The 57,671-nt window shown below is 71.0% G+C and carries 42 protein-coding genes and 3 pseudogenes (1 of these 45 running past the window's edge); 21 read left to right on the top strand and 24 right to left on the bottom strand.

Features of this window, described 5'->3' with window-relative positions; translation table 11 throughout:
* A pseudogene (locus tag Ahu01nite_RS51075) lies at positions 1-16,802 on the bottom strand (SDR family NAD(P)-dependent oxidoreductase) (its annotated part extends 10,477 nt beyond the left edge of the window); the annotation flags it as partial.
* Positions 16,803-16,878: 76 nt separating this feature from the next.
* Entirely contained in the window at positions 16,879-17,886 is a 1,008-nt protein-coding gene (locus tag Ahu01nite_RS45085) for a methyltransferase (protein ID WP_239159655.1), read from the bottom strand.
* 332 nt (positions 17,887-18,218) lie between these two features.
* On the opposite strand from Ahu01nite_RS45085, the gene Ahu01nite_RS45080 reads away from it, so the two are divergent.
* Positions 18,219-19,076: an LLM class F420-dependent oxidoreductase gene (locus Ahu01nite_RS45080; protein ID WP_203842929.1), complete on the top strand. Its 858-nt coding sequence runs from the start codon at positions 18,219-18,221 to the stop codon at positions 19,074-19,076.
* A 47-nt stretch (positions 19,077-19,123) separates the two neighbouring features.
* Positions 19,124-19,996, top strand: coding sequence for an SAM-dependent methyltransferase (locus Ahu01nite_RS45075; RefSeq protein ID WP_203842928.1), 873 nt, complete (start codon positions 19,124-19,126; stop codon positions 19,994-19,996).
* Here the strand turns inward: Ahu01nite_RS45075 and Ahu01nite_RS45070 are convergent.
* Positions 19,940-21,007 carry an aldo/keto reductase gene (locus tag Ahu01nite_RS45070; RefSeq protein ID WP_203842927.1) on the bottom strand — a complete coding sequence of 356 codons (1,068 nt, stop codon included), beginning with the start codon at positions 21,005-21,007 and terminating at the stop codon, positions 19,940-19,942. The two genes, Ahu01nite_RS45075 and Ahu01nite_RS45070, sit on opposite strands and share 57 nt — an antisense overlap.
* Positions 21,008-21,117: 110 nt before the next feature.
* Between Ahu01nite_RS45070 and Ahu01nite_RS45065 the strand changes: the two genes are divergently transcribed.
* The 3 genes from Ahu01nite_RS45065 to Ahu01nite_RS45055 are packed head-to-tail and all read left to right on the top strand — an operon-like array spanning position 21,118 to position 24,553.
* On the top strand, positions 21,118-22,803 hold the full coding sequence (locus Ahu01nite_RS45065) for a hypothetical protein (RefSeq protein WP_203842926.1): 1,686 nt from the start codon (positions 21,118-21,120) through the stop codon (positions 22,801-22,803).
* Between the two features lie 41 nt (positions 22,804-22,844).
* On the top strand, positions 22,845-23,507 hold the full coding sequence (locus tag Ahu01nite_RS45060) for a response regulator transcription factor (RefSeq protein WP_203842925.1): 663 nt from the start codon (positions 22,845-22,847) through the stop codon (positions 23,505-23,507).
* Entirely contained in the window at positions 23,507-24,553 is a 1,047-nt protein-coding gene (locus Ahu01nite_RS45055; protein WP_203842924.1) for a HAMP domain-containing sensor histidine kinase, read from the top strand. Before Ahu01nite_RS45060 ends, Ahu01nite_RS45055 begins: the two co-directional genes overlap by 1 nt.
* Positions 24,554-24,575: 22 nt before the next feature.
* Here Ahu01nite_RS45055 and Ahu01nite_RS45050 read toward each other — a convergent pair whose 3' ends face one another.
* Genes Ahu01nite_RS45050 through Ahu01nite_RS45040 form a run of 3 tightly spaced genes read right to left on the bottom strand, consistent with a single transcriptional unit; the run spans position 24,576 to position 26,260 of the window.
* Complete coding sequence (locus Ahu01nite_RS45050; RefSeq protein WP_203842923.1) at positions 24,576-24,734, bottom strand: DUF3253 domain-containing protein; 159 nt, start codon at positions 24,732-24,734, stop codon at positions 24,576-24,578.
* A 39-nt stretch (positions 24,735-24,773) separates the two neighbouring features.
* Positions 24,774-25,439 carry a class F sortase gene (locus tag Ahu01nite_RS45045; RefSeq protein ID WP_203842922.1) on the bottom strand — a complete coding sequence of 222 codons (666 nt, stop codon included), beginning with the start codon at positions 25,437-25,439 and terminating at the stop codon, positions 24,774-24,776.
* The gene (locus Ahu01nite_RS45040) at positions 25,436-26,260 is read right to left on the bottom strand and encodes a DUF4397 domain-containing protein (protein ID WP_203842921.1); all 825 of its coding nucleotides are present in this window, start codon (positions 26,258-26,260) and stop codon (positions 25,436-25,438) included. The genes Ahu01nite_RS45045 and Ahu01nite_RS45040 overlap by 4 nt, the downstream gene beginning before the upstream one ends.
* Positions 26,261-26,412: 152 nt before the next feature.
* Here Ahu01nite_RS45040 and Ahu01nite_RS45035 point away from each other — a divergent pair, with 152 nt between their 5' ends.
* From Ahu01nite_RS45035 to Ahu01nite_RS45020, 4 genes are read left to right on the top strand one after another with little or no spacing between them, the layout of a single operon-like run.
* Positions 26,413-26,991: an RNA polymerase sigma factor gene (locus Ahu01nite_RS45035; RefSeq protein WP_203842920.1), complete on the top strand. Its 579-nt coding sequence runs from the start codon at positions 26,413-26,415 to the stop codon at positions 26,989-26,991.
* Complete coding sequence (locus Ahu01nite_RS45030; RefSeq protein ID WP_203842919.1) at positions 26,945-27,631, top strand: anti-sigma factor; 687 nt, start codon at positions 26,945-26,947, stop codon at positions 27,629-27,631. Before Ahu01nite_RS45035 ends, Ahu01nite_RS45030 begins: the two co-directional genes overlap by 47 nt.
* Positions 27,632-27,636: 5 nt before the next feature.
* Positions 27,637-29,154 (top strand): serine/threonine-protein kinase, encoded by a 1,518-nt coding sequence (locus Ahu01nite_RS45025; protein WP_203842918.1) that lies wholly within the window; start codon positions 27,637-27,639, stop codon positions 29,152-29,154.
* 49 nt (positions 29,155-29,203) lie between these two features.
* Positions 29,204-31,324, top strand: coding sequence for an NB-ARC domain-containing protein (locus Ahu01nite_RS45020; RefSeq protein ID WP_203842917.1), 2,121 nt, complete (start codon positions 29,204-29,206; stop codon positions 31,322-31,324).
* Here the strand turns inward: Ahu01nite_RS45020 and Ahu01nite_RS45015 are convergent.
* Positions 31,296-32,921 carry a CDP-glycerol glycerophosphotransferase family protein gene (locus tag Ahu01nite_RS45015; protein WP_203842916.1) on the bottom strand — a complete coding sequence of 542 codons (1,626 nt, stop codon included), beginning with the start codon at positions 32,919-32,921 and terminating at the stop codon, positions 31,296-31,298. The genes Ahu01nite_RS45020 and Ahu01nite_RS45015 overlap by 29 nt on opposite strands.
* Before the next feature lie 187 nt (positions 32,922-33,108).
* Between Ahu01nite_RS45015 and Ahu01nite_RS45010 the strand changes: the two genes are divergently transcribed.
* On the top strand, positions 33,109-33,945 hold the full coding sequence (locus Ahu01nite_RS45010) for a hypothetical protein (protein WP_203842915.1): 837 nt from the start codon (positions 33,109-33,111) through the stop codon (positions 33,943-33,945).
* On the opposite strand, the gene Ahu01nite_RS45005 is transcribed toward Ahu01nite_RS45010, so the two are convergent.
* Entirely contained in the window at positions 33,946-34,782 is an 837-nt protein-coding gene (locus Ahu01nite_RS45005; protein WP_203842914.1) for a YwqG family protein, read from the bottom strand. It abuts the gene before it with no gap.
* A gap of 148 nt (positions 34,783-34,930) precedes the next feature.
* On the opposite strand from Ahu01nite_RS45005, the gene Ahu01nite_RS45000 reads away from it, so the two are divergent.
* Together Ahu01nite_RS45000 and Ahu01nite_RS44995 are read left to right on the top strand one after the other, a co-directional pair.
* Positions 34,931-35,743, top strand: a complete 813-nt coding sequence (locus tag Ahu01nite_RS45000) for a cellulase family glycosylhydrolase (protein ID WP_307794758.1) — start codon at positions 34,931-34,933, stop codon at positions 35,741-35,743.
* On the top strand, positions 35,740-35,988 hold the full coding sequence (locus tag Ahu01nite_RS44995; RefSeq protein WP_203842913.1) for a diguanylate cyclase domain-containing protein: 249 nt from the start codon (positions 35,740-35,742) through the stop codon (positions 35,986-35,988). Before Ahu01nite_RS45000 ends, Ahu01nite_RS44995 begins: the two co-directional genes overlap by 4 nt.
* Positions 35,989-35,995: 7 nt before the next feature.
* Here the strand turns inward: Ahu01nite_RS44995 and Ahu01nite_RS44990 are convergent, their stop codons facing one another.
* Both Ahu01nite_RS44990 and Ahu01nite_RS44985 read right to left on the bottom strand, forming a co-directional pair.
* Positions 35,996-37,693 (bottom strand): MDR family MFS transporter, encoded by a 1,698-nt coding sequence (locus tag Ahu01nite_RS44990; protein WP_203842912.1) that lies wholly within the window; start codon positions 37,691-37,693, stop codon positions 35,996-35,998.
* The gene (locus Ahu01nite_RS44985) at positions 37,690-38,154 is read right to left on the bottom strand and encodes a MarR family winged helix-turn-helix transcriptional regulator (protein ID WP_239159652.1); all 465 of its coding nucleotides are present in this window, start codon (positions 38,152-38,154) and stop codon (positions 37,690-37,692) included. Before Ahu01nite_RS44985 ends, Ahu01nite_RS44990 begins: the two co-directional genes overlap by 4 nt.
* Positions 38,155-38,320: 166 nt before the next feature.
* Between Ahu01nite_RS44985 and Ahu01nite_RS44980 the strand changes: the two genes are divergently transcribed.
* Positions 38,321-40,456 (top strand): sensor histidine kinase, encoded by a 2,136-nt coding sequence (locus Ahu01nite_RS44980; RefSeq protein WP_203842911.1) that lies wholly within the window; start codon positions 38,321-38,323, stop codon positions 40,454-40,456.
* Here the strand turns inward: Ahu01nite_RS44980 and Ahu01nite_RS44975 are convergent.
* The 3 genes and pseudogenes from Ahu01nite_RS44975 to Ahu01nite_RS51945 form a co-directional block, all read right to left on the bottom strand.
* On the bottom strand, positions 40,447-41,901 hold the full coding sequence (locus tag Ahu01nite_RS44975; RefSeq protein ID WP_203842910.1) for a GGDEF domain-containing protein: 1,455 nt from the start codon (positions 41,899-41,901) through the stop codon (positions 40,447-40,449). The genes Ahu01nite_RS44980 and Ahu01nite_RS44975 overlap by 10 nt on opposite strands.
* A gap of 72 nt (positions 41,902-41,973) precedes the next feature.
* Positions 41,974-42,735, bottom strand: a complete 762-nt coding sequence (locus tag Ahu01nite_RS44970) for an SDR family NAD(P)-dependent oxidoreductase (RefSeq protein ID WP_203842909.1) — start codon at positions 42,733-42,735, stop codon at positions 41,974-41,976.
* A gap of 10 nt (positions 42,736-42,745) precedes the next feature.
* Positions 42,746-43,397 (bottom strand): annotated as a pseudogene (locus Ahu01nite_RS51945) (zinc-binding dehydrogenase).
* Positions 43,398-43,456: 59 nt separating this feature from the next.
* Here Ahu01nite_RS51945 and Ahu01nite_RS44960 point away from each other — a divergent pair.
* Positions 43,457-44,116, top strand: coding sequence for a TetR/AcrR family transcriptional regulator (locus Ahu01nite_RS44960; RefSeq protein WP_203842908.1), 660 nt, complete (start codon positions 43,457-43,459; stop codon positions 44,114-44,116).
* 32 nt (positions 44,117-44,148) lie between these two features.
* On the opposite strand, the gene Ahu01nite_RS44955 is transcribed toward Ahu01nite_RS44960, so the two are convergent.
* Positions 44,149-44,784: a TetR/AcrR family transcriptional regulator gene (locus Ahu01nite_RS44955; protein ID WP_203842907.1), complete on the bottom strand. Its 636-nt coding sequence runs from the start codon at positions 44,782-44,784 to the stop codon at positions 44,149-44,151.
* 97 nt (positions 44,785-44,881) lie between these two features.
* Here Ahu01nite_RS44955 and Ahu01nite_RS44950 point away from each other — a divergent pair, with 97 nt between their 5' ends.
* Complete coding sequence (locus Ahu01nite_RS44950) at positions 44,882-45,787, top strand: NADP-dependent oxidoreductase (RefSeq protein WP_203842906.1); 906 nt, start codon at positions 44,882-44,884, stop codon at positions 45,785-45,787.
* Positions 45,788-45,791: 4 nt separating this feature from the next.
* Positions 45,792-46,802, top strand: coding sequence for an LLM class flavin-dependent oxidoreductase (locus tag Ahu01nite_RS44945; protein ID WP_203842905.1), 1,011 nt, complete (start codon positions 45,792-45,794; stop codon positions 46,800-46,802).
* A gap of 6 nt (positions 46,803-46,808) precedes the next feature.
* Here Ahu01nite_RS44945 and Ahu01nite_RS44940 read toward each other — a convergent pair whose 3' ends face one another.
* Both Ahu01nite_RS44940 and Ahu01nite_RS51585 read right to left on the bottom strand, forming a co-directional pair.
* Positions 46,809-47,144, bottom strand: coding sequence for a nuclear transport factor 2 family protein (locus tag Ahu01nite_RS44940; RefSeq protein WP_203842904.1), 336 nt, complete (start codon positions 47,142-47,144; stop codon positions 46,809-46,811).
* Positions 47,145-47,475: 331 nt separating this feature from the next.
* On the bottom strand, positions 47,476-48,099 hold the full coding sequence (locus tag Ahu01nite_RS51585) for a TetR/AcrR family transcriptional regulator (RefSeq protein WP_203842903.1): 624 nt from the start codon (positions 48,097-48,099) through the stop codon (positions 47,476-47,478).
* Positions 48,100-48,150: 51 nt separating this feature from the next.
* Between Ahu01nite_RS51585 and Ahu01nite_RS44930 the strand changes: the two genes are divergently transcribed.
* Positions 48,151-48,822 carry a hemerythrin domain-containing protein gene (locus tag Ahu01nite_RS44930; protein ID WP_203842902.1) on the top strand — a complete coding sequence of 224 codons (672 nt, stop codon included), beginning with the start codon at positions 48,151-48,153 and terminating at the stop codon, positions 48,820-48,822.
* On the opposite strand, the gene Ahu01nite_RS44925 is transcribed toward Ahu01nite_RS44930, so the two are convergent.
* From Ahu01nite_RS44925 to Ahu01nite_RS44905, 5 genes are all read right to left on the bottom strand, one after another.
* Positions 48,823-50,028: a cytochrome P450 gene (locus tag Ahu01nite_RS44925; protein ID WP_203842901.1), complete on the bottom strand. Its 1,206-nt coding sequence runs from the start codon at positions 50,026-50,028 to the stop codon at positions 48,823-48,825.
* A complete protein-coding gene (locus tag Ahu01nite_RS44920; protein ID WP_203842900.1) occupies positions 50,025-51,230 on the bottom strand; it encodes an NAD(P)-binding domain-containing protein in 1,206 nt (401 codons plus the stop codon). Before Ahu01nite_RS44920 ends, Ahu01nite_RS44925 begins: the two co-directional genes overlap by 4 nt.
* Positions 51,227-52,414 (bottom strand): NAD(P)/FAD-dependent oxidoreductase, encoded by a 1,188-nt coding sequence (locus tag Ahu01nite_RS44915; protein WP_203842899.1) that lies wholly within the window; start codon positions 52,412-52,414, stop codon positions 51,227-51,229. The genes Ahu01nite_RS44920 and Ahu01nite_RS44915 overlap by 4 nt, the downstream gene beginning before the upstream one ends.
* Entirely contained in the window at positions 52,411-52,605 is a 195-nt protein-coding gene (locus Ahu01nite_RS44910) for a ferredoxin (protein ID WP_203842898.1), read from the bottom strand. The genes Ahu01nite_RS44915 and Ahu01nite_RS44910 overlap by 4 nt, the downstream gene beginning before the upstream one ends.
* A gap of 144 nt (positions 52,606-52,749) precedes the next feature.
* Positions 52,750-53,457, bottom strand: a complete 708-nt coding sequence (locus tag Ahu01nite_RS44905) for a TetR/AcrR family transcriptional regulator (protein ID WP_203842897.1) — start codon at positions 53,455-53,457, stop codon at positions 52,750-52,752.
* Between the two features lie 58 nt (positions 53,458-53,515).
* Here Ahu01nite_RS44905 and Ahu01nite_RS44900 point away from each other — a divergent pair, with 58 nt between their 5' ends.
* Complete coding sequence (locus tag Ahu01nite_RS44900; protein WP_203842896.1) at positions 53,516-54,304, top strand: maleylpyruvate isomerase family mycothiol-dependent enzyme; 789 nt, start codon at positions 53,516-53,518, stop codon at positions 54,302-54,304.
* A gap of 36 nt (positions 54,305-54,340) precedes the next feature.
* Here Ahu01nite_RS44900 and Ahu01nite_RS44895 read toward each other — a convergent pair whose 3' ends face one another.
* The gene (locus Ahu01nite_RS44895; protein ID WP_203842895.1) at positions 54,341-54,820 is read right to left on the bottom strand and encodes a universal stress protein; all 480 of its coding nucleotides are present in this window, start codon (positions 54,818-54,820) and stop codon (positions 54,341-54,343) included.
* Between the two features lie 189 nt (positions 54,821-55,009).
* On the opposite strand from Ahu01nite_RS44895, the gene Ahu01nite_RS44890 reads away from it, so the two are divergent.
* A complete protein-coding gene (locus Ahu01nite_RS44890; protein ID WP_203842894.1) occupies positions 55,010-55,609 on the top strand; it encodes a TetR/AcrR family transcriptional regulator in 600 nt (199 codons plus the stop codon).
* Between the two features lie 334 nt (positions 55,610-55,943).
* On the opposite strand, the gene Ahu01nite_RS44885 is transcribed toward Ahu01nite_RS44890, so the two are convergent.
* Positions 55,944-56,090, bottom strand: coding sequence for a hypothetical protein (locus Ahu01nite_RS44885; RefSeq protein WP_203842893.1), 147 nt, complete (start codon positions 56,088-56,090; stop codon positions 55,944-55,946).
* A gap of 399 nt (positions 56,091-56,489) precedes the next feature.
* Positions 56,490-57,032 carry a hypothetical protein gene (locus Ahu01nite_RS44880; protein ID WP_203842892.1) on the bottom strand — a complete coding sequence of 181 codons (543 nt, stop codon included), beginning with the start codon at positions 57,030-57,032 and terminating at the stop codon, positions 56,490-56,492.
* A gap of 256 nt (positions 57,033-57,288) precedes the next feature.
* Between Ahu01nite_RS44880 and Ahu01nite_RS44875 the strand changes: the two are divergent.
* Both Ahu01nite_RS44875 and Ahu01nite_RS44870 read left to right on the top strand, forming a co-directional pair.
* Positions 57,289-57,462 (top strand): annotated as a pseudogene (locus tag Ahu01nite_RS44875) (IS701 family transposase); the annotation flags it as partial.
* Between the two features lie 23 nt (positions 57,463-57,485).
* Entirely contained in the window at positions 57,486-57,653 is a 168-nt protein-coding gene (locus tag Ahu01nite_RS44870; protein ID WP_203842891.1) for a hypothetical protein, read from the top strand.
* The last annotated feature ends 18 nt before the right edge of the window (positions 57,654-57,671 follow it).

The raw sequence follows: 57,671 nt of genomic DNA, 5'->3' as shown, positions 1-57,671 counted from the left end.
GCATACAACTCCTGGCCCATACCGAGCCGCTGCGCGCCCTGACCGGTGAACACGAAGCCGATCTCGCCCACCGTCCCGGCGACGCCGGAGACCGCGTCCGGGAGCCCGGCCAGCAGCTCGGCGCGATCCCGGCCGACCACCACGGCCCGGTGACCGAGCGCCGCCCGGGTCGTGACGAGCGACCAGGCCACGTCGGCGGGCTGAGCCTCGGGCCGGTCCCGCAGGAACTCGGCCAGCCGGCCCGCCTGGCCGTCGAGGCCGCCCCGGTTGCGGGCGGAGATCAGCCACGGGACGGCGGGCAGCGCCCGCGGCTCCGCGACCACCGGCGCCGGCTCATCGGGGGCCTGTTCCAGGATGACGTGCGCGTTCGTGCCCGAGAACCCGAACGACGACACCGCCGCCCGGCGCGGACCATCACCCGACGGCCACAGGGTCGGCTCGGTCACCAGCCGGACAGCGCCGGCTTCCCAGTCCACCTGCGAGGACGGCGCATCCACGTGCAGGGTCGCCGGGACCACGCCGTGCGACATCGCCTGCACCATCTTGATGACACCGGCGACACCGGCAGCCGCCTGCGTGTGCCCGATGTTCGACTTCACCGACCCGAGCAGCACCGGACGATCACCGTCTCGGCCCCGGCCGTACGTCGCCAGCAGCGCCTGCGCCTCGATCGGGTCACCGAGCCTCGTACCCGTACCGTGGCCCTCGATCACATCGACGTCACCGGTCCGCAGTCCCGCGTTGGCGAGCGCGCCCAGGATGACCCGCTGCTGCGACGGCCCGTTCGGAGCGGTAAGCCCATTCGAGGCACCGTCCTGGTTCACCGCGGTGCCCCGCACCACAGCCAGGATCCGGTGCCCGTTGCGCCGCGCCTCGGACAGTCGCTCCATCACCAGGACGCCGACACCCTCACCCCAGCCGGTGCCGTCGGCCGCGTCCGCGTACGCCTTGCAGCGCCCGTCGGCAGCCAGGCCACGCTGGCGGGAGAACTCCACGAACGTTCCGGGTGTCGCCATCACGGTCACGCCACCGACCAAGGCGAGCGAGCACTCCCCGGACCGCAGCGCCTGACCCGCGAGGTGCATCGCCACGAGCGACGACGAGCACGCGGTGTCGACGGTGACAGCCGGGCCTTCGAGGCCGAGGGCGTACGCCACCCGCCCGGAAGCCACCCCACCGGACCCGCCGGTGCTCAGATAGCCCCCGACCTCATCGGGCAGCACCGCGCCGACGCCGTAGTCGTGATAGATCAGCCCAGCGAACACCCCGGTGGCACTGCCGTGCAGCGACCCCGGGTCGATCCCGGCATCCTCGAGGGCCTCCCACGACGTCTCCAGCAGGAGCCGCTGCTGCGGGTCCATGGCCAGCGCCTCACGCGGCGAGATCCCGAAGAACTCGGCGTCGAACACCGCGGCGCCGTCGAGGAAGGCGCCCTGCGAGGCATAGCTCTTCCCGGCCGCTTCCGGGTCGAGGTCGACCACGTCGCGCCACAACGGGCCGCGGTCGTCGGGGAAGGCCGACACGGTGTCCGTACCCGAGGTCAGCAGGTCCCAGAACTCATCCGGTGAGCCCACGCCGCCGGGGAAGCGGCAGCCCATGCCGACGATGACGAGTTCGTCGCCGTCAGCGGTCGCCACGGCCGCCGGGGTGGGCGCCGCCGGTTGCGCGTCCCCGCCGGCCAGGTCGGTGAGCAGGAATCGCGCGAGGGTGGCCGGGGTCGGGTAGTCGAAGACAAGGGTGGCGGGCAGCCGCAGCCCGGTGACGTCGTTGAGCCGGTTGCGCAGTTCGAGCGCCGTCAGCGAGTCGATACCCAGGTCCTTGAACGAGTCCCGGGCGTTGACGGCCTCCGCGCCGGGCAGTCCCAGCACCAGCGCCGCCTGCACCTGGATCAGGTCGACCAGCGACTTCTCCCGCTCGCCGTCGGGCAGCGCGGCGAGCCGGTCCGCCAGCGTGTTGCCGGCGGCCACGGCAGGACCGACCTTCCGGCGGCCGGTGCGCTGCACCACTGTGGACAGCAGCGGCGGAACGGTTCCGGTTGCCAGCAACGAGGCCGGGTCGAGCCGGGCCGGGATCAGCAGGGACGTGCCGGCAGCGGCGGCGGCGTCCAGCAGGGCGAGGCCGTCGTCCCCGGTGAGCGGTGCGAGCCCTTGCCCGGCCAGCCGCCGCCGGTCGGCGTCGGTGAGCGCTGCCGCCATGCCACCCTGCCACGGACCCCAGGCAAGCGAAACGGCAGCCAGACCCTGACCCTGACGGTACGCGGCCAGCGCGTCCAGGAACGTGTTGGCGGCCGCATAATTCCCCTGACCCGCGTTGCCCCAGATCCCGGCCACCGACGAGAACAGCACAAACGATTCGAGCTCACCGTCACGGGTCAGCTCATGCAGGTTCCACGCGCCGTCGACCTTGGGCCGCAGCACCGCGTCGAACCGCTCCGAGGTCTGCGCCCCCAGCACGGCATCGTCGAGAACACCCGCCGTGTGCAACACGCCGCGCACCGGCACCCCGGCCAGCAGAGCCGCCAGCTGGTCGCGGTCGGCCACATCGCCGGCCCTGATGTCCACGGAAGTCCCCGCCGCCGCCAGCTCGGCCGCCAGCGCGACCTGCCCCGGAGCCGCCGGACCCCGCCGGCTCAGCAACAGTTGATTCTCCACCCCGGCGAGGTGCCGGGCCACGAGCCCGCCCAGCGCACCGGACGCACCCGTGATCAGCACCGTGCCACCCGGGCCGGCCGTGACCGGCAACGTCAGCACGACCTTGCCGACGTTGCGCGCCTGACTCAGGTGCCGGAACGCCTCCGGCGCACGCCGCACATCCCACGCGGCCACCGGCAACGGCCGCAGCACGCCCTCGGCGAACAGGCCGGTCAGTGCCATGAACATCTCGGCGATCCGGTCAGGGTCCGTGTCGAGCAGATCGAACGCCCGGTACGCGAGCCCGTCGTGATCCGCGGCGACCCGTCCCGCCTCCCGGACATCGGTCTTGCCCATCTCCACGAACCGGCCACCGGATCCCGCCGCCAGCCGCAGCGACGCGTCCACGAACTCCCCCGCCAGGGAATCCAGCACCACGTCGACACCGCGGCCGCCGGTTGCCGTACGGAAAGCGGCTTCGAAGTCCAGGGTGCGCGAGGACGCGACGTGGGTCGCGGGCAGGCCGAGCCCGTGCAGCACCGGCCACTTCCCCGGGCTCGCCGTGCCGAGGACCTCGGCGCCCAGGTGCCGGGCGAGCTGGACGGCGGCGATCCCGACACCACCGGCGGCGGCGTGGATCAGGATGGTCTCGCCGTCGCGGAGACCGGCCAGGTCCACCAGGGCGTAGTAGGCGGTCAGGAACACCACGGGCGCGGCGGCGGCCTCGGCCAGGGTCCACCCGGCCGGAACCGGTGCCAGCAGCCGCGCATCGGTCACCGCGTCCGGCGTGAACGCGCCCGTGAACAGGCCCATCACCCGGTCGCCGGGCCGGAACCCAGTAACCTCCGAACCGACCTCGGTCACCACACCGGCGCCCTCAAGACCCAGCAACCCGGCATCCCCGGGATACATACCCAACGTGTTCAGCACATCGCGGAAGTTCACCCCCGCGGCCCGCAGCGCCACCCGGACCTCGCCGGCACCCAGCGACGCCGTGGCGATCGGGTGCAGCGTCAGGTTCTCCAGCGTCCCGCGCTCCGTGAATTCCAGTCGCCAGCCGCCGGCGGGGACGGCCAGTGCCGTGCTCGCCCGGACCAGCCGGGGCACCACGACCTCGCCGTGCCGGATGGCGAACTCCGGTTCCCCGGACCGCAGTCCCCGGCTCAGCAGCGGCTGAACCTCGGCGAGGCCGGCCGCGTTCTCCACATCGGCCAGCGCGAACCGGCCGGGGTTCTCCCCGATGGCAACCCGCAGCAGACCCGGCACGGTGGCCGCTGCCGGCTCCGGCAGCACCCCGGGACCGGCGTTCACGGCCCGCTCGGTCACGACGAGAAGACGCGCCCCGGCAAGGCTTTCATTCTCCAGCCAGGCCTGCACGGCGTGCAGAGTGGCGACGGCCAGTTCACCGGCCGTCTGGTCGGCGGACGGGCAGGGAAGCACCACCACGTCGGGTACGGGTGCCCCGCCGGCGACGGCAGCGACCAGCTCCGCCACGTCGGCGTAGCGGTCGGCACCCGTCAAGCCGCCGGAGCCGAGCACGGCCCAGCGCTCGGTGAGCGCCGTACCCGCATCGGCAGGTCGCAGCGGCCGCCAGTTGATCTCGAACAGTGCTTCCTGACCGATGCCGGTGTCCGTACCGGTCCCGGCGGCCGGCAGCGCCCGCAGGACGAGCGACCCCACCGACGCGATGAGCGCGCCGGTGTCGTCGGTGACCGTGACCGAGACCCCGTCACCGGAGCTCGCGGGCGCCAGCCGGACCCGGGCCGCGGTGGCCCCGGTGGCGTGCACGACGATGTCGGTCCACGCGAACGGGACCGACGGACCGCCGTCGGAGTCCTGACCGAGCAGGTGCAGCGCGGCGTCCAGCAGGGCCGGGTGAACGCCGAAACCCGACACGCTGACGTCGTCGCCGAGCGCGATCTCGGCGAAGAGCTCGTCGCCGCGCCGCCAGGCCTTCGCCACACCCTGGAACACCGGACCGTACGCGAGCCCGGACCGGGCCAGCGCGGGGTAGAGATCGGTGACGTCCTGCTCGGTACCCCCTGCCGGGGGCCAGCTGTCGATCCCGGCGGGCGCGTCGTCCCCGGCGGACGCGTCGTCCCCGGCGGACGCGTCGTCCCCGGCGGGCGCCAGGACACCGAGGGCGTTCCGCGTCCACCGGCCCGGCGTCGTGGTGTCCTCGGCCTGGGAGTGGATCGCGACCGAGCTGTGCCCGGCGTCGTCGGTGTCCCCCACGGTGATCTGCACCCGGACGCCGCCGCGGGCGGGCAGGACGAGCGGCGCTTCGATGACGAGCTCAGCGACCCGGCCGAGACCGGCTCCGTCGCCCGCCCGGACCGCCATCTCCACCAGGGCCGTCCCCGGCACCACGACCTGCCCCGCCACCACGTGGTCCGCCAGCCACGGCTGGGTCGTCAGTGACAGCCTGCCGGTCAGCATCAGGCCACCGTCGGCGGCCATCGTCAGGCTCGCACCGAGCAGCGAGTGGGCCGCACCGGTCTGCCCGAACCCGGCCGGGTCCGTGCCACCGGTCGCGGCGTTGAGCCAGAACCGCTGATGGCTGAACGCGTAGGTGGGCAGCGCGACCCGGCGAGCACCGGACCCGGCAAAAAGCTTCGCCCAGTCCACAAACCCGCCCCGCACATGCACCCGCGCAACAGCCGACACGACCGTCAAAGGCTCATCCCGCTCCCGGCGCAAAGCCGAAACCCAAGCCTCATCACCGGTGTTGGTGCGCTCCCCCATCGCAGTCAGGACCGCATCCGGCCCCACCTCAACAAACGTACGCACACCCGCCGCACGCATCCCGTCGACCGCGTCACCAAACCGAACGGCCTCACGAACCTGACGCACCCAATAACCCGGATCCGACCACTCGTCAGTCACAGCCCGGCCGGTAACCGTCGAAATCGCCGCGATCGTCGGCGCCGCATACGACACCGAACCGGTCACCCCAGCGAACTCCGCCAGCATCGGCTCCATCAACGACGAATGGAACGCATGCGACACCCGCAACCGCTTCGACCGCTCAAAACGACCAGCTGCTTCGAGCACGAGATCCTCGGGCCCCGAGATGACCACCGCACGCGGACCATTCACCGCCGCGATGTCCGCACCGTTCAGAACCGCACGAACCTCAGCCTCATCAGCCTCTACAGCAACCATCGCACCGCCGGTCGGCAACGCCTGCATCAACCGGCCACGAGCCGCCACCACCACACACGCGTCCTCAAGGGACCACACACCAGCAACGTGCGCGGCGGCAAGTTCACCAATCGAATGCCCCGCCACCACCGCCGGACTGACACCCCACGACTCCAGCAGGCGGAACAAAGCGACCTCAACCGCGAACAACCCAGCCTGCGCCCACTCCGTCTGATTCAACAACTCAGCGTCATCACCACGAATGACACTCCGCAGCTGCTCCCCGAAGACGTCACACACAGCATCGAAAGCCGACGCGAACACCGGGTAAGCCGCATACAACTCCTGGCCCATCCCCAGCCGCTGCGCACCCTGACCGGTGAACACGAACCCGACCTTGCCCACTGTCCCGGCGACGCCGGAGATCGCGTCCGAGATCCCCGCCAGCAACTCGGCACGGTCGCGGCCCAGCACGACGGCCCGGTCGGACAGCTGAGCGCGGGTCGTCGCCAGCGACCAGCCGACGTCCACCGCGTCGAGGTCCGGCGCGTACCCGGTCAGCCGCTGCGCCTGCGCGGTCAGTCCCTCAGGGCCGCGGGCCGAGATCAGCCACGGCACCACCGGCAACGCCCGCGGCTCCTCGACGGCCGCCGGCTGCTCGTCGGGTGCCTGCTCCAGGATGACGTGGGCGTTGGTCCCGGAGAAGCCGAACGATGACACGGCAGCCCGGCGCGGGCCGTCACCCGAGGGCCAGCGCATCGCCGAGGTCACCAGCCGCACCGCGCCGGAGCTCCAGTCCACATGCGACGTTGCCTCGTCGACGTGCAGCGTGGCCGGCACGATGCCGTGCGCCATCGCCTGCACCATCTTGATCACGCCGGCCACACCGGCAGCGGCCTGCGTGTGCCCGATGTTCGACTTCACGGACCCGAGCAGCACCGGACGATCACTGTCCCGGCCCTGACCGTACGTCGCCAGCAGCGCTTCGGCCTCGATCGGATCGCCGAGCCTCGTTCCCGTACCGTGGCCCTCGATAACGTCGATGTCACCCGGCGCCAGGCCCGCACTGGCCAGCGCCGAGGTGATGACGCGCTGCTGCGAGGGCCCGTTCGGGGCGGTCAGCCCGTTGGAAGCACCGTCCTGGTTGACGGCGGTGCCCCGCACGACGGCAAGGATCCGATGACCGTTGCGGCGCGCGTCGGAGAGCCGCTCCACCACGAGTACGCCGACGCCCTCACCCCAGCCGGTGCCGTCGGCCGCGTCCGCGTACGCCTTGCAGCGCCCGTCGGCGGCGAGCCCACGCTGGCGGGAGAACTCCACGAACGTTCCCGGTGTCGCCATGACCGTGACCCCGCCGACGAGCGCCAGGGAGCACTCGCCCGAGCGCAGTGCCTGACCGGCCAGGTGCAGCGCGACCAGCGACGACGAGCACGCGGTGTCGACGGTGACGGCCGGGCCTTCGAGGCCGAGGGCGTACGCCACCCGCCCGGAAGCCACCCCGCCGGAGCCGCCCGTGCTGACGTACCCCTCGACCTCATCGGGCAGCACGCCGCCGACGCCGTAGTCGTGGTAGATCAGACCGGCGTACACGCCCGTGGCACTGCCGTGCAGCGTCCCCGGGTCGATCCCGGCGTCCTCGAGGGCCTCCCACGACGTCTCCAGCAGGAGCCGCTGCTGCGGGTCCATGGCCAGCGCCTCACGCGGCGAGATCCCGAAGAACTGGGCGTCGAAGTCGCCGGCGTCGTAGAGGAACGCGCCCTCGCGGGCGTGGCTCTTGCCCGGCGCGGCCGGATCCGGGTCGAACGCGTCGTCCCACAGCGGGCCGCGGTCCTGGGGGAACGGCGCGACAGTGTCGGTCCCGGCGGCGACCAGGTCCCAGAAGTCGCCGGCGGAGCCGACCCCGCCCGGGAACCGGCAGCCGATGCCCACGATGACGAGTTCGTCGCCGTCGGGCTGACCCGCCGGACGGGTGCCGGCAACCGCCGGGCCGGTCGTCACGGTGGTGTCCGGGAGGAGGTTCACGAGCAGGAACCCGGCCAGCAGCGCCGGTGTCGGGTAGTCGAAGACGACGCCGGCCGGCAACCGCAGGCCGGTCAGGGTGATCAGCCGGTTCCGGAGCTCGACCCCGGTCAGCGAGTCGATGCCGAGATCCTTGAACGCGCGGGTGCCTTCGACGGCTTCGGGGCCGGACATGCCGAGGACGAGGGCGACCTGGGCGCGGACGAGATCGCGCACGGCTTCGTCGCGGGCGGGTGCGGGCAGGGAGGCGAGCCGGTCGGCGAACGTACCGGTGCCGTCGGTCTGTGCCGCTCCTGCAGCGCGGCGGGCGGCACCCGGCGCGGCGGCGGTGACCAGGCCTGCCAGCAGGGAAGGCACCGAACCGCCGAGTCGGCGCGGGTTCAGGTTGAGCCGGGAACCGATGAGCAGCGGCTGGGCGAGGCCCGCCGCGGCGTCCAGGACGGCGAGTCCGTCGGCGCCGGGCAGCGGCAGCAGACCCTGCCGGGCCATGCGCTGCCAGTCGGCGTCGGCGAGCGCCGCGGTCATGCCCGGGGCGGCCGGGTCGTCGAGCTGCCACGGGCCCCATGCCACCGAGGTGGCGGGCAGTCCGGCGCGGCGGCGGTGCGCGGCGAGTGCGTCCAGGAACGTGTTCGCGGCGGCGTACCCGGCCTGGCCCGGGTTGCCCCAGATCCCGGACACCGAGGAGAACAGCACGAACCGGTCGATGGTCAGGTGTTTCGTGAGGCGGTGCAGGTTCCAGGCACCGTCGGCCTTGGGCGTGAGCACCGTCGCGAGCTTGTCCGGTGTCAGGGCGGGCAGGACACCGTCGTCCAGGCTGCCCGCCGCGTGGATCACGGTCCGCAGCGGCGTCCCGGTGGGCACGGCGGCGAGCACCGCGGCGAGCTGGGCGGTGTCGGCGACGTCCGCGGTGACCGACCGGACGCCGACACCCGCGCTGGCGAGGTCGGCGGCGAGGGTGGCCGTCGTGGGTGCCGACGGTCCGCGCCGGGACACCAGCACCAGGTTCTCCGCCTGGCCCTGGGTGGCGAGGTGCCGTGCGACCAGCGCACCCAGCGCGCCGGAGGCGCCGGTGAGCAGGGCGGTGCCGGGGGAACCGGCCGGCGCGGGCAGGGTGAGCACGACCTTGCCGACGTTGCGGGCCTGGCTCAGGTGCCGGAACGCGTCGGGTGCCTGGCGGACGTCCCAGCAGGTCACCGGCAGCGGCGGCAGCGTCCCGTCGGCGAACAGCCCGCTCAGTGCGGCCAGCATGTCCGCGATCGTGCCGGGGTCGAGTTCGAGCAGGTCGAACGCGTTGTAGCGCAGGCCGTCATGGTCGGCGGCGACCTGCCCGGCGGCGCGGACGTCGGTCTTGCCGATCTCGACGAACCGGCCGCCCGCCCCGGCCGCCAGCCGCAGCGAGGCGTCGACGAACTCCCCCGCCAGCGAGTCCAGGACGACGTCGACACCGGCGCCACCGGTGGCTTCCCGGAACCGGGCCTCGAAGTCGACCGTGCGCGAGGAGGCCAGGTGCGCGTCGTCCAGTCCGAGTTCGCGCACCCGCGGCCATTTGCCGGGGCTGGCCGTGCCGTAGACATCGGCCCCGAGGTGCCGGGCCAGGTGCACGGCCGCCGTGCCGACCCCACCCGCCGCGGCATGGATCAGCACGGACTCGCCCGCCCGCAGCCCGGCGATGGAGACCAGGGCGTGCCAGGCGGTGAGATAGACGACGGGTACGGCTGCCGCCTCGGCCGCCGTCCAGCCGGCGGGCACCGGCGTGACCAGCCGGGCGTCGGTGACGGCGACCGGGCCGAACGCTCCGTCGAACAGACCCATGACCAGGTCGCCGGGGCGTACGGCGGTGACGTCCGCGCCGGTCTCGAGGACGACTCCGGCGCCTTCGAGACCGAGCAGACCGGGGTCGCCGGGGTACATGCCGAGCACGTTCAGGACGTCCCGGAAGTTCACCCCGGCCGCCCGCAGGCCCACGCGGACCTCACCGGCTTCCAGTCGCCGGGTACGCGCATCGGTCGGGATCAGGCTGACGTTGCCGAGCGTTCCGCGTTCGGCGACGTCGAGGCGCCAGGCGTCCGCCGCCGGGACGGCCAGACCGGGAGCCACCTCGGCGACCCGGGGCATCAGCAGTTCCCCGGCCCGGACCGCGAGCTGTGCTTCGCCCTGGGCCACCGCGGCGGGCAGGGAGCCGGTGGACGTCGCGTCACCGTCAAGGTCGACCAGCACGATCCGGCCCGGGTATTCCGACTGGGCCGTGCGGACCAGGCCCCAGACGCCCGCGGCGGCCAGGTCCACGTCGCCCGTTCCGGTGTCGACGGCCCGCTCGGTCACGACGACCAGGCGGGAGTCGTTCAGGGCGTCGGCGGCAAGGAATTCCTGGAGTACGCCCAGAGTGTCCACGGTGATCGTCCGGACCAGCTCCGCGACGTCCTGGTCGCCGGCTCCCGGGTTGCCTGCGGTCAGCACGACAACGCCCGGGACGGGCTCGCCGCGCTCGATCGCCGCCAGCAGCGTGGCAACCGTGGTGTCACCGGTCAGCGTCGTCCACTGTTCCTGATCCGGTGCGGGCGAGGCGGTGCCGGCTGGAACCCAGTCAAGCCCGTAGAGGGCGTCCCCGGTCACCGCGCCGGCAGCCGGGAGCGGACGCAGCACCAGCGACGCGACGGTCGCGATCAGTCCGCCGCTCTGGTCGGCCAGGGTCACCGACAGGCCGTCCCGCCCCGCTGCGGGTGCGACCCGGACCCGGGCCGTGCCGGCGCCGGTGGCGTGCAGCACGACGTCGTTCCACGCGAACGGCAGCAGCGGTCGGGGGCGGCCCCGCTCGTCCCGGTCGCCACCGGCGATCAGCTGCAGGGCGGCGTCGAGCAGGACCGGGTGCAGGCCGAACCCGGCCACCTCGGTGCCCTCGGCGAGCACGACCTCGGCGAAGACCTCGTCGCCGCGCCGCCAGCTGCGGTGCACACCCTGAAAGGCCGGGCCGTACGTCAGGCCGTGCGCGGCGAGCGTCGGGTAGAACCCGGTCAGGTCCTGTTCGACGGCGCCGGACGGCGGCCACGCGAGCAGCGCGGCGGCGGTGTCGACGTCGTCCCGGTCCGGGGCGACGGTCCCGGCCAGCACGCCGGTGACGTGGCGGGTCCACGGTCCGGCCTCGTCCTCGGGCCGGGAGTGGATCGCCAGTTCCCGGTCGCCGTCCGGGCCGGGCACCCCGGCGGTCACCCGGATCTGCAGCGCGCCGCGCGCCGGCAGCACCATCGGGACGCCGATGATCATCTCGGCGAGCCGCGCCGCACCGGCCTCGTCGCCCGCGCGGACGGCCAGCTCGGCCAGGGCCGCGCCGGGCACGATGACCTGACCGGCGACGACATGGTCGGCGAGCCACGGCTGGCCACCTGCCGACAACCGCCCGGTCAGCACGAGGCCACCGTCGGCGGGCAGCTCCACGGTCGCCCCGAGCAGCGGGTGCTCGGGGGTGCTCAGTCCCAGGTCCCGGGCGCGGCCCTGCGAGCGGGGGCTCAGCCAGTAGCGCTGCCGGGTGAACGCGTAGGTGGGCAGGTCGATCCGGCGCGCGCCCGAACCCGCGAACAGTGCCGACCAGTCCACCCCGCCACCGCGTACATGAAGGTGTGCGAGGGCTGTCACCGCCATCAGCGGTTCGTCCCGCTCACGGCGCAACACCGGCGCCCAGACCTCGTCCTCGGCGCTGGACCGGCTCCCCAGAGCGGTCAGCACACCATCCGGACCGATCTCAACAAACGTACGCACACCCGCCGCACGCATCCCCGCGACCGCGTCACCGAAACGAACAGCCTCACGAACCTGACGCACCCAATAACCCGGATCCGACCACTCGTCAGTAACAGCCTGACCGGTCACCGTCGACATCGCGGGAATGCGTGGCGCCGCATAGGACACCGAACCGGCCACCTCAGCGAACTCCGCCAGCATCGGCTCCATCAACGACGAATGGAACGCATGCGACACCCGCAACCGCTTCGACCGCTCAAAACGACCGGCCGCCTCAAGCACCAACTCCTCGGGCCCGGAAATGACCACCGCACCCGGCCCGTTCACCGCCGCAATGTCAACGCCGTCCAGAACCGCACGAACCTCAGCCTCGTCGGCATCAATGGAGACCATCGCACCACCGACCGGCAACGCCTGCATCAAACGGCCACGAGCGGCCACCACCGTGCACGCGTCTTCCAGCGACCACACACCGGCAACATGCGCGGCGGCGAGCTCACCAATCGAATGCCCCGCCACCACTGCCGGACTGACACCCCACGACTCCAGCAGGCGGAACAAGGCGACCTCGACCGCGAACAAGCCGGACTGCGCCCACCGGGTCTGATTCAGCAGCTCGGCATCATCACCACGGATGACGTCCTTCAGTTCCTCACCCATCACCTCGCACACCGCATCGAACGCCGACGCGAACACCGGGTAGGCCGCATACAACTCCTGACCCATACCGAGCCGCTGCGCACCCTGACCGGTGAACACGAACCCGACCTTGCCCACCGTGCCGGCGACGCCGGAGACCGGTTCGCCGCCGAGCAGCACGCTGCGGTGCGGATGCGCGGGCCGGGTGGTCGCCAGGGACCAGCCCACGTCGGCCGGATCGAGGTCCGGGCGCGCGGACACGAAGTCGTTCAGCCGCTGCGTCTGTGCGGTCAGCCCGTCGGCGTCGCGCGCCGACACGAGCCACGGCACGACCGGCAGCGACACCGGGGCGGCTGCGGGCGGCTGCTCGTCGGGTGCCTGCTCCAGGATGACGTGCGCGTTGGTGCCGCTGATCCCGAACGCCGACACACCCGCGCGACGCGGACGGCCACGCTCGGGCCAGTCCTCGTCCTCGCTCAGCAGCCGCACCGTCCCGGACGACCAGTCCACGTGGGTGGACGGCTGATCCGCGTGCAGCGTGCGCGGGAGGCGGGCGCGCTGCAGGGCCAGCACCATCTTGATGATGCCCGCGGCACCGGCGGCCCACTGGGTGTGCCCGATGTTGGACTTCACCGTGCCGAGCAGCAGCGGATGATCGGCGTCCCGGTCCCGGCCGTACGTCGCCAGCAGCGCCTGCGCCTCGATGGGGTCGCCGAGCATGGTGCCGGTCCCGTGCGCCTCGACGGCGTCCACGTCGGCGCCGGTCAGCCCGGCACCCGCCAGCGCCGCCCGGATGACGCGCTGCTGCGACGGCCCGTTCGGGGCGGTCAGCCCGTTCGACGCGCCGTCCTGGTTGACGGCGCTGCCGCGGACGACGGCGAGTACCTGGTGCCCGGCCCGGCGCGCGTCGGACAGCCGTTCGAGCAGCAGCATCCCCGCTCCCTCGGCCATGCCCATGCCGTCGGCGTCCGCGGAGAACGCCTTGCACCGCCCGTCCGAGGCGAGACCCTGCTGCCGGGTGAACCAGGTGAGCCACGACGGGGTGGCGTGCACGGTGACACCACCGGCGAGGGCCATGGTGCACTCCCCCGACCGCAGCGCCTGCACAGCGAGGTGCAGCGCCACCAGCGAGGACGAGCAGGCCGTGTCCACGGTGACCGCGGGGCCCTCGAGCCCGAACGTGTAGGAGACGCGGCCGGACATCACGCTGGTCGCGCTGCCCGTCTGCAGGTGACCCTCGAGCTCCGGGTACGAACCCGTGCCGTAGCCCGACGAGGCGGCGCCGACGAACACCCCGGTGGGCGTACCGCGCAACGCCTGCGGGTCGATGCCCGCACGCTCCAGGGCCTCCCACGACGTTTCGAGCAGCAGCCGTTGCTGGGGGTCCATCGCGAGCGCCTCACGCGGGCTGATCCCGAAGAACGCCGGGTCGAAGTCCGCCGCCGCCGTGAGGTAACCGCCGCGGGCCGCCGCGCCGTCCACGTCGCCGAGGTCCCAGCCACGGTCGGCGGGGGCGTCCGCGATCGCGTCGCCGCCGGTGGCGACGAGGTTCCACAGGCCTTCCGGGTCGCTGACGTCGCCGGGGAAACGGCAGCTCATGCCCACGATCACGATCGGGTCGCCGGTGGCGGGCGCGGGGGCCGGCGGGGGTGCCGGGGTGGCGGCGGGGGTGCCGAGCAGCTCCGCGCGTACAAAATCGGCCAGGGTTTCCGGGGTGGGGTAGTCGAAGATCAGGGTCGTCGGCAGGCGCAGCCCGGTCGCGGTGTTCAGGCGGCTGCGCAGTTCCACACCGGCGATGGAGTCGAGACCGCTCTCCTTGAAGGTGCGGTCCGGCTCGATGTCGGCGGGCCCGGTGTGGCCCAGGACGGCAGCGGCGTGGGCCTGGATCAGGGTCAGCACGTCCGGCCCGGTCATGGCGGCACCGGTCGTGGCGGCATCGGTCTGGGCAGCATCGGTCTGGGCGGTCGTTTCCGGCGCCGGTTCAAGGGTAGCCGCGGCTGCGGGGCCGGCGTCGAGCCAGAAACGCTGATGGGTGAACGCATAGGTGGGCAGGTCGATCGTGCGGGCGGCGGGGAGCACCGCCGGCCAGTCCACCGGGATCCCGCGGACGTGCACCGCCGCGAGCGCGGTCAGGATCCGGCTGTGGCCGCCCTCGTCGCGGCGCAGCGTCCCGGTCACCACCGGGTCCGAGCCCGCCTGCTCCAGGGTGGCGGTGATCGGGCCGGTCAGCACCGGATGCGGGGAGACCTCGATGAACACGCCGTAGCCGGCCCGGTCGAGGGTCTGCACGGCGCGGGCGAACTGCACCGGCGCGCGCAGGCTCGCGAACCAGTAGCCGGCGTCGGCGGTGGAGCCGTCGAGGACCTCACCCGTCATCGACGAGACCATCGTGACGGTGCCCGGTGCGGGTGTCAGTCCACCGAGGACGGAGATGACCTCGTCGCGGATGTCATCCATCCGGGGGCTGTGCGAGGCGTAGTCGACGGGCAGGATCCGCGCCCGGATGCCCTCGTTCTCCCACTGGTTCCTGAAGTCCTGCAGTGTGCCCGGCTCGCCGGAGACCACCACGGCTTCCGGGCCGTTGACCACGCTGATCGAGATGTCGCCGTCGTAGTGGGCCAGCCGCTGCTGCACGGCCTCCTCGGACGCGGCGATGGACAGCAGCCCGCCGCTGCCCGCCATCGCCCGCAACGCCCGGCTGCGCAGCGCGACAACCTTCGCGGCGTCGTCCAGGGAGAGGATGCCGGCGACGCACGCGGCGGCGATCTCGCCCTGCGAGTGCCCGACGACGGCGTCCGGTGTCACCCCGGCGGCCTGCCAGACCGCGGCGAGCGAGACCATCACGGCCCACAGCACGGGCTGCACGACGTCCACCCGGTCGAATCCGGGTGCGTCGTCGCTGCCGGCCAGGACGTCGTCCAGGCTCCACTCGACGTACGGGGACAGCGCCCGGCCGCACTCGGCCAGCCTGGCCGCGAAGACGGGTGAGGACGCCGCCAGTTCGCGGCCCATGCCGAGCCACTGCGATCCCTGACCGGGGAAGACGAACACCACCGGTGCCGCCGGGCCGGCGGTTCCGGTGACGACGGTGGCCGACGGCTGCCCGGCGGCGAGCGCCGTCAGTCCCGCGGCGAGTTCGTCCGGCCCGGACCCGATGACCACCGCGCGGTGCTCGAAGCTGGACCGCGTCGTGGCGAGGGACCAGGCGACGTCCGCCGGGTCCGCCGGGTCCGCCGTGGCAGCCTCCGCCAGCCGGGACGCCTGACCCGCCAGGCCGGCCGTCGACCGGCTGGACAGCAACCACGCCGTGGGCCCGCCCGCGGCGTCGGTGACCGGGTCGGGGGCCGGGGCGAGGTCGGGGGCCTGCTCCAGGATGACGTGGGCGTTGGTGCCGCTCAGGCCGAATGACGACACCCCCGCACGGCGGGCCCGCCCGGAGCGCGGCCACGGCCGGGTCTCCGTGAGCAGGGACAGTCCCGAGGTGGCCCAGTCGATGGCCGGACTGGGCTCGTCGATGTTCAGCGATCGGGGCAGGACGCCCTGCTGCAACGCCATGACGGTGCGGATGACCCCGGCGACACCGGCCGCCGCCTGGGTGTGGCCGAGGTTCGACTTGACCGAGCCGAGGAACAGCGGCTGTCCGGGCGTACGGTCCTCGCCGTACGTGGCGGCGAGTGCGGCGGCCTCCGTACGGTCACCGAGCGCCGTGCCGGTGCCGTGCGCCTCGACGGCGTCCACATCGGCGGTGCTCAGCCGCGCGCTCGCGAGCGCCTGACGGATCACGGCCTGCTGGGCGGCGCCGTTCGGGGCGGTGAGACCGTCGCTGGCGCCGTCGGAGTTGATGGCGCTGCCCCGCACCACGGCGAGGATCCGGTGCCCGTTGCGGATCGCGTCGGGCAGCCGTTCGAGAACGAGGATGCCGGCACCCTCGGACCAGACGGTGCCGTCGGCCGCGGCGGAGAACGCCTTCGCGCGCGCGTCGGGGGCCAGCGCCCGCATCCGGCTGAACGCCTGGAAGTGCGCCGGGGACGACATCACCGACACGCCACCGGCGATGGCCATCGTGCACTCACCGTGCCGCAGGGCCTGCGCGGCGAGGTGCAGGGCGACCAGCGAACCGGAGACGGACGTGTCGACCGTGACGGTCGGCCCGTGCAGCCCCAGCGTGTAGGAGATCCGGCCCGACATCAGGCTCGTGGTGGTGCCGGTCAGCAGGTAGGCCTCGTTCCCGTCGCGGGCCTGGGACACGCGCGGGCCGTACTCGCGGGGCTCCGCACCGACGAAGACACCGGTCCGGGTGCCGCGCAGGGCCATCGGGTCGATACCGGCCCGCTCGACCGCCTCCCAGGCCACCTCGAGCAGGTGCCGCTGCTGCGGGTCCATGGCGGTGGCCTCACGCGGCGAGATCCCGAAGAAGCCCGCGTCGAAGCCGGCGACGTCGTCGAGGAAGCCGCCCCGGTCGACGTAGCTCGTACCGGGGCGGCCCGGGCCGTCGTCGTGCAGCGCGGCCAGGTCCCAGCCCCGGTCGTCCGGGAAGGACGAGATGACGTCGCGCTCCTCGACGGCGAGCCGCCAGAGGTCCTCCGGCGAGCGGACACCGCCGGGGTAGCGGCAGCTCATGCCGACGATGGCCAGCGACAGGTGATCCGACTCGGTCATTTCGGCAACCTCTGTTTTCCTGGTGACACGGGCCTTGCGCGAATACGGGGGCTTAAGGCGCCAGGACGCAGGCGACGGCGGCCAGGTCGGCGGGCATCGGGGTGATGGACACCACCTGCAGGCCGGCGGCAGCGGTCTCCCTGCGGATGTCGGCCTCGGACCGGTCCCGGGTGCCCTGCTCGCCGATGACCAGCTTGATGAGCGGCCGCAGCGCGGCGCCCGCGTCGTACTCGCGAACGGGATCCATGACGACGAGCATCGGCGGCTGCGCGGGGGTGTCGTCCCGGTCCCGCATCGCCGCGCTGATGCTGCTGAGGATCTGCACGGCGCTCTCGGAATTCCAGTCGTGCAGGACGTTCTTCAGCAGGTACACGTCGCCGCCGCGCGGGCATTCCTGGAAGATGTCGGCCGGCTCGAACGTCAGCCGCTCGATCAGGTCCGCGTCCCCCGACTCACGCAGGGCTGCCTCGGCCCGCGCGCAGGTGTCCGCGCGATCGACGCAGATACCCCGCAGGTGCGGGTGGACGGCGAGGATGCCCTTGAGCAGCTCGCCGTTACCGCCGCCGACGTCGACCACGGTGCGCGCGTTCGCCAGCGGCAGATGCTGGGCCAGGACCCCCGCGACGGGACGGGCCACTTCCTGCATCGCCTTGTCGAAGATCTGCGCCGTCTCGGCGTCCTTCTCGAGGTATTCGTACAGGCCGACGCCGTACCGTACGGTCAGCGCCGGTTTGTTGGTCTGCACCGCCTCCAGCAGCGAGCCGCAGCCCTGGGCGTAGAGGCCGGTCAGCAGCATGCTCATGTAACGCATGGACTGCGGATGGTCGGTCCTCAGCTGCTCGGAGGACTCCGAGTTGAGGTAGCGGCCATCCTCGTCGCGCGCGAAGACACCCACCATGGTGAGCGCGTCCAGGACGGGGGTGATCGCCTCCGGTCGCACACCGATCGCCTCGGCCAGCGCGTCGGCGGTCTTCGGCCCGGCGGCCAGGACGTCCGCGACACCGAGCCGGGCCGCTACGCCGATCGACGCGGAGATCCAGGTTCCTAACGACAGCTCCATCACTGACACGTGGTGTTCCCTCTCTGACGGCTGAAAGCTGAGCGGGCCCGTGAACAGTGCGACGATGAACGGTCGAGCAGATCGAGCAGTGGCCTGGCCACGGCATATCACGGGCACATTTGCCGACCGAGAATCTCACGGAAGAGCCCATGTTCAACCGGGATGGCACCTCAGTTGAACGGCCCCATGAACGCATCGGCGATGCCAATCATGAAACTGCGTACCCATTTAGACAATGGCGTTGGAAGCCATTTTGAAAAGCAATTATCGGGCACCGCGGTGACACCGGCGCAGTAGGATACAAGGGATACTCCGACCGAGACGAGGAACCCGTGGAACTGGGTCTGCACATCGCCGACTTCACCTGGACCGGCGGCCCCCGGGCGCTGGGCCCGGCGCTGGCCAAGCACGCGCGCGACGGCGAGGCCGCCGGCGTCACCCGCATCACCGTCATGGACCATTTCTGGCAGATCAACGGCGTCGGGCCCGCCGAGACCGAGATGCTCGAGGCGTACACACTGCTCGGTTATCTTGCCGCGCACACCAGCACCGTGCGGCTGCACACCCTGGTCACCGGCGTGATCTACCGTGAGCCGGCGCTGCTCGCCAAGGCGATCAGCACGCTCGACGTGCTCTCGGGCGGCCGGGCCGGGCTCGGCATCGGCGCGGCCTGGAACGAGGACGAGTCGCTCGGTCTCGGTTTCCGTTTCCCGCCGACCAAGGAACGCATGGACCGTCTCGAGGAAGCGATCCGCATCTGCCTGCAGATGTGGTCACCCTCCGAGGAGGCGTTCCAGGGCGAGCACTACCAACTCGGGCGTACGCTCAATTCCCCGCAGCCCCTGCAGGGTGAGCGCCCCTACCTGATGATCGGCGGCGGCGGCGAACAGCGGACCCTCAAACTCGTCGCGCAGTACGCCGACGCGTGCAACATTTTCGCCGGCCCCGACGCCGCCCGCAAACTCGACGTTCTCCGCGCCCACTGCGACAAACTCGGCCGCGACTACGACACGATCGAGAAGACAGCGATCACCCGCATCGACCCGTCCTCGAAACCCGACGACGTCGTGCGCACCGGCACCGAGCTGGCGGAGCTCGGCTACACCGCCCTCTACGTCTACGCCACCGGCATCACCGAACCCACCGCGATCATCGACCTGATGGGCGCGGCCGCGCAGCAACTACGCTGAAATTTCCATGATGGACGGTCGGGCCGGCCCGTGATCTACTCACCACCATGGCGCTTCCCGCGTGGGCCGGCGACGGCATCGATGTCACCCGGCCCAGCGTGGCCCGCGTCTACGACTACTACCTCGGCGGCGTGCACCATTTCGACGCCGACCGGGCGATGGCCGAGAAGGCGATCGCCGACTGGCCCGACCTGCCCCTGATCATGCGCTCCAACCGCGCGTTCCTGCGCCGCGCCGTGACCTACCTGGCGCGCGCGGGGATCCGGCAGTTCCTGGACATCGGCTCCGGCATCCCCACCTCCGGCAACGTCCACGAGATCGCCCAGAACCTCGCCCGCGAGTCCCGCATCGTCTACGTCGACACGGACCCGGTCGCGGTCACCCACAGCCGCGCCCTGCTGGCGGGCAACCCGGCCACCGCCGTCCTCGCCGCCGACTTCACCCGGCCGGGCGAGCTGCTGACCGCGGTCCGCGACCTCGCCCTGCTCGACCCGCAGAAGCCGACGGCGTTGCTGCTCAACGCCCTGCTGCACTTCATCCCGGACTCCGCGCAGCCCGGCGAGGCAATCGCCACGCTACGGGACGCACTCGCCCCCGGCAGCTACCTCGTCATCAGCCACGCCACCCACGAACTGCACCCCGCCGACCTGACCAACCGGCACCGCGACCTCTACAGAAGCAACACCGCCAGCCGGATGACCATGCGCGGCCGCACCCAGGTCGAAGCATTCTTCACCGGCTTCGACCTGGTCAAGCCCAGCTTCGACCGGGTCGAGCTCAGCATCGACCGGGCCGAGACCGGCATCGACCGGGTCGAGACAGGCATCGTGCTCAGCGAACGCTGGCACCCCGACGAAGCGGCGTCACCGGCGCAGGCCGAGCGATTCCCGATCTGGGTGGGCGTCGGGCACCGGCCGTGAAACAACCTTGCGCCACTCGTCGCCGTAGACGAAGGCGGTCATCTCCTCGCCGGCCATGACGTCGTGGGGGAAGCCGTGGACCGGGGCGCTGACCTCGTCGAGGCGGCGCAGGGCGTCGGGGTCGAGGGTGACGTCCACGCTGGCCAGGTTGGTGGTCAGTTGCTGTTCGGTGGTCGCGCCGAGCAGCGGGATGACCGTGCCGGGACGCGATCGCAGCCACGCGTACGCGACCTGGGCGGGTGTCCAGCCACCTGCCTCGGCGACGGCGACGACCTCCCGCACGACGCGGTCGTCGGTGCCGGCGCTCCAGTCCCAGCCGCCGCGGTTGAGTCTGCCCTGCTCTCCGCGGAGGTACTTGCCGGTCAGGCGGCCCTCGGCCAGCGGGCCCCATGCCACCACCGCGAGGTCCAGCTCCCGGGCCATCGGCAGCAGTTCGGCCTCGGGTGAGCGGCTCAGCAGGTTGTAGCGTAGCTGGACGCCCACGAACGGTGACCAGTCGCGCAGCTCCGCCATGGTGTTCGCCCGCGCGATCTCCCACGCCGGCCAGTCCGAGACGGCGACGTGCAGCAGTTTGCCCGCGCGCACCTGGTCGTCGAGTGCGCGCATCAGCTCGGGCAGCGGTGTGAGGTTGTCGCGGGCGTGCACCCACAACAGGTCGAGGTGGTCGGTGCCGAGCCGGCGCAGGCTCGCCTCCAGCGACCGGGTGAGGCTCTTGCGGTGGTTGCCCGCCGTGTTGATGTCACCGGGAACGGTCTGTGCCGTGAACTTGGTGGCCAGCACGAACCGGTCCCGCCGGCCCCGCAGCGCGCTGCCGATGATCGATTCCGAGGTCCCGCCGGTGTAGACGTTCGCCGTGTCGATGAAGTTGCCGCCCGCGTCGGCGTACCTGTCGAGCAGTTTCGCGGAGGTCTCGCCGGAGGCGCCCCAGCCCCAGTCCTCGCCGAAGGTCATGGTGCCCAGGGCGAGCTCGGAGACGCGGATGCCGGAACGGCCCAGAAGTGTGTATCGCATGACAGCAGCCTCGCCCGGGGCCACGGCACCATCCAGGGTGCAGCGCTCCCAGGCTGCGGGCGACGAACATTTATCCAGCGCTTATGACGGGATCCGTACGGTCGCCGCCCATGACCCTTCTCGTGGAGCACACAGCAGCGCCGGTGAGAGCCCCGTCGCGAGCGCCGCACGTCGCGGCCGTGGCGGCGTACATCGTGCTCGGGGTTGTGGTGATGGGTGAGTTCCTCGCTGATCCCGCCGGCCGGATCTCGGCACATCTGCCCCCGGATCACACGTGGTTCGAATGGCTGCTCGCCCATGGTGCGCATGTGATGGCGCACGGCGGTAACCCGCTGTTCTCGACCGCGCAGAACGCCCCGGACGGCGTGAACATGATGGCCAACACGTCGGTGCTCGGGGTGACGATTCCGCTCGCGCCGTTGACGCTGATGGCCGGGCCGGCCGTGACCTATGTGGTGTGGATGATCGCGGCGTGTGCGGGGACGGCGTCGACGACGTACTGGGTGCTGCAGCGTCACGTGGCGCGCTCGCGGGGCGCGGCGTTCGCGGGTGGGGCGCTCGCCGGGTTCGCGCCCGGGGTGGTGCATCACGCGAACGGGCAACCGAACTTCGTCTCGAACTTCCTGCTGCCCCTGATCGCGGCGGCGGTGTTCCGGCTCGGCGCAGGCGGCAGGTGGCGGCGCGACGGGGTGGTCCTCGGGCTGCTGGTGACGTGGCAGCTGTTCATCAACGAAGAGTTGCTGCTGGTCACGGCGCTTGCCTGCGGCGTGGGCGCCGTCTTTTACTGCCGGCGGCTCGCGACGGGGTTCCTGCGCGGGCTCGGGGTCGCTGCGGTGGTGGCGGGTGCGCTCTGCGCGTACCCCATCTGGTTTCAGTTCTGTGGCCCTCAGTCCTTCGCCGGTATGCCGGCGTTCACCGTCTGGGGTGAGGATCCCCTCACCTATCTGACCTTCCCGCGGGACACGCTCGCCGGCGGGCCGCGGTCGGAGGCCGTGCAGGGCCGGATCGAGCAGAACAGCTGGTTCGGCTGGCCCCTGACACTGCTGCTCGCCGTTCTCGTCGCCGCGTTGTGGCGTCGTTCGGTGCCCGCGCGGGTCGCCGGTGGCGTCGCGGTGCTGTTCGCGGTGCTCTCGCTCGGCCCGGTGCTGCGGGTCGGCGGGGTCGAGACCGGGCGCGGGCCGCTCGCGTTCCTGCCGGAGGGCGTGCCGATCCTCGATCTGATGATGCCGAGCCGCCTGACGTACGCGGTGACCGGCGCCGCCGTCCTGCTCGTCGCCCTCGGCTGGGACCGCCTGCGCCCGGCGCGCCTGCTGATTCCGCTCGCACTCCTCCCCCTGCTCCCCACGCCGCTGCCCGCCATGCCCGAACGCCCCGCACCGGCGTTCGTCACGAGCGGCGAATGGCAGCACTACGTCCATCCCGGCGGCACCCTGGTCCCGGTGCCGCTGCCCAGCAACTGGCTCGGCCGGGAAACGCTCGGCTGGAGCGCCCAGGCCCTGCAGGAATTCACCGTCCCCGAAGGCTATTTCCTGGGACCGGACCCCGAAGGCAAAGGCCATATGGGTACGCAGCACGCGAGCCGAACAAATCAACTGATCACTGACATCTACCGTACGCACACAGCGCCCACCCTCTCGGAAGCCGACCGGACAGCGATCCGCGCCGACGTCACCCGCTGGCACGGCGAGGCGATCGTGATGCGCGACGAGCCCGCCAACCAGCCGCTGCGTGACCTGATCTCCCAGGTCTACGGCCCCTCGATGACAGTGAGTGATGTGTGGCTCTGGCGACCGTGACTTTATCCGGGCTTTATGCCTGCCGGGGCAGCGTGACCACCGTGCGAGTACTGGTGGCTGATGACGAGCGGTTGATGGCCGAGATGATCGCGGTGGGACTGCGGCGCGAGGCGATGGCCGTCGACGTGGCCTACGACGGCCTGCAGGCCCTGGAGAAGCTCTCCGTCAACCGGTACGACGTAGCGGTGCTCGACCGGGACATGCCCGGCAGCACCGGCGACGACGTCTGCCGCTGGGTCGTCGACCACGGCGTCGGTACGCGGCTGCTGCTGCTCACCGCCGCGTGCGGCATCTATGACCGGGTCGAGGGCCTCGGGCTGGGCGCCGATGACTACCTCACCAAACCGTTCGCGTTCGCGGAGCTGGTCGCACGGGTCCGGGCGCTGGCCAGGCGCACGGCCCCGGCGCTGCCCCCGGTCCTGGAACGCGACGGCGTGCTGCTCGACGAGGCCACCCGCACGGCGACCCGCGACGGCCGCGCGCTGGGCCTGACGGTGAAGGAGTTCGGCGTGCTCCGGGCGCTGCTGCGGGCGCAGGGCCAGGCGGTGAGCACCGAGGACCTCCTCGAACAGGTCTGGGACGAGCACACCGACCCGTTCAGCAACGTGATCCGCGTGACGGTCTCCACCCTGCGCCGCAAACTCGGCGAACCGCAGATCGTGCAGACCGTTCCCCGCGCGGGTTACCGCATCGGGCTGTCCTGATGGGCCTGCGTGCCCGGCTGGCGGTCGCGGCCACCGTCACGGTCACGCTCGTCTTCGTCTCGCAGTTCGTGTATTACAAGCTGCCCGGGCGGAAACCGTTCTACAACCCCTGCCTGACCAGCGACATCAACGGCATGCCGTGCCGGATCGTCCGCAAGATCCCGGTCGAGGACCTGGCCCAGTACGGCCTCATCCTCGCCGCCGTGCTCCTGCTGCTCGTCCCGCTGGCATTGTGGGTCCTGGCCCCGGTCCGCCGCCTGACCCCCGCCATCGCGCAGATCGGCCCGCAGAACCTGGGCCACCGCATCAACCCGGGCCGCGGCCGCGACGAGCTCAAGACCCTCGGCCGCGCCCTGGACGCCACCATGGACCGCATCGCCGCCGGCTACGAGGGCCAGCGCACCTTCGCGGCGAACGCGTCACACGAGCTGCGTACCCCTCTCGCCCTGCAACGCACCCTGATCGAAGTCGGCATGGCCGAACCCCTCAGCCCGGACCAGTCGGCGTTGCTCGCCAACCAGCTCCTGGCCACCAATGCCCGCAACGAGCGGCTCATCGAAGGCCTGCTCGTCCTCAGCCAGGCCGACCAGGGCCTGACCTCCCGCACCCCGCAGGCCCTGGACCGCATCACCGCCGCCCTGGTCACGACCGCCACCCCCGACGCCGCTGACGCCGGCGTCCAGGTGACGAGCGACCTGTACCCCTGCGAAGTTCCCGGCGACGGCATCCTGCTGGAGCGCCTCGTCCGCAACCTGCTCCACAACGCGATCAAATACAACCACCCGGGCGGCACGGTCCACGTCACCGTCGGAGCCGGTGCCGCGCTCACGGTGGTCAACACCGGCCCGGTCGTCCCGTCCGACGACATCACCCGCCTGTTCGACCCCTTCACCCGCCTCGCCGCCGCCCGCATCGACCACAGCGGCGGCAGCGGCCTCGGCCTGACCATCGCCCGCTCCATCATCCGAGCCCACAAAGGCACCATCACCGCCACCCCGAACGACAACGGCGGCCTGCGCTTCACCATCACCCTGCCACGCGCCTGAAACAGCCGGTGTCACCGCCGGGTCAGGTCCCCGCTATCTCGACGTCCCCCCGTGCGGTGCTCGGATCGACCGGGTGACCCTTCTGCGTCCAGCGCACCCGCCCGGCTGCGGCGAGCCGGCGCGCCGCCCGGCGGACGTCCTCGCGGTCGCCGCCGATCGTGGCGAGCGGGAACCGCTTCACCCGCGCAGCCCCGGCGAGGATCAGGGTCGGCCAGCTGATTCACGCAGGCACGGCCGTGACGACCACATTGTCGCGGTAGTGACGCGTCCGGGAATCGAACGGGCCACCGCAGGTGATCAGGGTCAGCCGCACCGATCCGTCGCGGGAGAAGTATTTGTCCAAGGGGATCGCCGTCTTGCGATAGCGTTCCCGGGCTGTGACGCGGAAGGTCCGGGTGTGTCCGTCCGCGCCGGTGAGGGTGACCGTGTCGGCCGCTCGCAGCGTGTCGAGCCGGAAGAGGGCGCCCTTGCCCGCGTCCGCGCTGTCGACGTGGCCCGCGATGACGATGGAGCCCGTTGTGGCGGAGAAGTCGGGGCCGAAGCGGTACCACCCGACCGTGTTGACGTTCTCCGGGATGGCGAGGTCACCGGTACTGCTGTCGATGCCCACGGGGGTGACGGGTACGGCCACCCGTAGCGCGGGGATCGTCAGGCGGACCGGTTTGTCGGTGGCCGCGGTCGCCGGGGTCCTGCCGTCGTGGATGCGGACCTGCGCCGGCTCGGGTTCGGTGCTGACCGGGGCGGCCACGGGCGGCGTACCGAAATCTGCCGGTGTTCGATCCTGGCAGGACACCACGCCGAAGCTCGTGACGAGCGCGGCACCCGCGATCAGGGAGAGCAGGGCAGGCCCCGGCTTGCGCCGGGGCCTGGCACCGTCGTGGGTCATCGGCGAGCGGTCGCCAGTCGCACGAGGCCGAACATCGCCAGCAGGACGCCGACTGCACCGGCGCCGTACCAGGGCAGCGGGACGCTGTGGTCCGCGCGGCCGCCGTTGCCGCCGGGGACGCCGCCGGGGGCCGAGTGCAGGCCGTCGATTGTCTGCGTCACCAGGTCGAGGGACTTGTCTTCGGCGGAGCCCACCGCGTACACAATTGTTGCTGTTCCTTCTTTCAGGTCCAGGTCGGCCGGGCCGAGCACCCGGGTCTGTGTTCCGGCCAGGACCACATCGGCGGATACCGTGCCCGCGGCGATGTCCGCCTTGGCCTCCTTCGGGTTGGTCAGGTCCTCGAAGACCGGCTTGCCTCCCGCCCGGACGTCGACCGCGGGCGCCGCGGCGGTGTGACGCACGATCAGCCTGGCCTTGCCCGCGGCGAGCTTCGCGGTGTCGTTGACGAACGGGGTGAGGACCGGTTTGCCGGCTTCGTTCAGATGCGCGACCAGGCTGATGTTCGCGTCGCCGGGCACTTCGGCGTTGTCGACGGTCAGCAGGGCATCGGCGATGGCGTCGCCGGGTTTGGTCAGCGCGATGTCGTACTCCCCGGCCGGCAGGGTCAGCGGCCCGGCCACCTTGCCCGGCTCGAAGTCCGGGATGGTCTTCTTGCCGTTCACGTAGACGTCCACCGGCTGCCCGGGGATGCCGTGCACGACGGACACCTTGGAACCGGCCTTGGCCTGAGCCGGGAGGGAGGCGAACGCGCCGGAGGCACCGAAGGCGAACAGGGCGGCCAGGCCGACCGTGGCCGTGCGGCGGAAGTGCAGACTATGCATCGAAGCTCCTCGAACGATTGTTCCTGCGGGTCGACCTTTCCTTCGCCGGGAACAGGCGGGGCGGATGCGGTGAAATTCGATCGGTTCTCCTGCATCCAACGGGTCCCGCCGCGACGAACTATGAGAGAGAGGTCCGTGCGGGAGGGAGGTCGATGGACTCCGACGACGAGTTGGCCGCATGCCTGCGCGACGGCGACGAGAAGGCGCTTCGCGCTGCCTACGACCGGTACGGCGCGGCCGTGCTCTATCTTGCCCAGCGCATGCTCAGCAGCAGGGCCGACGCCGAGGACGTCGTCCAGTTGACCTTCGTGGCGGCGTGGACGGGACGTGACGGCTATGACCCCCGGCGCGGGACGCTGCTGGCGTGGCTGCTCGGCATCGCCCGGCGCAAAGCAATCGACCGGATGCGATCGGCCGCGCGGGATGACCGGCTGACCGGCATCGTCCGCGCCCAGCCGGTCCCGCAGCAGGAGGCGGAGCGCCCGGAGGGGATCGTCGACCGGCTCGTCGTCGCCGACGAACTGGGCCGGTTGCCGGCGGAGCAGCGGCGCACGCTGCAACTGGCGTTCTTCGACGACCTGACCCACCCCCAGATAGCCGCCGTCACCGGGCTGCCGCTCGGTACTGTCAAGAGCCACATCCGGCGTGGCATGGCAAGCCTGAGACAACGCTGGGAGGTGGACGGTGCAGCATCTGGATCCCGATCGACTGGTTCTTCTCGCATTCGCTGAGGAGCCCGGGAACGACGACGAGACCGTTCACCTCGCGAGGTGTCCCGGCTGCCGGCACGACCTGGCATCGTTGCGCCAGGTCGCGGAGATCGGCGCCCAGGGACCGGCTGCGAGTGACCTGCCCGCACCGCCCGAGCGGATCTGGCTGACCATCGAGGCGGCCATTGCCGACAGTGGAAGGTCGCCGGCGCCGGTCCGGCGGGCAGGGCGCCAGAAACGACGCTGGCTGATCGCGGTGGCTGCGGTTGTTCTCGCGGTGGCGGGTACGGTGGTGGCGGACCGGATCGTCCGGCGCGCACCGGCCGAGACGGTGATCGCACGGGCCACCCTTGCGCCCCTGGCCACAGTCACGGCGCAGGCGAGCGGCAGCGTACGGGTCCTGTCCGACGGGGAGATGCGCGTCGAGGTCCACCACCTGCCCCTGACCGCCGGGTTCCACGAGGTGTGGCTGATCGACCCCGACGACCTCACCCGGATGGTGGCGATCGGCAATCTGCCCGACCGGCCCGGCGCGGTCCTGCCCGTGCCACCCGGCATCGACATGAACCGTTACCGACTGGTCGACATCAGCGACGAACCGAACGACGGCGACGCCACCCACTCCGGCCGCAGCCTGCTCCGGGGGACCCTGACAAACTGAGCGGCGTGCACACCCCTCTACGACCCCATGATCCGCGCGTCGCCGGCGAGTACGAACTGCTCGGACTGCTCGGCGAGGGTGGCATGGGCGCTGTCTATCTGGCCCGGGGCCGGTCCGGGCGGCCGGTGGCGGTGAAGATCATCAAGCCGGAGTACGCCGCGCAGGCCGAGTTCCGGGGCCGGTTCCGCAGCGAGGTCAACCGGGCCCGCCAGGTGCCGCCGTTCTGCACCGCCGCGGTCCTCGACGCCGACCCCGACCACGAGACGCCGTACCTCGTCGTCGAGTACGTCGACGGGCCGGACCTCGCCGAGGTCGTCACCGGCAAGGGCCCGCTCACCGGCGGTGACCTGCACGGGGTCGCGGTCGGCGTCGCGACGGCGCTGGTCGCGATCCACGGCGCGGGTGTCATCCACCGGGACCTCAAGCCGCGCAACGTGTTGTTCGCGCTCGGCTCCCCGAAGGTCATCGACTTCGGCATCGCCCGCGCCCTCGAATCCACCAGCGAGCACACCCGGCCCGACCAGATGGTGGGCACGCTGTCCTACATGGCCCCGGAACGACTCGACGGGAAGGCCGCCAGCCCCGCGGTGGACGTGTTCGCGTGGGGCGTGCTCGTCTTCTACGCCGCGACCGGCCGGACGCCGTTCGCCGCCGACTCCCCCACCGCGACCGCCGTCCGCATCCTCACCGCCGAACCCGACCTCGACGGGCTCACCGGTGACCTGCGCGACCTGGTGGGACGAGCCCTGCACAAGGATCCGGCGCTGCGCCCGACCGCCCAGGAACTGCTCGACATGCTCCTGGCCGGCGACGCGCCCCAGGCCACCGCCGTCGTTGCGCCTGTCAAACCCCGCTTTTCCCGCGTACGCGTAGCAGCAGTAGCCGCCACCACCCTCGCCCTCGCCCTCGGGGTGTTCCTGGGAATGCGCCCCGGCCAGGACAACGTCGTGGTGGCCGCCGTCCCCTCGCCGTCGCCATCGCCTTCTGTCATCTCTGTCGCAGACCCGCTCGCCAGGCCCGGGAAGTGGAAGCAGACCTTCGCCGACGACCACAGCTGCGATTTCGACGAGGACGGCCTGCTGATCGTCGCGGAGGAACACAACACCGAGGACATCACGTGCCCCGGCCCCACCACCGCCTTCCCCGGCGACCATGCCATCCGGGTGACCCTGGAAAGCCTGTCCGAAGACGCCTGCGCCTTCGTCTGGTTCCGATACGACGGCAGGTCGGGATACCAGCTCAGCATCTGCAACGACTCGATCACGGCCGCGAAATACGAGCCCAACGGGGACGGCTCCACCGTCAGCAGCACCGACCTGAAAATGGACTACACGGCACGCCACCTGCTCGGGATCGACGTCGCCGGCCGGGTCGCCACCTTCTTCTTCGACGACGAGAAGGTTCTCACCGCCGTCATCGACGACCCGGCACTGACCGGTGGACGGGTCGGACTCGGCATGATCCAGACAACCGAGGACGGCGGCGCGGTCCGCTTCTCCCACTTCGAAGCTCGCTCGGTGTAGTGCAGCCGATCGGTATAGTGACCGGACTGACCGAAGGGGACGGTGAGGCGTGAGCTGGGAGATCGTCGCGCAGGAGGCCGCCAAGTCGGTGATGGCCGGTGCCGGGGGCGTGATCGTGTCCGGCGCGGGCGGGGTGATGCGGGCCCTGTTACGCCGGCTCGGGGCCCTTCCCGAGGATCCGGAAGCGTTGCGGCGGGCGATCCTGCGGGCCGGTGAGCGTGATCCCCGGTTCGCGGCGGAGGTCACCGCCGAGCTCGCCGCGGTGACCGGGGCATCGACACAGCTGTCCGTCCTTCCTCCGGCGACCTTCTTCGACCGCGATGACGTTCGTGGCGTGCTGAGCCGACCCGGAACGCACCTGGTCGCGGGGCTGCACGGGGCGGGTAAGACGGCGCTGGTCCTGAAGGTGTGCCAGGACGTGGCCGACGAGTTCCCGGGCGGGGCAGCCTACGTCGATCTGGACGAGTTCCGGACCGGCGAGGCATTGCGGGTCGCCGAGGTGCAGGCGGCCGTGCTCCGGCAGCTCGGGGTGCCGGTGGACACCGACGTGGCCGCGGAAGTTGCCGGGCAATACCTGCGGGCGCTGGTCCACCGCCGTTTCGTGCTGGTGCTGGACAACGCGGCCGGCGTCGCGGAGCTGCGCCTGCTGGCCCAGCCCTGGCCGTCGAGTCTGGTGCTGGTGACCACGCGGCGGCTGACCGACGATCTATGGTCCTGGGCGCAGTCGCCTCCGGTGCAGCTGCACGGCCTGGACGAGCGGGGCGCGTACGAGATGCTGGAGGACCGGTGCACGGGCGCGGCGGCGAGCGAGCCCGCGGCGGCCGGGGACCTGCTGGCGTTGTGTGATCGCCTGCCCTTCGCGATCCTGCAGGCGGGCGCGCTCCTGGCACGGCGTCGCGGGGCGCCCGGCGCTGTCGCGGCGGTCCGGGACGAGCTGGCCGGCAGCGGAGACCCGGGCGAGCTGATCAGCCGGTGCCTGTCCCGGACGGTCGCCGCCCTGACGGGTGCGGCCAGGGATGACCTGATCGGGCTGGCCACCCAGCCGGTCGAGGAGCTCAGCCACGACGCGGTCACCGCCGCGCTGGGTCATCGCGCGGACGAGCTGATCGACGCCGGGCTGGTGGTCACGGACGGCGGCAGGATCCGGCTGCCACGGCTGATCCGCACCTTCGCCCGGGGCCTGGACGCCGCGGAGGACCCGGATGCGGTCTTCGGACGGCTCCTGGCCTTCTACCGCGACAACGCCGTCGCCGCCGACCTGGCCGGCGGGGAACGCCTGCGGCGCTATCCGATCCCACCGAGGCTCACCTGGAGTCGTACCCAGACCCCGATCGACTGGCTCGAAACCGAGGCACCGGCGATCGCCGCGGTCGTGCCCCGCGCCCACCACCACGGCAGGTACGTCGAGATCGTCCAGTTGTGCGGGGCACTCGAACCGCTGCTGACCCACCGCGGCCATCACTGGCTGCTCCATGGCGTCAACGAGTGGGGCATCCGCGCTGCTCAGGCGCTCGGTGACCGGGTGGTCGAGGCCCGGATCCACGCGATGCAGGCACGTATCCTCACCCAGCTGCACCAGCTGGACCGGGCGGCCGTCGCGCTGGCCGAAGCCGACAGGCTGCTGGACGGCGGCGTCGACGATGCCCTGATGCAGTCGTCGGTGCTCGAATTCCGGGGCAGTCTCGCCACGGCGGCCAAGGATTACCCCGCGGCGGTTGATGCCTACCGCCGCTGCCTGGTGATCGACGAACAGCATCAGCTCGTACGAGCCGCGGGGCTGCATCATCGGATGCTCGCCAACGCGCTGGTGCTTCTGGGCCGGCCGCAGGAGGCGCTGGAGGTCCTGGCCCGGGCGAAAGAGCTCACTACGGACATTCGCAACGATGCACGCGTACGCATGGTGGCGGCTCGCTCCTTCGTGGCCTTGAACAACCTGCCCGCGGCGGCCGCGGAGCTGGCCCATGCGCGTCAGCTCGCCACCGCGGCGGGGGCCCGGCGCTACGAAGTGGAGTTCGCCGACCTGGAGGCGGAGGTCGCGTGGCGCCGGGGAGACGTCGAAGGGGCTCGCACCCGATGGGGCTGGATCGCGCAGGGTTACTACGACTCGGGTGACCGCCGCTTCGATGAGTATCTGGCGAAGCTCAGCCTGCTGCCACCGCCACCGCGATAGACCTGTCGCCGAGATACAGCCGGTCGCGCGACGGGAGCTGCCCCGTCGCCGCCAGCCGGACGTGAGCCAGCGAGGCGAGCAGGACCGGATCGATCAGATCGTCAGCGGTCAGCAGGTGCGCGCCCGCGCGGGTCCGGATCACGCACGACCACTCGTCCACGACGGCGGCCAGCATCGTCGTCTGCGGCCAGGCGCTCAGCTGCTCCGGTGCCCCTTCGACCCAGCGCCGCACCGAGCCCGCCGCACGCAGGTCCGTGACCAGGATGTCGGCCGACCCCAACCGCGTCAGGCTCCCGGTACGCTCATCCGCCACCAGATGCCGGTACGCGAGCCCGTCGTGCGGCGGCCCCGTGCCGGGATCGGGGTAACGCTCGACGCGTACCCCGTCCGGCAGGATCTCCGCGCCGGCGACCCAGCCCGGAACCGTACCCCCGACCGGCGGCGGGGCCGGAACGGGAGCGAATTCCGCGGGCGCCGCGGGCTCGGGCAGGTCCAGCAGCCGGTAGACCAGGGCTCGCAGCCGTGGTGCGCAGTCGTCCGCCGTGACCTGCTGGTCCGCCGTGACCTGCTGTTCCGCCGTGACCTGCTGTTCTGACGCCGGGTCATGGCCGTCGATCGCCGCTTCGAGCTGCTTGCGCGGGTCGGACACCGGATCCCAGACCGGCGCGGTCCCGGCCAGCATCGCCGCCGCCGAGCCCGGCACGGTGACGGCGCTGCCCCGGCCGGCTAGCAGGACCGGCTTGCCGAGCGCTGTCGCGTAGACAGCCAGCGACCCGTGATCGGAGATCACCACCGACGCCGCCAGCAGCGCGGCCTGCCAGCCCTCGTGCGGGGCGACGACCCGCACGCCGTACGCCGCCGCCTGCGAGAGCCACGCCCGCACCTGCCACGGCCCGTGCGCCGCCCACACCCCCGGATGCAGCACGACCACGACCTGGTACTCGTCCGCGGGCAGGGCCGCCACCAGCCGCTCGGGCAGCTCCGGCAACCGCCCGAGCACCGAATCGGGGCCATAGGTGGAGGCCACCACCACGACACGCCTGCCCCGCGCACCGAGCGCGGACCGCAGGTAGGGGGCCCGGAACCGGGAACCACGCATGCGCGCCAGGGCGGGATCTCCCACCACCGCGCCGAACGGTGCGGCAGCGGGAGATATCTCGCGGAGCTGGACCAGATCGGAGTGGTGCGGCAGCGCGATCGCCGCGGGAACCACCCGGCCGTCCACCACCAACCGGTCAGGATCCATGCCTGCCACCACCGACGTGCCCGGATAGAACTTCTGGAAGCCCGCGCCGTGCGGCATCAGCAGGACCGGCGCGTTCAGCTCGGCCAGCCCGTCGTTCTCACTCGCCGCGAGCGCCAGGTCGAACCGCGTGCCGATCGCCTCGTCCCACGGCACCATCGACCCGCCAAGATCCCGCAGTGCCTCGTCCACCCCGGCGGCCAGGGTCGACCGGCGCCGTACATCATGGGTGAAAACGGTCTGGATCCGGCGATCCCCCGCCGTCAACGACAACACGTCCAGCAGCCGGCTCAACGTGGTCACCGTTCGGACCACCACCAGCACCCGGCGACCGGCCCCCACCGTCAGCGACACACCCGGCTCCCGGCTCCCGGCTCCCGGCTCCCGGCTCCCGGCTCCCGGCTCCCGGCTCCCGGCTCCCGGCTCCCGGCTCCCGGCTCCCCCAACGAGTGGGGGTGGTGGCTGGTTACGGCGGGCTGGGGGTTCACGGCTCGGACGGTACCCCGCGTGGTCATGCGGAGGCCAGACGTAGAGTTCGATCATGCGACGCACCGCGGAGTTCGATGCCTTCGGGCCCTGGATCTACCGGGTCAACACGATCTCCGACCTGCCCCGGCTCTTCCAGGACGCCGGCATCGACCCGGCGGCCCACCAGCTCGTGCTCAAGGTGCCACGCAACATCGAACGCCGCAACGCCACCCCCGACATGGACCTGTACGACTCCCTGATAGCCGTCGACCACGAGACCGTGACGATCCTGCGGCGCCAAGGCAGCAGCTACGACAGCGCCCGCATCCCGATGGACCGGATCACCGCGATCGAGGACAGCGTCAGCATGCTCGACGGCCGCCTGACGCTCTACACCAGCGACGGCACGAACCCCGTCATCGCGTACAACGCCGCCGACCTGCCGCCCGTCCAGAACCTGATCCGGGTGCTCCGCGAGTGGTACCTGCCGGCCGCCGTCGACGAGCCCTCGTTCGCCCTCCCCGACGGCCCCGAACCGCTCCTCGGCGACGCTGACACGGGCCTGATCAACGAATACCGCAGGCTGACCCGGGCGGAACCAGGAATCCACCTGATCAGCGCCTTCCCCCGCCGGCGGATCGGCACCGGCCTGCTCCGCCCGGTCACGCTGCACGCCACGATCACCATCGGGGACGACCGCGAGCTCCAGCAGATCCACCGCCGCGACCGCATCACCCGCGGCAACGACAAGGTCCTCTCCATCGCCCGGACCATCCTGCCCAGGACCAGAATCACCGACATCCAGGTACGCCCGCACGAGCGCTACCGCGACATCACCGTCCTGATGGTCAACGGGAGCCTCGAAATCCCCGTACCAGCCGGCTCGGAAAACGACATGCTCGGGGCGTAGTCAGGGGTTCCAGTACACAGCGACGTGCGCGCGGTCGAAGCGCTGCGCGGCCAGGTCCTCCCGCTGAATCCCCCAGTAGATGGTGGCTCCGGCGCCCGGTCTGTCCACATTGACCTCGGCGAGCAGAACCCAGTCCTCGGCACGCGGTGACGACGTACCGGAGCGATGGCCTTCCTTCTCCGCATCGACCGCGAACGAGGCGATGGTCGCGGCGGGGGCGAAGTCGCTGTGCTCCGTGCCGTACCCACCGAGCAGCAGTTGCGCCCCACCCCACTGGTCCGCCCACACCGCGGCCAGCTCCTCGGCATGCGGATGACCGGGAAGCGGTGCCATCCACGGCGCCTCGGGAAGCTCGACGACGCCGACGAACGGCAGCGAGACATCCACGGTCAGACGCACCTCGCCATCCGGCAGCGACTCGTAGACGCCAAGGTAGGAATCCGGGTCGGGCGGGTAGCCCTCGGGGTATTCCGGCCGCTCCGTGGTGACCGCGCCCTCCGGCACGTACACGACGTCACCCATGGAGTAGGAACCCTCGGGCTCGGGAAACCCGAACAGCAGCAGCTTCCCGTCGGACGGCAACGGCAGATCGGTCACCCCGGCCGGAAGCGCCGAGCACTCAATGGTCACCAGCAACGGAAAACGGGGGTCAGCAACATCGGCGGGCAGCCGCACCGGCCCGCCGAACCGGCCCACAACCGGCCCGTCCCCACCCTGGGTCAACAACGCACAGGGCCGGACGAGCCGCATCCACCGCTCCACGTCACCGGCCGGGATGCCACGATCGAGCGCTTCCGCGCGTACCTGGTCAAGAATCATCGAATTCCGTGAATTCACCCGCAAAACCGTAGACCACACACGCAACGATCACCCGCACCTTGCGGACGTGAGCCGCCCGAGGAGGTCGACCAGCCGGGCAGGGCCGCCGCCGCGGGACCGGGACCGCCCCCGCTGATCACCTCAAAACAGACATTGACGGGAGTAACTGATCCGGGGCACGAACGAACCGCACGCCTGGTACGCGGACAAGACGGCGAGCGACCTCGGCTGGCAGAAAGGCTGGCGCGCCAACACCGTCCGCGTCGTGATCAGCGGCGGCCGGTGGACGACGAACTCCGCCTCGGACGTCGCGAACGTCATCGCCACGTGCAAGTCGAACAAGCTGATCTGCCTGCTCGAAAATCACGACACGACCGGGTACGGCGAGGCGTCCGGCGCGTACAGCCTCTCCTCGGCGGCCGACTACTGGATCTCCATCAAGAGCGCGCTGCAGGGCCAGGAGCGCTACGTGATGGTCAACATCGGCAATGAACCGTACGGCAACAGCACCATCGCGAACTGGACCAACGACACCAAGAACGCCGTCACCAAGCTCCGCAACGCCGGCCTCGACCACGTCCTGGTCGTCGACGCCCCGAACTGGGGCCAGGACAACGGTGGCGTGATGAAGAACAACGCCGCCTCGGTCCAAGCGGCCGACCCGCGCCACAATCTCCTGTTCTCGGTGCACATGTACTCGCAGTACAGCAGCGCGTCGACGATCACCTCGTACATCGACACCTTCAAGAACAACAACCTGCCTCCAACAGCAGGCACCCTCTACCCGATCCTCATGCGCCTCACCGACCAGCGCCTGCTCGAAACCGGCTGGGAGCCCTCCGACGAGCCGGGCCGCCCACCACGCCACATCTACCGGCTGACCACCGAAGGCGCCACCCTCGCCCGGCAACGCCTCGCCGCCCGCACAACCTCCAGCGCCCCGATCACCCAGACCCGCCCGGCGGGTGGTCTCGCATGACAAGCCCGCTGATCAGTACGCCGCAACGCGCCGCCGACTCCCCCACCCGCCGGATCGCCCACGCCCTGCTCGTCGCCGCCGAGCCCCACGAGGCAGCCCCGCGCGGGCGGGTGACGGTCAGCATCGGCGTCGCCTCGGGCGATCCGGCCGCGGGCCACGCCCCGGACGACCTGCTCGGCGCGGCGGACGCCTGCCTCTACGCGGCGAAGACCGCGGGCCGGAACCAGGTCTCGACCCGCGGTTAGCCCTTGCTCAGCGACGGACCGGCTTCTCGTCCTCCACGGGTTCGATGTCCCCCTTGTCGAGCGAGGAAGCGCGCTCGCCGGGTTCGATGTCCACCTGGTCGAACGAGGGGGCGCCGTCGATCGCGTCCGCGGCCAGCGCGGCGGATCGGGCCGGGTCCGGGAGGTCCAGGCTGCCGCGCAGGGTCACCGGCTTGAACGCCAGGGACGCGAGCACGCCGACGACCGCGATGATCGCCGAGATCAGGAAGATGTGCCCGGTCGCGTCGCCGTAGGCGGCCCGCACGATGTGCTGCACCTGCTCCGGCAGCGCGCCGATGTTCAGGCTTCCGCTGCCGCTGCCACCCGATGCGGGTACGCCCGCCGCGGCCAGGTCATGGGTGATCTGGTCGGCGACCCGCCGCGCCAGCACCGCGCCGAGCACGGACACGCCGATCGTGCCGCCGAGTGACCGGAAGAAGGCCACTGTGGAGCTTGCCGCGCCGATGTCCTTGAGCGCGACGGTGTTCTGGACGGCGAGGACGAGGTTCTGCATGGACATACCGACACCCGCACCGACGAGGAACATGCCGACGCCGACGAACCACAGCGAGGTGGCGTGGTCGATCGTGGCGAGCATGGCGAAACCGCCGACGAGCACCACCGTACCCGCGATGATGTAGGGCTTGATCTTGCCGGTCCTGGTGATCATGCGGCCGCTGATGATGGACGACAGCAGCACGCCGCCCATCATCGGGATGGTGAGCAGGCCGGCCTCGGTGGGGCTGTAGCCGCGGCCGATCTGGAAGTACTGCCCCAGGAACACGGCGCCGCCGAACATGGCCATGCCGACCGCGAGGCTCGCGAGGATGGCCAGGGCGGTGGTGCGCTGCCGGACGATGTCCAGCGGCACGATCGGCTCGGCCACCCGCGACTCGACCCAGACGGCCAGGCCGAGCAGGACGACGGTCGCACCGACCATGGCGAACGTCTGCCACGACACCCAGGCGAACGAGTCGTCCACAAAGGAGATCCAGATCAGCAGGACGCTCACACCCGCCGCGATCAGGAACGCACCCGCGTAGTCGATCTTCACGTTCTCGCGTCGCAGCGTCGGCAGATTCAATGTCAACTGCAACAGGACCAGAGCGATCACAGCGACGGGTACGCCCACAAAGAAGCACCACCGCCACCCGAGCCACGACGTGTCCACGATCAGCCCGCCCAGCAATGGCCCACCGACCGTCGCGACGGCCATGACGCCGCCGAGATATCCGTTGTAGCGCCCGCGTTCCCGCGGCGGGATCATCGCCGCGATCGCGACCTGGACGAGGGCCTGCAGACCGCCGACGCCGATGCCCTGGAACGCTCGGGCGGCGATCAGCTGACCGGCGCTCTGCGAGAACCCGGCGACCACCGAGCCGAGCAGGAACACGACGATCGAGATCTGGATCAGCAGCTTTTTGTTGAACAGGTCGGCGAACTTGCCCCAGATCGGGGTGGTCGCCGTCGCCGCGAGCAGGGTCGCGGTGACCACCCAGGTGTACTGGATCTGCGAGCCGTTCAGCGAACCGATGATCTTCGGCAGCGCGGTCGACACGACCGTGCTGCTGAGCATCGCGACGAACAGCACGAGCAGCAGGCCGCTGAGCGCTTCCAGGGTCTGCCGGTGGGTCATCGGTTCTGCGCCGCCGGAGGCGTCCGTGGCCGTGGTTGTGGGTGCGCTCACTGCGCGACCTCCAGGGTGTCGTGGGATGTCAGGCAGGATTCGACGTCGCGGGCGAACCGGTCGATGGCGTCACTGAACGCCGTCACGTCCTCGTCCGACCAGCCGGCGAGGGCCTGGTGGAGCACGCGGGCGTACCAGTCGAGGCTGTCCGCCAGAGCGGCCCGGCCGGCGGGGGTGACCACCAGGATGCTGGCCCGCCCGTCCCCCGGGTCGGGTTGCCGTGCCACCAGGTCGTGGGACACGAGCGCGGCGACCGCGCGGCTGACCGTCGACGGATCCAGCGACGTACGCACGGCCAATTCGCGGGCATGGCAGGTGGTGGGCAACTCGTCGATCTGACCGAGCATCCCGAGCAGGCCCGCCGGGATCGCCGGCTGCTCCCCCACCCGATGCTGCTTGATCAAACGCACGCTCTTGAGCAGAAGTTGCAAGCGCCTGCCCACCTCGAGCTTCGCGTCCACCGTGGTCTCCGTCCGCCGCCTTGCGTGTTGCATGCAAACTTCCACAAACTTGCCTCATGCGCAAGTTTGCCCACTGAGCAGCAGAAACGCGGGGGCTCATAAAAGCCGTCGGGTGGCCGATCAGGGAGATGGCGACTGAGTGGAGGAGCTTGATGGAGAACGAGCAGTGAGCATCCGGTCGGCCCTGATGCGCACGGTTCTGTTCGCCGTCGCCTACACGGTCGCCACGTACGCCGGCCGGCTGACGATCATGGACGGCACCAGCCTCAGCATGGTCTGGCCCGCGGCCGGGGTGGGCATCGTGTGGTTCTGCGCCCAGCGGCACTCCCCCGCCCGCTGGGCCGACGCCGCGGCGCTGTCGGCGATCACCCTGGTCATCAACATGCTCACCGGGGCGAGCCCGGCCCTCGCCGCCGTGTTCGTCGTCGCGAACCTCGTGCAGGTCGGAGTCTTCCTGTCGTTGATGAGCCGGTGGCGCCCGAACCTGTGGGGCGCCGGCGGCAGCGAGGGCCTGCGCAGCCCCCGGGACCTGTGGGCCCTGCTGAGTGCCGCGTTCTGCGCGACCGCGGCCGGGGCAGCCATCGGCCCGACCGGTGTGTGGCTGTCCATCGGCCACTACTCGTGGCCCGCGACGGCGGTGTGGATGGCCCGCAACACGGCCAGCATGCTGCTGATCGGCGCCGTCGGCCTGTGTTTCGGCCATGCCCTGGCGGCGTACCTGACCCGGAACGGGGGCCGCCCCACCGGCTGGCGGCGCGATGCCGGGCTCGCGTTGCGCCGCACCCCGCCCCTGCGGCTGCTCGAATACGCGGCGATGGCGGCGTGCTCGGGTGCCGCCTACTTCGTGGGTTTCGGCTACGAGCACGAGCTGCCGATCGCGTTCACCCTCATCGGCCTGACCATCTGGGGCGGCACCCGCCTGTCGACCCCGTTCGTCGTCGTGCACGACATGGCCGTCGGCACCGTCGCCGTCCTGTTCACGCTGCACGGCGACGGCCCCTTCGCCCAGGTCGCCTCGCTGCCGCTGCGCGCGATGATCGTGCAGCTGTTCGTCGCGATGGTCGCCGTCGTCGGGCTCTCGCTGGCGCTGGGCCGTGACGAACGCCAGGCGCTGATCGCCGAGCTCGCCGCGGACAAGGCAGCCCTGGCCGCGAAGGAGGAGCAGGCGGCGCAGCAGGCGAAACTCATGGGACTTGTCATCGACTCCATGGCCGACGGCCTGGCGGTCATCACGGCCGACGGCAAGGTCACCCTGCGCAATCCCGCCATGGCAAGGCTTCTCGGCGGTCGCACCAGCCCCGGCGACCAGGTCGCGGCCAGTGGTTACTACGGCCTGTTCAATCTTGACGGTACGCCCATACCTGCCGACCAGACCGCCTACGCCCGCGCCATGGAGGGCGAGCGCGTCACCGGCCAGGACATCCTCATCCGCAACCCCGACGTCCCCGACGGGCGCATCCTCAGCGTCAGCGCCAGCCGCCTGCACCACCGCGGCGAGAACAGCGCGGTGCTGTTGTTCCACGACGTCACCGCCGAACGCCGCCACCGCGACGAGCTGATCGGTTTCGCCGGCGTCGTGGCCCACGACCTGCTCAACCCGCTGGCCGCCGTCGAGGGCTGGACCGAGGCCGCCACCGAGGTACTCACCGAGGCAACCGCCACCCCGGCGGCGACCGAGGCGCTCGGCAGTCTGACCCGGGTCACCCGCTCGGCGGCGCGCATGCGGGGCCTGATCAACGACCTGCTCGCGTACACCACTGCCCGTGATGCCACCCTGGCCCCCGGCGAGCTCGACCTCGACGCCCTGGTCCAGGACATCTGCACCACCCGCACCGACAGTGCCCAGGCCGCCGGATCACCCAGCCCGCTCTTCACGGTCGCGCGGCTGGGCACCGCCTACGCCGACGCCGTCCTGATCCGGCAGCTGTTCGACAACCTCATCAGCAACGCCGTCAAGTACACCGCCCCCGGCGTGACCCCGCACCTGAGCATCACCACCACCTCCGACGCCGGCGGCATGCTCACCATCTCGATCACCGACAACGGCATCGGCATCCCCGCAGGCCAGCACGACGCCATCTTCGACAACTTCCACCGCGCCCACCGCACCGCCGGCTACGCCGGCACCGGCCTGGGCCTCGGCATCTGCCAGCGCATCGTCCACCGCCACGGCGGCACCATCCGCGCCACCGACAACCCCACCGGCGGCTCCCGCTTCACCTTCACCCTCCCCAGCACCACAGCGCCCGCCGGCACGCCGGTGGGCACGGGTCAGCGGGACAAGGTCCCGGGTCACGCCTGAGCGGGCATCGACACCCGGTTCCGGCCGGTCTCCTTGCTGTCGTAGAGCAAGCGGTCCGTGGCGAGCACCAGATCCTCCGCGGACGGCGCGTGCACCGGGATGGCGGCGACACCCACCGACACCGTCACCGGGACCGCGGCCGTACCCAGCTCCATCACCGCCGCCGCGATCACCTCGCGCAGTCGTTCCGCGACCACGTACGCGTCCTGCGGTCCCGTCCGCGGGAGCAGCACCGCGAACTCCTCCCCGCCGTAGCGTGCGACCACGTCACCGGCTCGGACCACGGACCTCAGGCGCATCGCGACCTGGCACAGGACCCGGTCACCGGCGGAATGCCCGTAGGTGTCGTTGACCCGCTTGAAATGATCCACGTCGAGCAGCACCAGCGACAACGGATCCTGCGTACGAGCCGCCCGCGCGCACTCCGCGCCGAGCGCCTCCTCGAAGTAACGCCGCGTGTGCAACCCGGTGAGCGCGTCGGTGATCGCGGTCCGTCGCTGCGCCTCGACCAGCCCGGCCAGCCGCGCCACCACCAGCAGGAACAGCGCCGTGCACCCGACGGCCACCACCAGCGGGTGCATGTTCGCGCCCCGCAACGTCTGCACGGCCAGCGTCGCCGGGGCCAGCAGCGGAGCCAGCGCCAGCAGCATGAGCCGGCGCCGGGACGCGGTCGGCTCGCTCGTGCGGGTCCGCTCGCCCAGCAGCGCCATCGAGGGGTGCAGGGCGGCCAGCCCGAGCAGGGTCGAACCGCCGATCCAGATCATGTCGAGCCAGCCACCGAACGCGTAGGTCCCGTCGATCGCCTGAACCGTGTACACCGCGTCGGACACGAAGTAGACGACGAGGTAACCGCCGAGCAGCCGCATGGCGGTCAGCCCCGCACCGGCGCCGAGCAGCAGCCGGGCGCCCACCACGATCAGCAGCAGATCCCCGACCGGGTACGCCGCCGACGTCAACGCGACCAGCGGCCCCGCCGCCGCAACGGTCACCGGATTGATCACAAAAACCCAGCTCACCAGGCACGCCGCGACCGTGACGATGCCGGCGTCGATCGCCGCCGGGCCGTCCCAGCCCGGCGTACGACGGCGGATCAGCAGCACCAGCCCGGCCGCGATCAACGGGAACCGCGACAAAAACGGGATGTCGGCCACGTGCGGGTTCGCCAGCACCCCGCCCAGCAGCGGATACACGTAGTACAGGAAGTCACCGAGCGCCGAGGCCGCCGCGCCCGCCCCGATCAGCAACCACGGCAGCCGGTACGCCGGCCGGTTGATCCGTACCCCCGCGAAGACCGCCACCGCGGCAGCCAGCGTGCCGGTGTTGTAGATGAGGTTCCGGACAAGCTCCGGGCACCCGAGCAGCGTCGCAGCCCGATGCGCTGCCATGATCACGATCCCGGTCAGGGCGTAGTACGCGAAGACAGCGGGCGGGCGCGAGAAGGTCACCACATCAGCCTCCGCCACCCCGGTTGCAGCCCGGGTCCGCTACCGAAAGCTCCCGGGTGTCACCGCGGGGTTTCAGCCCAGCAGGTGGCCGCCGTCGATGACCAGGTCGGTGCCGGTGATGTAGGAGGCCTTGTCGGAGCAGAGCCAGACCGCCGCGTTGGCCTGGTCCTCGGGGGTGCCCAGGCGGCCCAGCGGGATCTTGGCCCGCACGGCGGCGGCCTGCTCGGGGACGCTGTCGGCCCATGCCTGCACGCCTGCCGTCGCGGTCATGCCGGGACAGATCGCGTTGACGCGGATGCCGGCCGGGGCGTTCTCCAGGGCGGCGGTGCGCATCAGGCCGAGGACACCCCACTTGGCGGTCACGTACGGCGCCATGCCGTACTGGGCGGTCATGCCGGCGGTCGAGGCGCTGATGACGATCGCGCCGCCGGTGCCCTGCTGCGCCATCCGGGTCGCCTGGTGCTTGAGTCCATAGACGACACCGAGCAGGTCGACGCCGAGGACCTTGTCGAAGTATTCCTTCTTCTGCTCGGTCACCGGGGCGCCCGGTGCGGTCAGCCCGGCGTTGAGGTGGGACCAGTCCAGCCGCCCGAACGCCGCGACGGCCGCCTCGACCAGTGCCTCGTTGTCGGACTCGCTCGACGCGTCGGCGCGGACGAAGATGGCGTCGCCGCCCGCGGCCAGGATCAGCTTCACGGTTTCCTGGCCACCGTCCTCATCGATGTCCGAGACGACGACCTTGGCGCCCTCGGCGGCGAACGTCAGCGCGCTGGCCCGGCCGATGCCCCCGGCCGCCCCGGTCACGATGCCGGCCTTACCCTCAACAAGTCCCATGATGCTCTCCTCACAGATCCAGAACGATGACGAGCTTGCCGCGTACGTGTCCCAGCTCGCTGAGCCGATGCGCGGCGGGTCCCTCGGCGAGGGCGAACGTGCGCTCCACGGGCAGCGAGAAGTCGCCACGCTCGTGGAGCAGGGCCGCGTCGGCGAGCGCGTGCCAGGCGCGGCCCTCGGTGCCGGTGGTGAAGACGACGCCGCATTCCGCGGCCCGCGGGTCGGCGATGGTGACGACGCGGTCCGCGGCCCCGGTGAGTTCGATGAGCTCGGGCAGGATTCCGGACCCCGCGACGTCGAGCGCGCGGTCGATGCCGGCCGGGACGAGCCCACGGACGCGATCGGCGAGCCCCGGCCCGTACGAAATGGGCTCGATCCCGAAGTCACGCAGGAAGGCGTGATTGCTCTCGCGGGCGGTGCCGACGACAACGAGCCCGTCGGCACGCGCGAACTGGGCCGCGGCAAGGCCGACACCAGGCGCGCGGTGGACGCCCTCAAGGCCGCGCCCGGTGGCGTGGTGCTGATCAACGGCGTCGCCGGTGGTTCACGCCGGCTGCGCGCACCCGGATGCGGATCTGCCTCGGCCCGGCCTCCGGCGCCGGCGTCTCGACGACCCGCAGCACGTCGGGCGGGCCGAACTCGGCAAACTGAAGCGCTTTCATATACTCACCGTAACACTAAGTGGGGAGTAAGTCCCCACTTGTTTCGGTAGCCTGTTCGCATGGTCACCAGCCCCCGCATCCGCGCCGACGCCGAACGCAACCGCGTGGCCCTGCTCGAGGCCGCCAGGGAGGTCTTCAGCGAACACGGCCTCGACGCGCCGCTCGACGACATCGCCAAACGGGCCGGCGTCGGCAGTGCCACGCTCTACCGCCGGTTCCCCAACCGGCAGGAGCTCATCTGGGAAGTCTTCGCCGACCGGATGGCGGAATACCTGCGCGCCGCCGACGAGGCCCTGACCGGCACCGACCCCTGGACGGCGTTCGTCGGCTACGTGACCTACCTGTGCGAGCTGCAGGCCAACGACCGCGGCATCTCCGAACTGCTGACCACCACGATCGTCGGCGTCGACGACCGGCTGACCCGGCTGCGCGAGCTCGGCCAGCAACGCACCGGCGAGGTCATTACCCGCGCCCGGGACCACGGCGGCCTGCGCCCGGACTTCACCCTGCAGGACTTCGCCCTGCTACTGATGGCAAACGTCGGCGTGACCAGCCGTACCCACGAACACGCACCCCAGGCCTGGCGCCGCCAACTCTCCTTCGCCATCGACGGCCTGCGCGCGACCGCCGCCACCCCGGCCCCTCCCGCACCCACCCGGGCCGCCATGCTCGCAGCCATGCGCCTGCGTCCCGGCTCCTCATCGGAGGTCGAGCCATGACAGCACCGGGCCGCTGATGGGCACCTCGGCACCTACGCCAGGCGCAGCAGTGCCCGATACATCTGGCTCGGGGTTGCCGGGTCGGGCAGGGGCGCGGCGGCCTCGGCCGCGAATGACTGCACCAGGTACGCGACCAGCCGCCGCCACGTGTCCTGCGCCGCCTCGGTGGTGGCCGAGACGACGCCGGCGTTGGCCATCAGCACCATGACCAGGTCCTGGTGGACGAAGTCGGCGCGGAGCCGGCCGGCCGCCTTGGCCCGCGCGATCAGGTCGGCGAAGCCCGCGCCGGCCCGGTTGCGCTCGGCCTCGAAGGCCTTGGCCATCGGGAACGTCACCGTCAGCACGTCGGCGAAGCCCCGGTCGGCGGCCTGCATCTCACAGACCTTCTCCACGTACGCGCAGAAGCCGCGCCACGGATCGGGATCGTTCAGCGCCTCGTCGACCGCGTCCGCGTACGCCGTCATCTTGCTCGCAAAGACGGCCGTAACCAGGTCTTCCTTGGTCGGGAAGCGGCGGAACATGGTCGCGGCACCGACCCCCGCACGCCGGGCGACCTCGCTCATCGGCGCCTGCAGGCCCTGCTCGGCGAAGATCTCCCGCGCGGCGGCGAGGACCCTGGCCCGGTTGCGTTCGGCGTCGACTCGCAGGTTCGGCGTCTTCTCGGGCACGCCACCAGCCTAACCGATCAAATGGAAGACCACATCCACTTGCCTGGTACGCTCGGCGGGGTAAACGGAAGACCACATCCATTTGCAGGGAGAAACCATGCGCGCCGTCGCTTTCACCGCTTTCGGAACCGCCCCCGCGATCCACGACCTCGAGCTGCCGGCACCCGGCGACGGCGAGGTGCGCGTACGCGTACATGCCGCCTCTCTCAACGGTTTCGACTTCGCCGTGGCCAACGGCTACCTGCAGGGCATGATGGAGCACCGCTTCCCCGTCGTGCTGGGCAAGGACTTCGCGGGCACGGTCGACGCGCTCGGCGCGGGCGTCACCGGCTACGAGGTGGGCGACCGGGTCTTCGGCGTGGTCACGAAGGCGTTCCTGGGCGACGGCTCGCTGGCTGAGTTCGTCACCGTCCCCGTCACGACGGGCCTGGCGAAACTCCCCGAGGCCGTGACGTTCACCGACGGCGGCGCACTCGGCCTGGCGGGCTCCGCGGCAGTCGACGCCGTAACCGCAGCCGCCCTCCAGCCCGGCGAGCGCGTCCTGGTCTCCGGCGCGACCGGCGGCGTCGGCACCCTCGTTGTCCAGCTCGCCACCAAGGCCGGCGCGACCGTGATCGCCACCGCGCACACCGACGACGAGAAGGCGCTGGTCACCGAGCTCGGCGCCACCGAGACCGCCGACCACACCGAAGACCTCGCCGCCCAGGTCAAGGACGCCGACGTGGTCTTCCACCTCGCCGGCGACCCGGCCGCCCTGCTCGGCCTGCTGCGCCCCGGCGGCCGCTTCGTCTCCACCCTCGTCGGCTCCCCCGACCAACTGCCCGCCGGCGACTACACCGTGCTCCCGGTCTTCGCGAACGCCTCGCAGGAAACCCTCAACACGCTCGCCGCCCAGGACACCAGGCTCGTCGTCGAGCGCGTGTACCCCCTGGACGAAGCCCTCGACGCCATCGCGCACTTCAGCGGCGGCACCAAGGGCAAGATCGTCATCACGGTCGCCTGATCCGATGGAACTCGGCTTCCTGTCGCTCAGCGACCTGCAGACCAGTCCGGACACCGGCAAGCCGGTCACCGCCGCGCAGCGCATCGCCGACACGATCGACTACGCCGTGCTGGGTGAGCGGCTCGGCCTGGACGTGTTCGCGCTCGGCGAGCACCACAGCCTCGACTTCGCGGTCTCCTCCCCCGCCGTCGTCCTCGCCGCGATCGCCGCGCGCACCAGCAGGATCCGGCTCACGAGCGCGGTCACCGTACTCAGCGTCCTCGACCCGGTCCGCGTCCACCAGGACTTCGCCACCCTCGACCTGGTCAGCAACGGCCGCGCCGAGATCATCGCCGGGCGCAGCGCCTTCACCGAGCCCTTCGCCCTGTTCGGCGAACGCGTCGACAACTACGACGCGCTGTTCACCGAGAAGATCGGCCTGCTGCTACGCCTGCGCGCCGAGGACCACGTCACCTGGTCCGGCACATTCCGGCCGCCGCTGCGCAACGCCCCGATCGCCCCACGAGCGTTGCAGGACCCGCTACCGGTCTGGGCCGGAGTCGGCGGCTCCCCCGCCAGCGCCGCCCGCGCCGGAATCCTGGGTCTGCCCATGGTCCTCGGCTACATCGGCGGCCCACTCAGCCACGCCAAGCAGGCCGTCGACATCTATCGCGAGGCCGGAGAACGCGCCGGGCACCCGGAGAAGCTGCGGGTCGGCATCAGCACCCACTTCTACGCCGGCACCGAGGACGTCTTCCCGTACTACCACGAGTATCTGCGGCCCAAGAAGCCCGGCGGCCGCGGCTTCATGGTCGACCGCGCCAGCTTCAACGCAGGCACCCGCCGGGGTCAGGCCATCATGGTCGGCTCCAGCGAGCAGATCACCGAAAAAATCCTCGACGCGTACGCCCTCCTCGGCATCAACCGCTTCTACGGCCAGTTCGACTGGGGTGGCCTCCCCCGCACCCTGGTCGAGCAGTCGTTGCACCGCTACGCCGAAGAGATCGCCCCCGCAGTCCGGCGGGCCGCCACATGATCCAGGTCAGCGGGAATGCGCCCGCAGGACCGTGAGACTGTCCTCGTAGACGTGATAGCGGGCGACCAGTCCGTTCTCAACGGTCAGGTGCAGGGCGAACGGCGAGGTGTACGCCTTGCCGTCTCGCGCTGTCTGCGCGATGTGCCCGAGGACGACGGCATGTTCCCCGTCGACCAGGATCCTGGTCACTGAGGTGCCGTTGAGCTCCGGCACGTGATGGGCTTCCAGCTCGCGGAAGTGCCCCGCCGCATCAGCCCGGCTGGACCGGCTCCGGATCCATGGGACCGCCGGATGTCCCTCGGCGGGCCAGGACAGCTGCCAATCGATCCGCTCGGCGAACATGTCCGCGTCCGGTCGTGATCGCCGTCCGCAGTGTCATTCGTGTGCAGTGGGTGGCGAGCGCGCCCGGAGCTGGCCACGGGCACAAAATTGCGGTGAAACCCGCAAGGCCGCAATCTCCTGCGGCGTTACATGTCAAGCGCGGGCCCATCACGTCCGGCCACGAAACACATGCTCTGCTGTCAGACACGATTACCCGGACTTGACGAGCAACCCCGCATAAAGTTGTCGCATTCCGCTGCCCGGCGCAACATATGGCCTGCGCCCCTGTGACCCCCATGTAACCCGACACGCCCATCCCGCTCTGCTCCCCAGATCACAAGCAGGCACCGCACTAATCGCGGCGGGATGAGGGGCGCAGCAGGGCGTTCGCGGCCTGGGTGGAGAGCCAGGTGGCGGCTTCCGTAACGGTCCAGCCCAATTGGTCCGCGGCGGCCCAGGCGTTGGTGCCGAAATAGAACCAGAGGACCTGCGCCGTACGCGTCACGTCCTCGGTGACCGCGTCGATCGCCACCAGACGGCCGGCAGCCACGGCCAGCCGCTGCTGATAGCGCTCCACGGACAGCTGCGCGGCCGCGGCGACCGCCGGATCCGCGGCGGCGTTGTCCACCAGAACCCGCAGGAGGGTCTCCTGCCGCCGGATGACCTCTCCCGAGCTCTCGGCGAGCCGCCGCAGGATCTTCCCGCCGTCGCTGAGCTCCAGGATCTCGGTCATCGCCGCGTCGATCACCTCGTCGGAGGTGCCGTCGTGCACGAGCTCCCGGATCAACGCCGGCTTGCCGCCCACGCTGGTGTAGATCGTGTTCAGGGCGACCCCGGCCCGCGCCGCGACGGCCGCCAGCGTCGTTCTCGCATAACCGTGCTCGGCGAAGAGCTCCAGCGCCGCCCGCAGGACGGCGGCGCGCGTCTGCTGCGCAGCCCGCACGCGGACCTCGGAGTTGTACGCGCGCCCGCCCATGCGTTGACGTTAACATTCGCATATTGAAAGTAACGTCGTTACTATCAAATTATGTTGATCAACCCCGATGCTCCCGCCGACAAGCCGGAGACCGAGCAGATGACGGTCATCCACCAGGCTCTCCGGCGCGAGTTCGCGCTCCTGCCCGAGTTGGTCGCCGCCGTCCCCGCGGCGGACACCGACCGCGCACGCGTCCTCGCCCGGCACCTGACTCTCGTGCTGGGCATGCTGCACGAGCACCACGAGGCCGAGGACGACCTGTTGTGGCCGCTGCTGCACCAGCGCGTACCGATGGAGGACGACCTGATCACCACGATGGAGACCCAGCACCGGAGCATCGCCGACGTCATCGGCGTCATCGAGGACGGGCTCCCCCGCTGGACCGCGACGGCGGGCACCGCCGAACGAGACGCGCTCGCCGCCGCCCTGCGCCGGCTCGATGCCACGCTGGTCGAACACCTCGCCCTCGAAGAGAAGGAGGTGCTACCGCTGATCCACGAAAACCTCACCGTTGCCGAGTGGATCGCACCCCAGAAGCACGCGATGCGGCACGGCCCGCGGGACCTGTCCGGCAAACTCCTGCTCGCCGGCATCGTCCTGGAGGGCGCTTCGCCCCGCGAGCAGGCCTGGTTCCGGTCCGAGATGCCGCCGCCGGCCAGGGTCCTGTGGCGACTGCTGGGAGCACGCCGGTATGCCGGCCACGTCCGCGCCGTCCGCGCCTGATCACCGGGTCACGAGCAGCTTCTTCACGCCGTAGTTGGTGCCGTAGGTGTCCATCGGCACGTCGCCGGGGGCGCCTGCCAGTCGCAGGCCGGGGAAGCGGGTGAAGAGGCGGGGCAGCACCGTTTTCAGCTCGGCGCGGGCGATGTTCTGGCCGAGGCACTGGTGGACGCCGTATCCGAAGGCGAGGTGGCGGGTCAGCGTACGGTCGAAGTTGGGCTGGTCGGGGTTGTCGAAGGCGCGCGGGTCACGGTTGGCGGCGGGCATCGCGACGACGACCAGGTCACCGGCGGCGATCTGCTGACCGCCCAGCACCAGGTCCTCCTTGGCGACGCGGCCGAGTCCGAACTGGACGATCGTGAGATAGCGCAGCAGTTCCTCGACAGCCGGGCCGGTCTTTTCCGGGTGCGCGACCAGTTCGGCGCGTTGTGCGGGATGGGTCAGCAGGGTGTACGCGGAGAGCCCGATCATCGCCGCCGTGGTGTCGTGACCGGCGAACAGCAGCAGCACACCCATGCTGATCACGTCTTTGTCGGTGAGGAACGACCCGTCGGTGTCGGCGGTGCGGATCAGGTCGGCGAGCAGGCCGTCGTCCGCGTGGGTGCGGCGCTTCTCGGCGACCAGCTTCGTGATGTAGTCGATCAGCCAGCGGGCGCCGGCGGTGCGTTCCTCGCGGCTGCGGGCCATGTCCATCATGACCTCGGTGGCTTCGTGGAAACCGTCGCGGTCGGCGTAGGGCACGCCGAGCAGTTCGCAGATCACCAGGCACGGGATCGGCAGCGACAACGCCTGCACCAGGTCGAACGTCTCAGGACCGGCCGCGATCGCGTCGAGGTGCTCGTCGACGATCGTGTCGATGTAGGGCTGCAGCCGGGTCTGCACGCTCTTGGGCGTGAACCGGCCGGTCAGCAGCCGCCGATACATGCCGTGATCCGGCTCGTCCATGAACACGAACGTCGGGTCGACGCCTTCGGCCTCCGGCTCAGCCTGGTCACCGTCGAACGAGTCGTGCCGCGGGCGCCGCGCGGTCATGAGCGGATGCCCGAACACCTCGCTGCCCTCGTCGAAGCGGGTGACGAGCCAGCCGGTCATGCCGCTCGGGAACCGTACGCGGGTGATCGGCTGTTGCTCGCGCAGCTGGAAATACTCGAGCGGCGGGTCGAGCGGGGTGCTGCGGTGCACCGGCATGGCCGGAAGTGTGTCGGTCATTTCCCCTCCAGGGATGAGATGGCGGCGGTGATGCCCTGATAGGTGGCAGTGGCGTTGCACCAGCCCACGTAGACCCCGAGCTGCAGCACGGCTTCCTGCAACTGGGCGGGGGTGACGTCGCCACCGGCCAGCGCCCCGGCGGCCTGGATCTGGACCAGGTCGGCGCGGCCCACGGAGGCGGCAACACCGAGCGTCAGCAGCCGCCGGTCACGCAGAGACAGTCCGTCACGGCTCCACACGTCACCGAACAGGAAGTCGACGGTCGCCTCGGTGAACGGATCAACGGGCTCGCCCAGCGGCAGACCCGGATAGACCCGCGCAGCGGTTGCCAGGCCACGCTCCCTGCGGTCGGCCGGCGCGGGCTCGGCGGGCAGCTTCAGCGTCTGCCGCGCGTCCCGGCGGGCGACTTCCACGATGGGTACGCCCACCGCGCGCTCCCCCGCCAGAGCGCGAGCCGCATCGAGGTCCTTCGTCATCAGCACCTCGATCTGCTCCGCGGTCTTCTCGGCGGCCGGGTCCTGCTGGTGCATCCGCAGCAGTTGCAGCAGCGTGCGGCCCTGCGGATCGGCGGCGTCGATGACCTCGGCGAGCGTGCCCGGGTCGACACCCGCGGAGCCGGCGAGGGCGGCGGCCTCGGCGACGACCGACCAGCTGCCGTAGGTGATGACGTTCCTGGCGATCTTGGTAGCCATCCCGGCGCCGACCGGCCCGCAGTGCACGACCTTCTTCGCCCAGTCGTCGAGCACCGGACGGGCGGCCTCAACCGTCGAGGTGTCACCGCCGACGATCGCGACCATGCCGTGCTCGGCGGCCCGGTCCCCCGGGGTGACGCCGCAGTCCAGGAAGCCCACGCCCACGGCCTCGCAGGCCTCGGCGAGCTCGTGGACCACCGGCAGCGCAACAGTGCTCTGCAGCACGATGATCAGGCCGGGGTGCGCCGCGGCGAGCAAGCCGTCCGGTCCGGTGATCACCGTGCGGGCCTGGTCGGCGTTCACCACCGCGACCATGACGACGTCGGCCGCGCGGGCCACCTCGGCGGGCGAGCCGAGCGGGGCGGGCACGCCGTCGAGCGTGTCGGCGGCCTCGGGCCGGATGTCGAAGACGACCGGCGGGCGGCCACTGGCGGCCAGGCTGACGGCGACGCCGCCGCCGATCATGCCGAGGCCCACTACCCCGGCGATGGAATTCTGGGTGACGCTCATGCTGCTCCTTCGATGACGGACGTCCACGGGGCCGCGTCGGCCACCAGCGCCCGGTAACCGCGCAGCGCGCGGATCATGTTGATGCCGACGGCGGCGCTGACCACGCCGTTCTTCGCGTAGAGCGCGATCAGCCGACCCTCTCCGGTCGAGCCCTCGACGACCCGGATGTCGTCCGCGCCACGGGTGCTGCCGTAGATCTGGATCTTGCGGTCGTACTGGTCCGACCAGACATAGGGGACCGTGGTGAACGCGGTCGCAGCGGCTCGGCCGGCCAGCAGGTTGCGGGCCACCGCGATGCCCTGTTCGCCGGCGTTGGTGCGATGCTCGATGCGGTGCCGGACACCGGTGCGCGGGTCGGGCCAGGACGCGACGTCCCCGGCGGCCCACACGCCGTGCCCCGCGTAGAGGGTCTCGTCGCACTCCACGCCGTTGCCGAGCGTCAGGCCGCTGCCGCCCAGCCATTCGACGTTCGGTTGCGCTCCGATGCCCACCAGGATCAGGCCGGCCTCGAGGGTGGTCCCGCCTTTGACGCGTACGCCCGAAGCCCTGCCCCGCTCGTGCACGATCTCCTCGACCGCCGCACCGGTGTGCACGACCACGCCGTGCTCGCGGTGCAGCCCGGCGAGCATCGCGCCCAGTTCGGTGCCGAGCACGTCACCCATCGGCTGGGCGATGTCGGTGACCAGCGTGACGGGGCAACCGAGCTCCCGGGCCACCGCCGCGGCTTCGGCGCCGACGAAGCCACCGCCGACCACGAGGAGATGTGGCTTCGCGGTGAGCGCCTCGCGCAGGGCCAGGGCGTCGTCGAGGGTGCGCAGGACGTGCACGCCGCCGATGCCGTCCGTGCCGGGCAGCCGGCGGGCCCTGGCTCCGGTGGCGACCACGAGGTCGTCGTAGCCGACCCGGCTCCCGTCGTCGAGCCGGACCTGACGGGCGTCGACGTCGAGCTCGATGGCTTCGGCACCGAGCCGCAGCTCCAGGTCGCCGACGCCGGTCAGGGCGAGCTTGTCCGGGTGCCACGCGCCGGAGAGCAGTTGCTTGGACAGCGGCGGGCGGTCGTACGGCGGATGGGTCTCCTCCCCGATCAGCACCAGCGGCCCGTCGTGACCGAAGCGGCGCAGCGCCTCCGCGGTGGCCAGCCCGGCGGCCGAGGCACCGACCACCACGACCCGGCGGTTGGTCACCCCCGCACCAGGATCGCGGCGGCGGGGCAGACCTGCGCGGCCTGACGGGTCGCGTCGTGCTGCGCGGCCGGGGGCCGGGCATCCAGCAGGATCACGATGCCGTCGTCGTCACGCTGGTCGAAGACCTCGGGCGCGACGAGCACGCACTGGCCCGCCCCGACACATTTGTCCTCCTCGACAGTGATCTCCATACGTCATCCTTTCGCGACTTTCCGTTACCTAACTAAGTTCAGTCCGGACGCTAAACCTCCTGTATCTGCCATGTAAAGGCAGTCATTTCGAGTTTTTCGCCCGCAACCGGGCTTGAGCAGCGCAATCAGTAACGGAAATTTTTCTCAGTGCAGCATCGAGCGCAGGACCCGCATCGCCGCTGCATCACCGTTCGCGGCGAGGTCCGCACGCGCTGCGGCATCACCGGGGACCAGCGAGCCGAGCAGGCCGTCGGCGATCCCGAGAACCATCTCCTCGGTGGCCGTCCCGTCGGCGAAGGTGTGACTCAGCGCGATGACGCCGTGCAGGCCCGCCCACAGCGTGTGACCCGCCTGCTCCACGGGCAGTGAGGACGGGTGCCCGGCGGCGTCACAACGGGTGATCGCATCCCGGAACCGGCCCGAGACGACCCCCGCCGGATGTCGCGCGAGGCGGGCTGCGTCCACGATCGGCTGCTCCACCTCGTACATCAAGCGGTAATGACCTGGATCGTTCAACGCGAAGCGGCAGTAGGCGTGCACCTCGGCGCGCAGGCGCTCCAGCGGCCCGTCACCCGCCGCATCCGCCGCGGCGCTCATGAGCTCGGCCAGCTCGACGTACTTGCCGGCCAGGGCCGCCCACACCAGCTCCGACTTGTCGTCGAAATGGAGGTAGATGCTGGGCGCGGCGACGCCGACCTCGCGGGCCACCGCGCGGATCGTCAGCTTCTCGGTGCTGCCCCAGTCGACCAGCAGCCGGTTGACCCCCGCGAGGATCTCCGCACGCAGCTGCGCGCCGTCCCCCCGTCTGCTCCGCCGGCGCCCCGGGCCCGACGGCGGCTCCTGATCAACCATCGTCGGCTCACCCCCGCCGCCGATGATATCCAGGCGATGCGTCCTAAGCTCTGCAGTCATGACAACCCTTGCCGGCCGCACCATCGCGGCCCTGCGCAGTGAGCACGACAACCTCGCGGGCATCGTCTCCTCGCTCTCCACGGAGCAGCTCACCGGCCCGTCCGGCGCGTCCGAGTGGACCGTCGCCGATGTTCTCTCGCACCTGGGCAGCGGTGCGGAGATCACGCTCGCCGCCCTGCGCGCGGCGCTGGGCGAGGCCGACAAGCCCGGAGCCGACTTCAACCAGGGTGTGTGGGACCGGTGGAACGCGCTGAGCCCGCAGGATCAGGCCGCCGGCTGGGCCACGTCCGACGCCGCGCTGGTCACCGCGCTCGAGGCGATTCCCGAGGAGCGTCACGACGAGCTCAAGGTCGACATGGGCTTCCTGCCCGAGCCGGTCCCGCTCGCGTCGTTCGCCGCGATGCGCCTGAGTGAGGTCGCTCAGCACAGCTGGGACGTACGCGTGGGTGCCGACCCGCAAGCGGCGCTCGAGGAGCTTTCGGCGCAGCTGCTCGCCGAGCACCTCAGCGGGGGCATCGCGTTCATGCTCGGCTTTATCGGCAAGCCCGGCGTGGCCCGCGAGGACACCGTGCTCGAGATCAGCAAGACGCCGTACCGCGTGGTGATCGCCGACCAGGTGCGGCTGACCACCGAGACCCTGCCCGTGACCGCGACGTTCGACGGCCCGCTCGAGTCCGTGGTGCGGCTCGCCTACGGCCGGCTGGCCCCGCGGTACACCCCGGCCGGCATCGAGGTCACCGGCACGATCACGCTCGACGAGCTGCGGACCGTCTTCCCCGGCTTCTGAGGCCGGTTTCTGAGGCCGGCGGCTTCTGAGGCCGGTCTAGGGCACTACCGTGACCGGCCAGCGTCCGCATCGGACCAGGCGCCGGGGCACGGATCCGGTGAGACGGTGGGCCAGGCTCTCCGACCGGCCGACGATGACGGCGCCCGCCTGGACCTCGTGGGCGACCTCGGACAGCACGGCCGACGGCTGTCCGGATCGGATGATCAGCTGGGCGTCGATGCCGTCGAGCGCCTGCCGGAAGGCGTCCAGCAGTTCGGCCTCGATCCGGTCCTCGACGTCGATCACCGCAACGATGCCGGCGCCCCCACCGTCGACGGCGGAGAGCAGCCCGCTGGGCTGGCTGCGCACGTAGACCACGACGAGGGGCGCCTGCTGACGGCGGGCGAGGCCCACGGCGTACGCCGCGGCTCGTAAAGAGGCATCCGAGCCGTCGACGCCGACCACGATCGCCGCGGGACGCCCCGCCAGGGTCGCGGCGCGGGGGTGACGCTCCTCCGCCGGATACGGCTCGCCCATCGGCCTGCCTCCTGCACGATCCGATAGCACTTCCGGACAGCACTTCCCGAACCGCACTTCTTGAGCGGTGCAGCCGGACAGCACTTCCGATAGCTGAACGGTTTGCGTTCAGTTATCGGAAGCGTATCCTGACCGAAACGTCCCGGCAATGGGAAGAAGCCTGTTGAAGCACCACCTGACAGGAGAGCGATGCCAGCGAGCGAGGGACCCGGGCGCCGCCGCGACCCGGAGGTGGACCGCCGCATCGCCCAGGCAGCCCTGGAGGTCTTCGCCGACACGGGCTGGGCCGGCTTCGCGATGGAGACGGTCGCCCGCCGCGCCGGGGTCGGCAAGGCCTCGCTCTACCTGCGCTGGAGCAGCAAGGAAACCCTGCTGACCGACGCGGTGACGCTGCGCCTGGCCCGGGTCTTCGACGCCGACACCGGCACCCTGCACGGCGACCTGGTGCAACTGGCCGGCCAGGTCCTCGACATCTACACCGGCAGCACCGGCCGGGCCGCCTCCCGCCTGACCCTCGAGGCGGCCGCCATCCCGGGCGTGGCAGCCCACTACGACGCCATGCGCGCATCCCAGCGCCACGCCGCCCGCGCGATCGTCCGCCGCGGCATCGACCGCGGCGAGGTCGCCGGGAACGTCTCGGTCACCCTCCTGCTGGAGACCCTGGTCGGCGGCGCCATGATGCACGCCCTGACCACCCCGCCCGCCGCCCTGGCCGCCGACACCAGCGGCTACGCCCTGCGCCTCGTCGACTTCCTCCTCGACGCCGTCACCACCCAGACCGCGCACTGAGCCGGCCGGCGATGGCGCCATGGCCGTTCGGGAGCGGGCTCCGGCGACCGTGCGGCGTGACGCATCGTGGGCCATGAGACATAAGCGCTTCGGCGTGAGCTGAATGTTGTTCCATACGGACGTCAGAGCAATGTCTTGCGGCAATCACTGTCAAGTCCCGAACATAAATTCTGCACGCCCCATATATCGACTTCTCGTGCGTCACAGCAAGATCGGGTGTGCTAGCAGAATGTAAAAAGCGCACCCGAGAGCGAGCTACACCGCCGCGCCGCGGGAGGGGTCGATGCATTGCGGTTGCGGTTGGATTCCTCGCACCCATTCCATTCCGCCAGGTCTACGCCACCAGGCCGTACACCGCGATTATCGCAGCCAGTAGTAGCACGACCAGCACCGGCAAGACCACCAGCAGTCCGACAATCACGACCAGGACGATCGCCCACACCGGCCACCGACGCTGTTCGCCATCTTCTGAAGCGCTCATGCGACACCTAACGAGCCGCCTCGTGCATTCGCACTGGCAGCTCCGTCACCGATCAGCCGGCAGCGGGGTATGCGGTCATCACCGCGGCGTCGGCGGAGGTAGCGGTCGATCCAAGTATGCGCGTCGAACACGAGCGGTTGTCCGCCAGCGGTGCCATAGACCGCGCCGTGCCACACCGTAGTAATGGGCGCGGCGCGGAGCGCTCGGTGGCGGGTAGCCGCCACACGTGGTCAGAGTCGATGACGTCAACGATAGCTGTGCACCCGCTGTCACAGCTGCATGACGTTTGTGCTGGCATGTCCCGGGCGCATCACCGCCTGCCGTGCACCAGACGTGTATGTGAGAGGCATAAGTCGATCGCAGATCGGGTCCGTGAGCTCTGACCGCAGGCAAGGTGGATCAGGCAGTGGGGACCCATTGTTGGAGAGTGACGGCGATGTCCACCAGGTTGTTCGGAGCATCGTGGGTTCTCCAGAGCGGCCAGCCGCACCCGTGCAGTTCAGCCCACCCGGTGTTGGTCGGCTCGGCTAGTTGTTCGTCGGCGAGGGTGCCGATATCGGCAGCGACAGTCCCGTCGCCGAAGTCGACCGTGGTGTTGCCGACCGTGCGCCAGCGCAGCAGGAAGCGCTGGTTGCCGCAGCCGTTCATGGTCGCCGGGAATCGCGGCTCGCAGACAGGGTCACCGCATAGGCTCGTCCAGGTCCCAGACACGCGGACGGAGTCGTGCCATTCACCGGCGAGTCTCCAGCCAGCAAGACGGGCGGGGAATGCGGGGCCGGTGGCGGCGTGGATGTGGTTGCCGGTTCCGTCTGCGCCCCAGGTAGGGCGGGGGGAGACCGCGGTCATCACCTGGCCGCGGGCGGCCCACGCGGCGGCAATCATCCCGACGCCCACGACAAGGCCGAGGCTTGCAATGAGTGCGACGAATGACTTGCGGGACATGTGCGTGACCGTAGTGGACGGTTATTGGAGGTGAGTATCGGCCGCGCGGACATGCCCGTCAGGCCCGGGTGGGTCCAACTTTCATGAACGGTCGCGTCCGACTTCATCTCTTCGCGGTTTGCGGTTGCAGCGACATAGCCTTCGACACCGTCGGGTGCCGCGTTCAGCTTGTAAACGACATTGCAGGACTCGTCGTAGATCGTGACCCACGGGGCTGTGGAGCGGGCCAGCCTCAGGACAACCGGCACCAGCCATGGACCTGGCCCGGGTCGCTGGATTGCGCTGGGCGGTCGAGGACTGCTTCCAGCAGGCCAAGAACCAGGCCAGTCTGGACGATTAACAGGTCCGCCATTGGCGGGCCTGGTATGCCCACATCACGCTGTCGATGGCCGCTCACGCCTGGCTCGTCGTCGCCAGAACCCTTGCTTGAGGGGGACCGGCACCATCGACGACATGGTGATCGGCTACACCGCACCCGAGATCCGGCGTCTGCTCGCCGCACTGTCCGTCCGCTGCCGGCAACTCGACCATCATGTCTGGTGGTTGTCACGCTGGCGCCGCAGACGCCGGTGCCAAGCCCGCCTCAGCTACTACAAACGCCGCGGGTACGCACTCACCTAACTGCCGTAGCAGTACTAA

This window comes from Winogradskya humida (genome assembly GCF_016862215.1).
In the GTDB taxonomy this organism is placed as follows: Bacteria; Actinomycetota; Actinomycetes; order Mycobacteriales; family Micromonosporaceae; genus Actinoplanes; species Actinoplanes humidus.
Note: the sequence above shows the minus strand (reverse complement) of the source record. Positions and strands in the feature narration are given on the sequence as shown.

Excerpts from the sequence above, each read along its gene's own strand:
- Ahu01nite_RS45065 (WP_203842926.1), top strand. The coding sequence starts at position 21,118 with ATGACCCTTCTCGTGGAGCACACAGCAGCGCCGGTGAGAGCCCCGTCG.
- Ahu01nite_RS44995 (WP_203842913.1), top strand. The coding sequence starts at position 35,740 with ATGACAAGCCCGCTGATCAGTACGCCGCAACGCGCCGCCGACTCCCCC.
- Ahu01nite_RS51585 (WP_203842903.1), bottom strand. The coding sequence starts at position 48,099 with ATGGGCGGGCGCGCGTACAACTCCGAGGTCCGCGTGCGGGCTGCGCAG.
- Ahu01nite_RS45010 (WP_203842915.1), top strand. The coding sequence starts at position 33,109 with ATGCGACGCACCGCGGAGTTCGATGCCTTCGGGCCCTGGATCTACCGG.
- Ahu01nite_RS45055 (WP_203842924.1), top strand. The coding sequence starts at position 23,507 with ATGGGCCTGCGTGCCCGGCTGGCGGTCGCGGCCACCGTCACGGTCACG.
- Ahu01nite_RS44920 (WP_203842900.1), bottom strand. The coding sequence starts at position 51,230 with ATGAGCGTCACCCAGAATTCCATCGCCGGGGTAGTGGGCCTCGGCATG.
- Ahu01nite_RS44870 (WP_203842891.1), top strand. The coding sequence starts at position 57,486 with ATGGTGATCGGCTACACCGCACCCGAGATCCGGCGTCTGCTCGCCGCA.
- Ahu01nite_RS44945 (WP_203842905.1), top strand. The coding sequence starts at position 45,792 with ATGGAACTCGGCTTCCTGTCGCTCAGCGACCTGCAGACCAGTCCGGAC.
- Ahu01nite_RS45070 (WP_203842927.1), bottom strand. The coding sequence starts at position 21,007 with ATGCGATACACACTTCTGGGCCGTTCCGGCATCCGCGTCTCCGAGCTC.
- Ahu01nite_RS45075 (WP_203842928.1), top strand. The coding sequence starts at position 19,124 with ATGGCGCTTCCCGCGTGGGCCGGCGACGGCATCGATGTCACCCGGCCC.
- Ahu01nite_RS45040 (WP_203842921.1), bottom strand. The coding sequence starts at position 26,260 with ATGCATAGTCTGCACTTCCGCCGCACGGCCACGGTCGGCCTGGCCGCC.
- Ahu01nite_RS44880 (WP_203842892.1), bottom strand. The coding sequence starts at position 57,032 with ATGTCCCGCAAGTCATTCGTCGCACTCATTGCAAGCCTCGGCCTTGTC.
- Ahu01nite_RS44900 (WP_203842896.1), top strand. The coding sequence starts at position 53,516 with ATGACAACCCTTGCCGGCCGCACCATCGCGGCCCTGCGCAGTGAGCAC.
- Ahu01nite_RS44885 (WP_203842893.1), bottom strand. The coding sequence starts at position 56,090 with ATGAGCGCTTCAGAAGATGGCGAACAGCGTCGGTGGCCGGTGTGGGCG.
- Ahu01nite_RS44890 (WP_203842894.1), top strand. The coding sequence starts at position 55,010 with ATGCCAGCGAGCGAGGGACCCGGGCGCCGCCGCGACCCGGAGGTGGAC.
- Ahu01nite_RS45085 (WP_239159655.1), bottom strand. The coding sequence starts at position 17,886 with ATGGAGCTGTCGTTAGGAACCTGGATCTCCGCGTCGATCGGCGTAGCG.
- Ahu01nite_RS44950 (WP_203842906.1), top strand. The coding sequence starts at position 44,882 with ATGCGCGCCGTCGCTTTCACCGCTTTCGGAACCGCCCCCGCGATCCAC.
- Ahu01nite_RS44930 (WP_203842902.1), top strand. The coding sequence starts at position 48,151 with ATGTTGATCAACCCCGATGCTCCCGCCGACAAGCCGGAGACCGAGCAG.
- Ahu01nite_RS44940 (WP_203842904.1), bottom strand. The coding sequence starts at position 47,144 with ATGTTCGCCGAGCGGATCGATTGGCAGCTGTCCTGGCCCGCCGAGGGA.
- Ahu01nite_RS45045 (WP_203842922.1), bottom strand. The coding sequence starts at position 25,439 with ATGACCCACGACGGTGCCAGGCCCCGGCGCAAGCCGGGGCCTGCCCTG.
- Ahu01nite_RS44905 (WP_203842897.1), bottom strand. The coding sequence starts at position 53,457 with ATGGTTGATCAGGAGCCGCCGTCGGGCCCGGGGCGCCGGCGGAGCAGA.
- Ahu01nite_RS44910 (WP_203842898.1), bottom strand. The coding sequence starts at position 52,605 with ATGGAGATCACTGTCGAGGAGGACAAATGTGTCGGGGCGGGCCAGTGC.
- Ahu01nite_RS44925 (WP_203842901.1), bottom strand. The coding sequence starts at position 50,028 with ATGACCGACACACTTCCGGCCATGCCGGTGCACCGCAGCACCCCGCTC.
- Ahu01nite_RS44970 (WP_203842909.1), bottom strand. The coding sequence starts at position 42,735 with ATGGGACTTGTTGAGGGTAAGGCCGGCATCGTGACCGGGGCGGCCGGG.
- Ahu01nite_RS44960 (WP_203842908.1), top strand. The coding sequence starts at position 43,457 with ATGGTCACCAGCCCCCGCATCCGCGCCGACGCCGAACGCAACCGCGTG.
- Ahu01nite_RS44895 (WP_203842895.1), bottom strand. The coding sequence starts at position 54,820 with ATGGGCGAGCCGTATCCGGCGGAGGAGCGTCACCCCCGCGCCGCGACC.
- Ahu01nite_RS45035 (WP_203842920.1), top strand. The coding sequence starts at position 26,413 with ATGGACTCCGACGACGAGTTGGCCGCATGCCTGCGCGACGGCGACGAG.